This window comes from Enterobacter cloacae complex sp. GF14B (assembly GCF_004136805.1).
GTDB lineage: Bacteria > Pseudomonadota > Gammaproteobacteria > Enterobacterales > Enterobacteriaceae > Enterobacter > Enterobacter hormaechei_C.
On the sequence record NZ_QFRV01000033.1, the window covers coordinates 1 to 51,061 of the forward strand.

Below are 51,061 nucleotides of genomic sequence, written 5' to 3' on the forward strand. Positions count from 1 at the left end.
GGCGGCGAAGAGCTGGGCGGCCTGCGCGCTGTGAAGCACTATCTTCAGCGCACGGCTATTCAGGGCAGCCCGTCCATGCTCGCCGCGATCGGTAAACAGTGGGTCCGTGGCGCGGAGGTGCAGGAAGATCGCGTTCATCCGTTCCGTAAATACTTCGAGGAGTTACAGCCGGGCGACAGCCTGCTGACCCCGCGTCGTACCCTGACGGAAGCGGATATCGTGAATTTTGCCTGCCTGAGCGGGGATCATTTCTACGCCCATATGGACAAAATTGGCGCGGCGGAGTCGATTTTTGGTGAGCGCGTGGTACACGGTTATTTCTTGATTTCCGCCGCGGCGGGGCTGTTTGTCGATGCCGGGGTTGGGCCGGTTATTGCCAACTACGGCATGGAAAACCTGCGCTTTATCGAGCCGGTCAAGCCGGATGATACCATTCAGGTGCGCCTGACCTGTAAACGTAAAACGCTGAAGAAACAGCGCACTGCCGAGGAAAAACCCACCGGCGTGGTGGAATGGGCTGTGGAGATCTTCAACCAGCACCAGCAGGCCGTGGCGCTCTACTCCATCCTGACGCTGGTGGCGCGCCAGCAGGGTGACTTTTAATCAATGCAATGGCATTAACCTTGCTGCCTCGAGTGTTTGAGCGCATCAAAATAAGCGGAAGGTAAAACAGGGACTGGATGGCTTTGATTGATCGAACCATCCAGTCTGCCTGGTTTGGATAAGTTACAACCGGAAACACTAAGCAAGTTGACCAAATAGTTAGCATGGTTATTATTTATCGCCGGGAATATCACCACGTTAAATTACATGGATGATTAACAGACTATGGCAATTCCTGTTTACCTTTTCTTAACTGACGATGGTGGGTCAAAAATTACAGGCTCGGTGGATGTTCGTTACCGTGAGGGAAGCATAGAAGTCACCGGCTTTACACACAATCTTCGCCTCCTAATTGATCCTGCCGAATTTGCAAAATTCCAGAACAATAATAATTACGGTGATGATCCAGTCGATCAGTTATGGATAAGGGCAGGAATAGATTATGCGCGACGTTCGGGTTTTTAACTGGCGAGCTGGAATTATTATCTTTATTTTTCTCATATTCATTGCATACCCTTTCCGCGATCTTTTTACCGTGTATGAAAATTTGCAGGAAAAAATCAAGGTTAACGATCGTTTAACTCTTAACATCACCCAGGTTGAGACGGGCTCACTGTCTAAAAACAGGTATCATATTTATCTCTTTGATGCGAAAAGAAGTCCGGAAGAATTCATGTCTAACATTAAGAATATCAATCCCGTCATGATCACCGATGATGATAAAGCTTCAGTGGCAATTAAAAATGGAGACATTTATCTTCGCGTTCGCGGTACGGTTTATTCGTTCACGACGGTAGGTTTTGATGTCCGCACGCATCTCGTTAGCTCGCCTTACTGAAGCGCACTTTATCGGCCATGGGGGTGTGATGCACCCCCGCTCTTTTTTAACCTGGCAAGACTGACAAACAACCTGGCAGATGCAGGCAAACGCTTTTCGTGCGCGCCTGTCAGGATAACGCTGACACAACACAATAAACACAACAAGATGAGGTCTGCGATGGGAAGCAATTCTTCTTTTTCTGCCCGTAGAACGGCACTGGCCATGGCCGTTGCGCTCTGTTGCGCCTGGCAATCCCCTGTTTACGCTCACGGCAGCGAGGCGCATATGGTCCCGATGGACAAAACGCTTCAGGCGTTTGGCGCGGACGTGCAGTGGGATGATTACGCCCAGATGTTCACCATCGTCAAAGACGGTGCCTTTGTGAAGGTCAAACCCGGCGCAAATACCGCCATCGTTAACGGCAAACCGCTGACGCTCCAGGTGCCCGTGGTGATGAAGAACAATAAGGCGTTTATCCCGGAGACCTTTATCAACGATGTCTTTCAGTCCGATCTTGATCAGACATTCCAGGTTGAAAAAAGCCCCCACCCGTTAAACGCGCTGACGGCTGATGAAATCAACCAGGCCGTAGCAATCGTGAAAGCCTCAGCGGATTTTAAACCCAATACCCGCTTTACCCAGATTGCGCTGGCGGAGCCAGAAAAGGCCAAAGTCTGGGACTTTGTGCTTAACGGCACGGCGGTGGATGCGCCCCGTCAGGCCAATATCATCATGCTTGATGGTAAACACATCATCGAAAGCCGGGTGGATCTGAAGGAGAAAAAGATCCTCCGCTGGGAGCCGATAAAAGACGCGCACGGCATGGTACTGCTGGATGACTTCAATACCGTGCAGCAGATCATCAATGAAAGCCCGGAATTTGCCGCCGTGCTGAAAAAGCGCGGCATTACCGACCCGAAGAAAGTGATCACCACCCCGCTTACCGTCGGCTTTTTTGACGGCAAGGATGGGCTGAAACAGGAAGACCGCCTGCTGAAAGTGATCAGCTATCTCGACGTGGGCGACGGTAACTACTGGGCGCACCCGATCGAAAACCTGGTTGCGGTGGTGGATCTCGAGCAGAAGAAAATCCAGAAGATTGAGGAAGGCCCGGTCGTGCCGGTGCCGCTCACGCCGCGCCCTTATGATGGCCGTGACCGCGTTGAAACGGTGAAAAAACCGCTGGAGATTATCGAGCCGGAAGGCAAGAACTACACCATCACCGGGGATAGGGTGCACTGGCAGAACTGGGATTTTCATCTGAGCCTGGACTCACGCGTCGGCCCGATAATCTCCACCGTGACCTATAACGACAACGGCAAAAAGCGACAGGTGATGTATCAGGGGTCGCTCGGCGGCATGATTGTGCCGTACGGCGACCCGGATATCGGCTGGTACTTTAAAGCCTACCTGGACTCCGGCGATTACGGCATGGGTACCCTGACCTCCCCGCTCGTGCGCGGCAAGGATGTTCCGTCTAACGCCGTGATGCTCAACGAAACCATCCCGGATTACACCGGCGCGCCAATGGAGATCCCCCGGGCGATCGCCATTTTCGAGCGTTACGCCGGGCCGGAATATAAGCATCAGGAATTAGGAAAACCCAACGTCAGCACCGAACGCCGCGAGCTGGTGGTGCGCTGGGTCAGCACCGTGGGTAACTACGATTACATCTTCGACTGGGTATTCCACGAAAACGGCACTATCGGCATTGATGCAGGGGCTACGGGCATTGAAGCGGTGAAAGGCGTGCAGACGAAAACCATGCATGATGTCACCGCGAAGGATGACACCCGATACGGAACGCTGATCGACCATAATATTGTCGGTACCACCCACCAGCACATCTACAACTTCCGTCTGGATATGGACGTGGACGGCATCAACAATAAGCTGGTGGCCATGGATCCGGACGTCAAACCGAACACCGCTGGCGGACCGCGCACCAGCACCATGCAGGTTAATCAGTATGATATTGATACCGAACAGCAGGCGGCGCAGAAGTTTGACCCGGGCACCATCCGCCTGCTGAGCAATACCAGCAAAGAGAACCGCATGGGCAACCCGGTCTCATATCAGATCATCCCTTACGCGGGCGGTACACACCCGGTAGCGTCCGGCGCGAAGTTTGCCCCGGACGAGTGGATTTATCACCGCCTGAGCTTTATGGATAAACAACTGTGGGTAACGCGTTACCATCCCGACGAGATGTACCCGGAGGGAAAATACCCGAACCGTTCCACGCACGATACCGGCCTCGGCCAGTACAGCAAAGATAACGAGTCGCTGAACGACCAGGATAACGTCATCTGGATGACCACCGGCACCACCCATGTCGCCCGTGCCGAGGAGTGGCCAATAATGCCGACGGAATGGGTGCACACGTTGCTCAAGCCGTGGAATTTCTTTGACGAGACGCCAACGCTCGGCAAGAAAAAAGAGCAGAAATAACCCACCGACCGGGCGTAATGCCCGGTTTTTCATCCGCTTACTTGCTGAATTACTCTCCCCGATTATAGTTATTGTTACCTCGCTTAATCCTTTTGCATTTCTTGACACACTTTCACCAGGATTCGAAGTCTCCACAAACAACGTCACAGTTTACTGAGAGGTTTTAGGATGAGAATCAATGAGATCGTCAGGAGTCTCGCGCTGGCGGGATGTTTTATTTCTACCAGTTCCGCCTGGGCCGCAGAAGCACCTAAGGATGCCAGCGCAGCAACGCAACAGGCCAACAACGCACTCTTCAACCAGCTTCCTTTCTCCGATAACACCGATTTTACCAACGCCCACAAAGGGTTTATTGCCCCGCTGCCTCAGGAAATTATCAAAGGGGAGCAAGGCAACACCGTCTGGGATCCTCAGCAGTACGCTTTTATCAAAGAAGGCGATAAGGCGCCCGACTCGGTTAACCCGAGCTTATGGCGTCAGTCCCAGCTGATCAACATCAGCGGTCTGTTTGAAGTGACCGAAGGCGTCTACCAGATCCGTAACCTCGACCTGTCAAACATGACTATTATTGAAGGTAAAGAAGGCATTACCGTGGTCGACCCGCTGGTGTCGGCAGAAACGGCCAAAGTCGGGATGGATCTTTACTATAAAAATCGCGGTAACAAGCCTGTGGTCGCCGTTATTTACACCCACAGCCACGTTGACCACTATGGCGGCGTGCGCGGCGTGGTGGATGAAGCAGATGTGAAGTCCGGCAAGGTGAAAGTCTACGCGCCCGCCGGATTTATGGAGGCCGCCGTCGCGGAGAATATCATGGCGGGTAACGTCATGAGCCGCCGCGCCAGCTATATGTACGGCAACCTGCTGAAGCCGGATGCGAAGGGCCAGGTCGGCGCGGGTCTCGGCACCACCACCTCCGCCGGGACGGTGACCCTGATCGCACCGACCAATATCATCGAGAAAGATGGTCAGAAAGAGGTGATCGACGGCCTGACCTATGATTTTATGCTCGCGCCGGGATCGGAAGCGCCTTCTGAGATGCTCTGGTATATCGAAGAGAAAAAGCTGATCGAGTCTGCGGAAGATGTCACCCATACCCTTCACAACACCTACTCCCTGCGCGGTGCGAAAATTCGTGAACCGCTGCCATGGTCGAAATACATCAACCAGGCAATTGTACGCTGGGGTGATAAGGCCGAAGTTATCATGGCGCAGCACCACTGGCCGACCTGGGGCAACGAGAATGTGGTTAACCTGCTGAAAAGCCAGCGCGACCTGTATCGCTACATTAACGACCAGACCCTGCGCATGGCGAATGAAGGGCTGACGCGTGACGAGATCGCCGCCAACTTCAAGCTGCCGAACTCCCTGGCCAATACCTGGGCCAACCGAGGCTATTACGGTTCAGTCAGCCATGACGTCAAAGCCACCTACGTGCTCTATTTAGGCTGGTTTGACGGCAACCCCGCGACCCTGGATGAACTGCCGCCTGAAGAAGCCGCGAAGAAATTTGTGGAGTATATGGGAGGCGCGGATGCCATCCTGAGCAAAGCGAAAACCGACTTTGACCAGGGGAACTACCGCTGGGTGGCTCAGGTGGTCAGCAAAGTGGTCTTTGCCGATCCAAATAATCAGGCCGCGCGAAACCTGGAAGCGGATGCGCTGGAGCAGCTGGGTTATCAGGCTGAATCAGGCCCGTGGCGTAACTTCTACCTGACCGGCGCCCAGGAGCTGCGTAACGGCGTGGTGAAAGGACCGACCCCGAACACCGCCAGCCCGGACACCGTGCGCGCGATGACGCCAGAAATGTTCTTTGACTATCTGGCGGTGCACATTAACGGTGAAAAAGCGGCGGATGCAAAATCGGTGTTTAACATCGACCTCGGCAGCGACGGCGGTAAATACAAGCTGGAACTGGAAAATGGCGTGCTGAACCACACGGCGAACGCCGAAGCGAAAGACGCTGACGCGACCGTGACCCTCAACCGCGATACGCTGAATAAAATCATCCTGAAAGAAGTGACGCTTAGACAGGCGCAGGATAATGGCGATATCAAAGTGACCGGCGATGCCGCAAAACTCGATGCCATGCTCGGTTACATGGATAAATTTGAATTCTGGTTTAACATTGTGACCCCGTAAAGGCAGCACTCGCGGGCGGAGGTTCCGCCCGCTCAAGGAAAATTCTCTTCAATGGAAAAAAGACATCCAGCCACACCCGAACCCGCGACATGGCCTACCCGTAAATCAATGGTTGTTCACGGGCTGGCCGTGAACCTGCCGTGGCTCGCCTTTGTGAATGCCAGCTTTGCCCTTATGGTCCTGCTGCGCAATTCGCTTTTCGGCCATATCGATGCCCTCCTGCACATCAGCCCGCCTCTGCGGCAGATGATAGACGCCTCCATGCTGGGGGTAGTCATCCTTTCCGTGGCGCTGGTAATAATGGCCTGGCGCCACATCCGCGGCGTCAGCGCGGTGCTGTTAATGTGTAGCCTGCTATGGTCGATAAGTTGTTACTGGTTTATCAACGTGATACAGCTTCCTCATCCCTGGCCGATATTCGTTACCCTGCTGATGGCCGGTATGACCGCGCTCTATTTTCACCCGGTGGCACTGCTCTGCTTCACCGTTCCGCTATGGATAAGCCTGCCCGTTGCCAGCATGCTGCTGAATCAGGAAATTAATTATCGCTTCGCCGGGCTGTGGGTGGTGTTCACCTTCATTCTCGTGTGCGGGCGCTATATCCTGTTGAGCTGGTTTGAAGAGGCGTGGCGTCGCAACCAGCAGAATCAGCGTTTAATTTCGCGGCTGGATGCGCTGGCCCATCAGGATCCGCTGACGAAAACGGCCAACCGGCGGGCGATGGAGCTGGTGCTGGAAAACGCCGTGGAGCAAGGCAAACGCTTCGCGGTGCTGATGCTGGATGTCGATTACTTCAAACTGTATAACGACACCTATGGTCACCAGGCAGGAGACGCGTGTCTCGCGAGGGTGGCAGAGGTGCTGAACACCTCGGTGCGCACGCCAGAGGATGTGGTTTCGCGCTACGGTGGTGAGGAGTTCGTCGTGATCCTCTTTGACTGTGAAGAAAGCGTTGCTGAGAAAGTCGCCGCGCGGATCCAGGCTGGCCTGCGCACCGCAGCCATTGCGCACAGCGCGTCGAAGGTGAGTGAATGTGTGACGGTGAGTATGGGCATTGCCGGCTATACCCCAGGACTGGCCGGCCCGGAAATCATCGCCCGCGCCGATGCAGCGTTGTATCGGGCGAAGGAGTCCGGGCGGGATAGGTGGTCGCGTTAAATAATGCCGGGTGCCGGCTTCGCCTTACCCGGCGTTTTATTAATACCGCACACACACCGACTTGGTTTCACACCAGCCATCCAGCCAGTCGGGGCCGAAATCGCGCCCGGTGCCAGACTGCTTCATGCCGCCGAACGGCAGGTTGGCGTCTATCAGCGTGTGGCTGTTCACCCACACGGTTCCTGCCTGTAACCTGTCGGTATACGCTAGCGCTTTACTGATATTCTGCGTCCAGACGCTGGCCGTTAAGCCGTATTCAGTGTCGTTCGCCAGCTGAAGCGCCTCTTCCCCGTCGTCCACACGAACCAGGTTCACCACCGGCCCGAAGACCTCTTCACGCGTCAGTCGCAGATGATTATCCGGGTTGACCACCAGCGTTGGCGAAACGTAATAGCCTTTGCCGTCTGGCCCCCGGTTCCCGGCGATCAGCTCCGCATTGTGCGCCTTCGCCTCATCCAGGAACGCCTGAACCTTATCGCAATGGGCGCGCGACACCAGCGGGTTGATAAACGCATCCGGCGACATGCCCGGCCCGACGCTCAGAGATTTCACGGCCTGTTCAAAGCCGCTGACCAGCGTGTCGAACAGCGGAGCCTCAATATAAATACGCGAGCTGGCCGCGCAGACCTGCCCCTGATTCAGGAAGCTGCCGGTCATCAGCCCTTCAATTACCCACGCCGGATCGGCGTCTTTCAGCACGATGGCCGGGTTTTTGCCGCCCAGCTCCAGCGTCACGCCCGTTAGCGTATCCGCAGCCACGCGGGCAATCTGCTTGCCCGTCGCCGTCGAACCGGTAAAGCTTACTTTGGCAATGCGCGGGTGCGAGGTTAGCGCCGCGCCACAGACGGCGCCACTACCGGTCACCACGTTGAACACGCCATCCGGGATCCCCGCCTCGCTCGCCAGTTCCGCCACCCGTAACAGGGTGAGCGGCGTGGTTTCCGAGGGTTTGATCACGATGGAGCAACCTGCCGCCAGCGCGGGCATTACTTTCCACATGCCAATCATCAGCGGGAAGTTCCACGGCACAATCCCCGCCACGACTCCCACCGGCTCTTTACGCGTCCACGCCTGATAACGCGCGCCCTGCGGCAGTGGAATCGAGAGATCGAGGGTTTTACCGGCAATTTTGGTGGTCAGCCCTGCCGTGTAGCGCATCCAGTTCAGGGTGCATCCCACCTCGAAGGCGCGGGAGATGTTAATGGATTTCCCCTGCTCCAGGGTTTCGAGCTGTGCCAGCTCTTCGCCATGCTGTTCCACCAAATCGGCAAACCGCAGCAGGATGCGTTCCCGCTCTGCCGGCAGACGCCCTGCCCAGCTTCGGGCGACAAAGGCGCGCCAGCCAGACATCACCGCACGATCGACATCATCGACGCTGGCATCGGCGGTGGAGGCAATAACCTCTCCGGTCGCCGGGTTGTAGACGTTCAGACGCTTTTCGCTGTCGGATGCCGCCTGACGCCCTTCAATCCACAGGCCGTGCTGGCGATCTAAAAACTGCTGCACGCCTGGCAGGATGGCGACGTGTGATTCGGACATAGGATACTCCTTCGTTATGCTTCGCAGGGTGTGTATGCAGTCTAAGAGGGGAATCGCATTCCTGCTTTTGTCTGTGTGACATTCGCTTTGTCAGCTGTGACAGGCTCCGCAAATCGTGATAATTCCCACTTATATCGCTGTAACCGTTGAGTGTTCTTTCCTATAGTCAGCCTCGTAGCCCTGACAAAATGCAACATAAATGCAACAATGCGAAAACAGTGACGGTGCAGCGAGAACATCAATGGCGTGTGCAAGCGAACAGGACAATTTTCAGCAGTGGCTGGCGCAAATTAACCAGGTTTGTGGGCGCTTTGCGGCACGTCCGTTAGAGGGGGCGTTTCTCGGCGAACTGGAAACCAGCTATACCCAAAGTCTGAAGCTGAGCACGGTGACCGCCGCAGGCGTTAACCTTTTTCGCACCCGTCAGGAGATCAAAAACGGCAACGACGCCTGGTTCTACACCGTGTTTCAGCTGGAAGGCAGCGCCGGAATCGAACAGGACAACCAGCGCGCGATGCTGAAAGCCGGGGATATCACGCTGATTGACGCCTCCCGCCCGTGCTCCATTTACTGGCAGGAGCGTTCCCGCCAGATTTCGCTGCTGCTCCCGCGACAAATCATTGAGCAACACGCGCGTTTTCAGGAAGTGAGGTGCGCGCTGCCCCTCTCCCGCAGTCTGCCTACCGTACAGCTGAGCTACCGGCTGCTACAGGAGAGCATGGGCAATGCCGATCTCAGCGCCAGCGAAAGCGAAGCGGCGCTGGAGGCGATGGTGTGTCTGCTGCGTCCGGCCTTCCAGCAGCAACACGAGGTGCTGCCGCGCAAGGAGCGTCAGTTCCGCCACGTTCTGTCCCTGATTGATGATCATATTCAGTCAGAGGCGTTAAGACCGGAGTGGATAGCTTCAGAGAGCGGCATGTCCGTGCGGAGCTTGTACCGCATGTTTGCCGGGAAAGGGCTGGTGGTGGCGCAGTATATTAAGAACCGTCGCCTCGATTTATGCGCTCAGGCGCTGCGTTCCATCAGCGATGACGAAAAGCTGGCGGGCATTGGCTACAGCTGGGGCTTTACCGACCATAGCCATTTTTCCACCGCCTTTAAACAGCGTTTCGGGGTTTCGCCGGGCGAATACCGTAAGCGTTACCGTTAGTTACTTTTTTAGCCACTTGCCGTTAATCCCCTTCACGTATTCACCCGGCTGGGCGCGCGCCACCAGCTTTTGTCCCGCCATTTTCGCCACTTCGTCGACGGGCAAATTATTGCTGTCAGCTAACTGCTGGTAACTTTCCGTGCGTGCGGCGTTGATACGGCTCACCAGCGCCAGGGTTTCAGCGTCGTGCTGAACGGGCGCAAGATAGCCGCTCAGGGTTTCCCCTACGCGCCCCTGGACACGTGCATCGTTGAGCGTAAGCGTGGCGGCGTGAACGTTCATCCCCAGCGCCAGTAACATCAGAGCTAATCGTTTCATGGCATCCTCAGAACAGATCGCTGCGGGATTTCAGCAGGGCTTCAACGTCTTTATCCACCTTGATATGGATTTCATGCTCAATTTTCACGTTCATGTTGATAGTGATCGGCTCTTTGGGCGCCGCCACTTCAATGCGCGGCGTGCAGCCTGACAGCAGCGCGACGACGGCCACGGTGAGTACACCAGCCCTCTTTTTCATTGTTGTTCCTCACTTTCCTTGCCTGTCGAACCGCGGAGAAGGGGTATCGCCGCATGTTGCTCAAACCATGTTTGCAGATTGTCCCCAAAGCGCAGGCTGCGCCAGAGGGTAAAAATGTTCTCTTCATGGGTGTAATTCAGGTTTACGAAACTGCTTTTGCCCTCGACGCGGCTGGTGCCTTTAATGGCCGCCTGCATGGTTAACACACCCAGATTATCCACATTGAGTTTTGTCCACGACTGCGAAATTTCCATATAGCGGAGCCAGTTGATCGCCGCCCCGGCAACCACGTTGTCTTTCACAATGGCATCCGCCGTGTCCTGGTCGATGCGCAGCGTCATCGGCCCCGGGTTGGTCAGCCAGCCATCTTTAATGATCCATTTTTCATTGTCCAGCCAGAACGGCAGCGCGCCGCTCACCGGGCCGGACATGGCAAACTGCTTCGGATTCACCGCGCTTATCAGTTCGCTGGAGGAAATATTATCCACGCGTAGTAAAGCCGGATCGTGCTGCGGCATTCTCAACTGCTGCATGGTGATTTTCCCGCCGAGCGCTTCCACCTTCACGTTGGTGAGCAGGAGCGGGTTCGCTTCGGTCCAGGGATAATCGCCCTGGAGATCCGCGGTGATATTTCGGGCTGTGACCAGGTTTTTTACCTCGTCGATTCGTAACGTTACCGGCCCGCGCGTGCCCAGCGACCAGGTACCCTGGCTTAAGCGGAACGGCAGAACAAAATCAACGCCGTTGATTTCGTTATCCGGCATCCACGCGCTGCCCGCTTTCAGCACCCCGTGCCCCCCGGCCTCAAACCCCTGATCGGAGGCCGCTGAGAAAGCCACCTGTGCGTACATTTCGCCGCCGCGCAGGGTCAGTTTCCAGTCTGGCGGGATCAGCGGCTGGAACACCGTAAGAGACTGTTTTGGCCACCAGGCCTGACCGCGAAGGCGTTCGCCATCCCAGCGTCCATTCACCTGGACCGGGCCGATGTCGTCCGCATGCAGGTTCCCTTTAAACTGGAACACCGTCGGGTCTGTCCCGTCAACGCTGAAGGTCAAAACGGACGGCGGCAGCACGCTTCCGCCCGAGAAGCTTGTTTGCCCGGCATTGAGCGCGAGCGCGCCGCTAAAGGTGGGGTTATCCGGGTCCCGCGACCAGCGCACCGGGTGATCCAGCACCAGGCGCGGCTTGCTGACCAGCATCGTACCGTACTGCAATTTGTCGAACCCCGTGGAAAGATCGGTCAGTTCGATAACGTTGTCGCGCCACTCCCCGGTTCCCCGGACATCCCAGCGCGCATTCATCGGCGTGAAATTCCCTTTACCCCAGTAGCGCCACTGCCACAAACCGTTGTCCGGTAAAAAGTCGTTAGCCTGGCCGTCCAGATGCAGCTCAAAATCGCCCATCTCGTTTTCATGCGCCCGCAGAATGGCTTGCAGGCGGCCGTCCACGCCCTTCTGCGTGAGCTTCACGCCTGCCAGCGGCCAGCGGATCTCATCGATATCCAGCGAGTCGATGATGCGCCCGCGCGAGCGCAATAATGCGCCGGGTTCAAACGTAAGCTGCGGATCGTAAAGGCTGCCGGTCAGCTTCGCCGGGAGTCTGGCATACAGGATCAGATCGTTTTGCTTGGCTTCCCCGCTCAGGTGCAGCGGCATAGCGCTGTTTTCCATACTGAGCGAGCCGGGACCGATATTCAGCACCGCGTTGCCCTTCCCCGCATCCCCCTGGGTCAGCACGTTGAGCCGCCCTGTGAAGGTGGCTTTCTCTAGCCCCTGCTGCCAGTTATCCACTTTCAGCCCGACGCGACCGCTCATCGGCATACCGGAGGCTGACCAGTTCCAGCGTCCGTCGCTGACGGTTAACTGCTGAGCGGTGATCTGCCACGGTAAATCGAGCAGTGGATCGGGGTTGTCCCGCGCCATGACCACCAGCTGGCCCTGATTGTCCTCCCAGTCCAGATCGGCATCGACCAGCGAGGATAACTGTGGCACGTTAAAGGTCGCGACCGTATGCCCTTTCACCGGCACGCCGTCCGGTACCAACGGCAGGGTAAATTCACCGATCAGCTTCACGGGCTGCGGCTGATCCGGCAGTTGCACATCGAACTGGCTGATGGAGAGCGTCTGGCCGCGCAACTGCCCCTTAATGCTCACCTGCTCGCCGTTATAAGTGATGTCCTGGCGGGCTGGCGTGAGTGAAGCATGCAGCTCACCCTCCCACTGCTGCCAGGGAGAAAGGGTAAAGCGGTGGATGGTCAGCCAGGTGTTGGGCAGGATGGCCTGCCACTGCGCCAGCGTTTTCGGCGCCACCGTTGAGGACGCTGACTGCGGTAATTTGCTCAGGCAGACAGAATTAAGTTCAAGTGCGCCAATATCCAGATCCCAACGGCTTGGGTGTGACAGGGTCACGTTTTCCACACGGGCAATTTCGCACTCTTCTACCAGATAGCGGAGATCGGGGATGATCAGGGCGTGGCGCGTGAGCCGTGGGCTTTCTTCAAACGCGATGCGCGTTCCAACAGGGAGCCAGATCCCGGCGAGCGTGGGTACCCACTGGGCGAGCGTCATCAGCAGCGTCAGCGGCACGAGTAATAGCAGCAGTAATAGCGCGATTGCGGCTTTGTATTTACCCTTCATGGGCAGTTAATATCCTGATTTTGCGAAAAAAATAAGCCGTTCTTGCCGCTCATTGTCGCATGTTTAGCCAGTCAGTTGAAGGTAATGCCATTTTTAAGAGTAGATGCTCTACAATAATTCATAGAACTTATTGATTTCAATGAATTTTGAAAAATTGTAAGATAATTTTAAACATGCTAACGTGGTTCCAAAATCACTGGAGAAAGTCTTATGAAACTCGCGGTATATAGCACAAAGCAGTACGACAAAAAGTATCTGCAACATGTTAACGAGACGTACGGTTTCGATCTTGAATTTTTCGACTTTCTGCTGACAGAAAAGACGGCTAAAACCGCTCACGGCTGCGAAGGCGTGTGTATCTTCGTTAACGACGACGGTAGCCGACCGGTGCTGGAAGAGTTGAAAAAACAGGGCGTGAAATACATTGCCCTGCGCTGCGCAGGCTTTAACAACGTCGATCTCGATGCCGCCAAAGAGCTGGGTCTGAAGGTCGTTCGCGTCCCAGCCTATTCTCCGGAAGCCGTGGCTGAACATGCCGTCGGGATGATGATGTCGCTCAACCGTCGTATTCACCGTGCCTATCAGCGTACCCGTGATGCTAACTTCTCTCTGGAAGGGCTGACCGGCTTTACCATGTATGGTAAAACCGCAGGCGTGATTGGTACCGGCAAAATTGGTGTGGCCGCCCTTCGCATCCTGAAAGGATTTGGCATGCGCCTGCTGGCGTTTGATCCGTACCCTAGCGCCGCTGCGCTGGAGCTGGGCGTGGAGTATGTCGATCTGAAAACGCTCTTCTCGCAGTCTGATGTTATCTCCCTGCACTGTCCGTTGACCCCGGAAAACTATCACCTGCTTAACCAGTCGGCGTTCGACCAGATGAAAGACGGCGTGATGATCATCAATACCAGCCGCGGCGGACTGATCGACTCTCAGGCCGCTATCGAAGCGCTGAAAACGCAAAAAATTGGCGCGTTGGGTATGGATGTGTATGAGAACGAACGCGACCTGTTCTTTGAGGATAAATCTAACGACGTGATTCAGGATGACGTGTTCCGTCGCCTGTCGGCCTGCCACAACGTGTTGTTCACCGGCCACCAGGCGTTTCTGACCGCCGAAGCGCTGATTAGTATATCGGAAACCACGCTGGGGAATTTACAGCAGCTTGATAAGGGCGAAGCGTGCCCTAACGCGATCGTTTAAGACCGTCAGGCCGGGCGGCGGTAACCTCTGCCCGGCCAATAACAAGCCCATCAGAAAAATAAGCACAGGTTAACTATTAAGACGGGTAACGTTCACCGTAAATATAACAATCAAGGATATGACTGTTCCGGTGTGACCATATCAGAATGAGACTCTGATGAAGGCTGCGTGATTTGCTGCACTATCGTAACCAGTTGTTCAAAAACAGCTCTCATTTGCGTCGGGTAGGTTAAAGACAACCAGGTTGCCAGCACTGCTCCAGCCAAAAAGCCCAACTTCATACACCATCCATAATAAATTCAGCGAGATACAAGCTTTAACGTATGTGTGGTGCCGGGTGCCTCCCGGTGAGTCGTTGGTCAGCCACCTTGACCCGCTACTGATTGCCTAAGCTACACGTGCTGTTTAGCCCCTCCGCACAGGGGGATTCACCACGCGAGAAAAATAACACAGTGCCCCGGCTGGTTTAGGGGATATTTCGTTTAAAAATAAATAATGACCATACAAATTTAATCTATAACTGTTTTCAGGAACCCTTCTACACTTTAAGCGGATATATCAGTAATAAGATTAATATAAGTCAGTTTTATTACGTCCCTAAATGCTGGGCTATTTACTTAGCCTTCACACGTTTTTGCCATTAGCAGAGGAGTCTGAAATATGGCATTCGTAACAACGAAAGATGGTGTCAGTATTTATTACAAAGACTGGGGTCCGAAGGATGCGCAGCCGATCGTTTTCCATCACGGCTGGCCGCTGAGCGCCGATGACTGGGATAACCAGATGCTCTTTTTCCTTGCAGAAGGCTTCCGCGTCATCGCCCTCGACCGTCGTGGTCATGGTCGTTCCGATCAGGTAAGTGAAGGTCATGATATGGATCATTATGCCTCCGACGCATCGGCCGTGGTCGAAAGCCTTGATTTGCGTAATGCAGTGCACGTCGGCCACTCCACCGGCGGGGGCCAGGTCGCCAGGTACGTTGCGAAGTACGGCCAGCCTCAGGGGCGAGTGGCCAAAGCGGTACTGGTCAGCGCCGTTCCTCCGCTGATGGTAAAATCAGACACGAACCCCGGCGGAACGCCCATTGAGGTGTTTGACGGCTTCCGCCAGGCGCTGGCCGCTAACCGCGCCCAGTTTTACCTCGACGTCGCCAGCGGTCCTTTCTATGGATTTAACCGAGACGGAGCAGAGGTTTCGCAGGGCACAATCCAGAACTGGTGGCGTCAGGGAATGATCGGTAGCGCCAAAGCCCACTATGAAGGCATTAAGGCGTTTTCAGAGACCGACCAGACGGACGATCTTAAAGCCATTACGGTTCCCGTCCTTGTGTTGCAGGGTGATGACGATCAGGTTGTCCCCTATAAAAATGCCGCCCTTCTACAGGATAAGCTGCTCGCAAACAGCGAACTCAAAATTTATCCAGGCTTCCCGCATGGGATGCATACCACGCATGCAGATACCATAAACGCCGATATACTGACATTTATTCGCTCATAAAGACGATGATTATCCATAATACAACCGGGCATCACGCCCGGTTCTCTTTTGCGGCAAGAATTGAGCGACCATTTCAGGAAGAAACGCTTACAGGAGTTTGATTTTTACTTCATACCCCTCGAGGCCCGTCATGGCCTCACGAGCGATAAACTCTATTTCAGAAACTTCCTGCCCTGTTTTTTTTCGTAACTCTGCAATTTTTTTGGCTATAAGCGCTGAAATCTCTTCCTCTGCCTTTTGTGTCAGTGCGTCAACTTTCATCTTTACCTCTTACGACCGTTAACTGTATCCATTCTCTAAATGGTTTTAACCATAACCCTATGTAAAGCGTAGACTATCTACGTTACGTATGCTGCATTAACCTTAAGATGAGCAGCATGATGGAGCCGTCACATTTAAACATGCATTTATGTTGCATTATTTGAACAAGCTGTTATTGTCCCGAAGCCTTAGAGCACATAAACATAAGAAAAGTTTTGACTTAAACTTGCCCCGCATCAGGGGCATTTTTTTGGCTGTCTGTAAACAAAAAACCCGCCAGAAGCGGGTTTTTGTGGTATTCGAGAAAATTATTTAAAGACTTCTGCGACGGCCTGGAAGTTAGGGCCATGCTCGCGGGCAGCGATAATGACGTAGTATTTCCCGCCCTTCTCGTCTGCCAGTTTTGAGAGTTTTTGATGAAGATCTGAAGGTGAAGAAATTTGTCCACCTGAAGCCCCTACAGATACATTACCAAGGTATTCAAGTTTGAAGTGGTGCGCTTCATCCTTGGAAATCATATCTGCCGCAGATGCGCCGAAGCTTGCTACTGTTAAAGCCAATACACTCCCTAATAGTGCTTTTTTCATATCATTCCTCCTGTTGATGAATCTATATATTTAACATTAGCACCAAATATGTAAATGATCCGTATCAATATTGTAGAAGAATTGAGCATCACGACCAGCCATCACTGACCTGAACGGCGGGTGCAGCAGTTTCATCTACTATACTGACCCTTGTAGTGAGCATTTATCTGTCCGGTTGCGCCTGAAGCAACCGAAACTTACCTGTACCATGACCATCAGGAGAACAATATGCACACGAGTAAAACCCTGAAAAGGCTGCTAGCCGTATCAGCAGTTGCAGCAATGTTCAGCACCGTTGGCGTACAAGCCCAGACGACAAGCGCCGCACAAACTCAAACTGCGGGCAAGGCTCAACCGGACGCCAGACTCAGCTCCGGCGACGAGAAAGCGTTGAAGGACATGGCGCAGGCCAATATCAACGAAGTCGCCGCCGCCAGGCTCGCCCTGGACAAGGCCCAAAGCAGTGAAGTGAAAACATTCGCTCAGAAAATGGTCGACGATCACGGCGCCGCGCTGACCAAAGTCCAGACCGTTGCCCAGAAAAAGGGCGTGGAGCTGCCGACCGAACCAGACGCCGCGCATAAAGCCCTGAACTCAAGGCTGGAAAACCAGCGTGGTGACGCTTTTGACAAAATGTATATGGAATATGCTGGCGTGAAGGACCACGAGAAGGTGCTGTCGAAGCTTAAGAGCGACGCCAGTAAAATCGACGATCCGGATGTGAAGGCTCTGGCCAACGAGCACACGCCCGTCGTTGAGCAGCATCTGAAGTCCGCCGAGCAGATGTCAACCCACTCCGGCGCATCAGCCGATAAATAACGCGTCGGTAAAACGACAATTGCAAAACAAAGTGGGGCCCGCAGGCCCCACGCTTATTTCCCCTTCCTGATGAATTATTCCGGCAAGGCGTAGACCACCACCTGATCGCCCACCTGATCCTTCAGGATCGTATTCCCGCCTGCCACGAAGGCCACATACTGGCGACCTTTATATTCATAGACTGACGGGTTCGCTACTGCCGGCGCTTCTGCCTGATCGGACCACAGCTCTTCACCGCTCTCGACCGAGTAGGCACGCACTTTGGCATCCATTGAAGCACCGATGAAGATCACGCCACCCGCCGTCACTGCCGGGCCACCAATGGTAGGTGAACCCCAGCTCTCCGGCATGAAGAAGCCATACTGCTGGGAGGCGCCAACCGGACGACGCCATTTCACATCGCCCGTATGCATGTCCAGCGCCACGATTTCGCCAAACGGCGGCTGCCAGCACGGCATGCCCAGCCAGTTGCTCGCCACCAGCAGACGCATACCGTACGGGGCGCCTTCCTGAGGGGCAAAGCCGCTTTCGTTACCTGAGTCTTTGTCTGCGTTATCGTAATCTTCGCGGCTGTAGAGCTTCACGTACTGGACGATATGCGAGGTGTTGACGATGGCGATCTGTTTTTGCGGATCGAACGCCACCCCACCCCACTGTACGCCGCCAGCGCTATCAGGATAGGTTAGCGTGCCTTCGCCCTTTGTGGTCGGCGGAGTATACATTCCCTTATAGGTCAGGTTATCCCACAGACGGGAGCACTGGCCGCCACCGACGATATCCGCCAGCTTCCAGATTTCCGGTTTTTTCGACTGGTCGAGCAGCGGCGCGGGTTTGGTCGGGAACGGCTGCGTGGGCGAGAGAACTTCACCCTGAACCGAACCATCACCCTGCGGAACCGGACGTTCTTCGATTGGCCATACGTCCTCCCCCGTCAGGCGGTTAACCACGAACAGGAAACCCTGCTTGGTGGCCTGAATCAGCGCCGGGATCTGCTTGCCGTCTACGGTGATGTCCATCAGCGTCGGGGCGGAGTTAATATCGTAATCCCAGACGTCGTGGTGTACCCATTGACGGGACCAGACCACTTTACCGGTGTTGATGTCCAGCGCGGTGGTCGAGGTGCCAAGCGGAATAGCGTCCACGCGGTTGCCGCCCCAATAGTTGGGAGATGGCGATGAAACCGGGAGATAGACCAGCCCGTTGGCCTCATCGGCGGACATGTGCGTCCAGACGTTGGCGGTACCGGTACGCTTGCGGATCTCTGCCGGGATCGCCTCAAAGGTCCATTCAAGCTTACCGGTCTGGGCGTTGACTGAAAATACGGTGCCCGGAGGGGCTTCGGCATAGGCCCAGTCCTTCCCGGCCCAGCCCACCAGCAGATGGTTGCCGACAACGGTTGGCGGTTGCAGGACAGAGAGCGGATACTTCGCGTTAACGGTATTCCACTGGTTCAGATCTAACACGCCGTTATTCGCAAAGCCGCTGCAAGGTTTGCCTGAATCGGCGTCCAGCGCAAAGAGCTTGCCGTCAACGGTGCCCATATAAACCATCTTCTGGCATGCCTCTCCGCTCACCGGATTTTTGGCCTGCCAGTAGGAAACGCCGCGGTTTTTCAGCACCGGCTGGGTCAGCGCCTTGCGCGACGATTTCGTGTCATAGTGCCACTTCTCTTTACCCGTCCCCGGATCCAGCGCAATCAGGCGATCGAATGGCGTGCCAATGTAGAGCGTATCGTTGGCGAAAATGGGCGTTGCGGACCAGACGGTGGCTGGCGTATCGCCTTTACCATCCGAGACGTCGCCGGTATGGAATTCCCAGACTTTCGTTAATTTCCCGACATTATCCGCCGTAATTTGGGTCAGGGGGCTGTATTTCTGCGCGTTAAGCTGGCCGTGAAAGCTGTCCCAGGTGGGCGTGCCGGGCACCAGCGGCGTCGCGGGCTGGCTGGCCGAGGCGACTTTCTTTCCGTCACCGCTGCCGGTTGAGGCATCGTCGGTGGTTTTTGTGGTTCCGGGTGCCTGCTGATCGGCGGCATCAATGTTAAGCGATTCCTGGGTCCCCTGAGAGGCCTCAGTGGCCTTATCCTGCGCCTGTAGCGCGAGCGGAGCGACCAGCAGCGCCAGCGCCGTCATGCTGACTTTTATGAAGGGATAATGCTTATCGTTGTGCACGGGCGGCTCCTCAGCTTCTGACGCGATGGTTGTAACGGGCGGAATGGCTGCTCAGCATAATCAGACCTATCAGGCCGACCACCATGGCTGCCGTTATGATGTACTGGTGCAGCAGCGCGGCGGCAAAACCAATACCCGCCAACACCACCAGGGTGACAATAATCAGGAAAACGCGCGCCCCGCGACGCGATGCCGCGCGTAGCATAACGGTCAGGATCGCCAGCACTACGCTGGCAATGACCACGCCCAGTGCGCCAATGGTGCCAGTGACGCCGGTAAGCGGCGTCCACCAGGCGTATAGCGCCACCGCGAAGGCTATTATCGCGGTCAGCAGCAGCAACATGCTACCGACCCGCGAGGATTGAGAATGCAACATACCAGGAATCCCCCTCTAAAAATGCAAAATTGACCATTATTAAAGCGTTTTCGTGGATATATGCCCCTGCTGCCCGCCGCTATTAAGGCAACGCGACGTGTGGAGCGGCGGCATATTTCACTAAACGTAACTGAGTATAGAAGAGGATTTTTTTATGGGGCGTTTAATAGCAGGCATACGACGCCTTGTGCCCCTTCGCCACCATAAAGATAGCGTTATGTTACAAGACAGTTCGAAAGCTACGAGCAGGTTACGTGATTGTCTATATCCTGTTTTTTAATTTGAGGCATGACGGGATAATTCTCCGCCCAATAAAATAATTAAATAAGTCCCCCTTCAATATGATGGCGCCTTATGGTACTTAATAAAACAGGGTATTTATTCTTTAATTAACAGACTTGCAGGCAGGGAAAGTCAGTCGTTATTTGTTCGTTAATTTAACAAATCCCCTTCTTAATTAACCGCCTGTTAAAGCATCGTCAAAGAATAACGATAGTTATTGCAGGCATACACATAAGGTTTACGGTATGCGAAATCAAACCCCTCCCACCCGTGGTGTAATGGCGCAGCAACGACTACAGGCAGATAAAAACTAAATAAGTCGTCGCTCCTCTAACAACGCGGTAAATATGATGAATAAAGCCACCACTCTCTCAGCTAATATTACAACACGCTCTAACTGGCACTGGCAGGATAACATCTGGACGCTGGGCCTCTACGGTACAGCCGTCGGGGCGGGAACGCTGTTCCTGCCCGTGGAAATCGGCACCCGTGGTCCGGTTATTTTCCTGGTCATGCTCCTGCTGGGGCTGCCGTTATCCCTGATCCCCCATTTACTCCTTTGTCGTGTGTATATGCGAGAAGAGAAGAATGAAAACGGCACGTTGCCGATCTTCGGCTCCTTCTTCAGCGGACGGGGTGAAAAGCTGATCACCCTGTTCTATTGTGTGACCTTCTTCCCGGTAACCCTGGTTTACGGGGTGGCGCTGATTAATGCGCTGAGTAATTTACTGGTGGAGCATCTGCATATTACCGCCCTCAGCCGTGGGCCATTGTCGTTTATCGTGGTTGCCGCACTTTATGTGGTGCTTAGCAAGGGCCGGGACAGAGTCGTGGCCATTATGAGCGCGCTGGCGCTGCCGTTCGCGGCATCTGTACTGCTGATCGCCGTATCACTTATCCCGGGATGGCATCTGTCTAACCTGACCGATACGGCCGCTGAAATGAACGCCACGCCGCTGCCGGTAACGCTGAAAAATATCTGGCTGACGCTGCCGCTTATTACCTTCTCGTTTTGCTGTGCGCCTATGGTCTCCCCGCTGAGCTCTTACTACCGGGAGAGGAAAGCGGAGGGCGAGAAAAAGGCACTGTTCGTGATCCGCATCGCCTATTTAGCCATCTTCGCCAGTATCCTCTTTTTCGTGCTGAGCTGCGTGCTGGGGATCCCGCATGACAACTTTGTACGGGCGAAGGCGGAAAACCTGAATGTGCTGTCCGTGATGAAAGGAAACGGTGATTTCAGCCTGATTTACCACATTGCCCCGCTCATCGCTATCATCGGTATGACGAAATCCTTTCTCGGCGTAGGCCTGTCGGTCGCACAAACGTTTGGTCAGCTGGCTGCCAGCGTATCCGGCAAAAAGGCCAGCGCCAGCAAGCGGCTGGCCTCTCTGGCGCTGTTCCTGCTGACCTATGGCATTGTTTATGCCAATCCGGATGTGCTCAGCCTGATTGAAATGTTCTGCGGACCACTGATCGCGGTGATCCTGTTCCTTATCCCTGCGTACCTCATATACACCCGCCCCTCGCTGGCGGAGCTTCGCGGCGTGACGGTGTTTCTGGTTGTTCTGGGCGGACTGGCAACGCTGTCTGCATTGCTCTGGACAATGCTTTAGCCTGAACGCCGTTTGACTGTACCCATATACAGTAGTATTTTACGTTCAGGCTGAATCACATGCGTAATATCCATAAGGTAAACAATCATGTTTGTGGAACTGGTTTATGACAAGCGAAACGTACAGGGGCTGGAGGGAGCCAGGGAAATCATCCTGACCGAGCTGACAAAACGCGTGCACCGGATTTTTCCTGATGCCAGCGTGACGGTTAAGCCAATGCAAGCGAACGGCCTGAACAGCGACGCCAGCAAAAGCGACCGTGAAAAGCTTAACCGCATGCTCGAGGAGATGTTCGAAGAGTCGGATATGTGGTTGATACAAGAGTAACCGGGCGCAAAGCCCGGCTCTGTTTTCAACTAACAATACCCCTGTGTATTCAGGCCGCGATTTTCCAGCATCGGTTCAATCTCAGAAGCATGCCCGCGCGACTTTTTCTCCCTGCCCTATACTTTCAGTCTGACTGACTGGAGGTTTCTATGTGTGGACGTTTTGCACAAGCCCAAACCCGTGAAGAATATCTGGCTTACCTGGCCGACGAAGGCGAACGCGATATCGCATATGACCCTGAACCCATTGGCCGCTACAACGTTGCGCCCGGTACCAAAGTGCTGCTGTTAAGCGAACGTGACAAACAACTGCACCTCGATCCGGTATTCTGGGGCTACGCGCCTGGATGGTGGGACAAAGCACCACTGATTAACGCGCGTGTAGAAACCGCAGCCACCAGCAGAATGTTTAAACCTCTTTGGCAGCATGGCCGGGCGATCTGCTTTGCCGATGGGTGGTTCGAATGGAAAAAGGAAGGCGACAAGAAACAGCCGTATTTTATTCATCGGGCCGACGGGCAGCCGATATTCATGGCGGCGATCGGCAGTACGCCGTTTGAGCGCGGCGATGAAGCCGAGGGATTTCTCATAGTGACCTCTGCTGCGGATAAAGGCCTCATTGATATACACGATCGACGGCCGCTGGTTCTGTCGCCAGAAGCAGCAAGAGAATGGATGCGACAGGATGTTGGCGGGAAAAAAGCGGAAGAGATCATTGCCGACGGTACAGTACCTGCCGACGAGTTTATTTGGCATGCTGTAACTCGCGCCGTGGGGAACGTGAAGAATCAGGGGGCGGAGTTAATCGAGGTGGCTCATAAAATGGAAAAATGAGCTGCATACCCATTATGACCAGGAAGCAATGCCGCTCGGCGTTAATCCTGGAGAATCGTTCATTCCCTTTCTTCAATCCAGTTCACAAGCTCCGCAAACTGAGTTTCTGAAAATACCGCAATACCATGCTCGGAGAGTAATGACGCTGCCACTCCCATACCCGATTTACGCTGATTACTGAAAGAACCGTTGTAGATAAACTGAGTTCCGCACGTTGGACTACCATCAGTTAACAAAGCAGCAGTACATCCTGCTTCTTGTGCTGCTCGCAGAGCCAGCCAGGCTGCAAGTTGATAATGCCCGGTAACATCTGTTCCGGTGTTTTCAATTATTCTGGCTTGTCCACGCATTACGTCTTTACCCTCAGCAGACATAATCTCAGCGGGTGGTCTCGGAACAGGTAGCCCCGCAGCCAACTCAGGGCAGTGGATCACCAGGCGCTGCTCCTGTTGCCAGCGAGCAAGTTGATGAGTCATCTGCGCTTTCTCTTTCCCGTTATAACGGACTTTAAGGCCCATCAGGCAGGCACTGACCAGTATTTTATTTATCATTATTTAATAGTATTAAGATCCAAAACGCCTACGATTTTAACACCTTAACCCTTCTCATGAATTAAAGAATTTGACGTGGCAGCGTCTTTAGCTGGTACATAGCTGACGCTATGATCGGTGCCCTGTCCCGTGGAACTTTTTGAATAATGCCGGGTGATAATACGAAGGTGGCTGTCCTGTGACACGGCGGAACATCGTTGCGAAGGATGATGCATTATCGTATCCAAGAGTCAAGGCTACTTCATTTACGGGTTTTCCCGTTATCAACAATGCCAGCGCGCTAACCACGCATGCTCGTTGGCGCCAGACAGAAAATGACATGCCCATTTGCGTAAGGAAATGGCGACGAAAGGTGCTGTCGCTCATGAACAGCGCATTTGCCCAGCGCTCTGCTGGATCATGGATTGAGGGATTGAGTAAAAACGCCTGACAAAGAGCCAGTAGGGCCGGATGTTGCGGCAGCGGAATATCGAATTCGCGAACCGGCATAGCCGCCAGCTCCAATATCATCAGATTTATCAGTGCACGGTCACGCGTGCTTTCATACAGTGGCGGTAAATCCACTGACTCAAGCAATAGCTGACGTAATAATGGCGATACGCTAATAACTTCACAACGAGGATATTTTAAGAAGGCATTCACGAAATCTGGTTCTATATACAGACTGCGAGTAGTCACGCCAACAAATTTGACGGCGTGCATAGTTTCGGGTGGGATCCAAACAGCATGTTGTGGAGGAACAATCCACTCTCCATCCTGGGTTATGACATGCATTAATCCGGTCGCGCCATATAGCAGCTGCGCGCGGCGATGTTTGTGCTGTGGCAGCATAAATCCCTGCACATAGTCATTGCCTATCGCTACCACTTCACGATCTAGCTGCTCGACCTCTTCAATCTTTACGTTGCGCACACCCGTCTCCTTATGACCGATTTACAAAGGTAATTGAGCGCGGCGCTAATGGGAAGCAGGACGCTACCGGTATAAGCTGCGAAATCATTTTCAGGTCGAGGGTATGATTTTGAATGATATCGCAATCATTGCGTTGGCAGGCTTTACTACCGGTATTACCACCGTGCTTTTTGGCTTTGGCGGCGGCTTTGTCGTAGTACCATTCGTTTATCAACTAATGCTACGGCAGACCGAACTGGCACTAAACGCCATGCATATCGCGGTTGCTACCTCTACATCGGTGATGATATTTAACGCGGGCTGGGTCACCTATCGAAACTGGCGAGCTTGCGAGCTTTCATCGCAAATGTTATTCCCGTTACTATGGTTTATAGCCATTGGGGCTATCGTGGGTTCCTGTCTGGCAGGAATATTTAGTGAGAGTGTTGTTCGCGCGCTGTTCATTTTCTACATGCTGGCAACAATCAGCGATTGTTTGTTGCGTAAGGGTTTTCTCGGAGGAAGTTCTCTGCGTCGCTTGTCATTTCCTGTAGTAACGGGCGGCGGAGTGACCATTGGTATGATAGCCGCATTGCTTGGCGTGGGCGGAAGCGTAATGACGGTACCCCTGTTACGGCGCCATGGTTATGCGATGCGTGAATGCATTAGTGCTTCTAATCCGCTTTCCCTGCCCGTCGCGCTATGTGGTGCCGTGACGTATGCAGTTATTGGCTGGCAAACTATTCCTGTGAATGGATTTCTCGGTTTTATCAACCTGAAAATTTTAGGTATGTTGGTACTAACAGGCTGGGCAGGAATAGTTTTTAGCCGTCGGGTTATACCTGCTGTACCTGATATTTGGCACGCACGAATCTATGTCATGCTGCTGTTCCTGGTGTTACTGGCGATGCTATTTCAGTAACCCTCTTTTATCGCAGCGACTAATGGCCCGTAATTATACCTGTCTCAATGTACCTTTCAGACACAAAGCGGACCAAAGCGTACAAAAAACCGGGCCTCGCGCCCGGTTCTGTTTACACACTAAAAAAGCCTTACGCACTCAATCCGCGATTCTCCAGCATCGGTTCGATCTTCGGATCGTGCCCGCGCCAGTTCCGGTAAAGTTCAGCTAGATCAGTGCTGTTGCCGCGGGACAAAATCGCCTCGCGGAATGTCTGTCCGTTTTCGCGGGTCAAACCACCCTGCTCGACAAACCACTGATAGCCATCGTCCGCCAGCATTTGCGTCCACAGGTAAGCGTAATACCCCGCCGCGTACCCGCCGCCGAAGATATGGGCGAAATAGCTGCTGCGATAGCGCGGCGGTACGGCTGGAAGATCCAACCCCTCTTTTTTCAACGCGGCGGCTTCAAAGGCTTCCACGTCTTCAACGGGCTCCTGAATGCCGTGCCAGTTCATATCCAGCAGCGCGGCGCTCAATAGCTCCGTCATGTCATAACCCTTGTTAAACTGGGTCGCATTGAGCATTTTTTCCCGCAGCGCATCCGGCATCGGTTCGCCGGTTTGATAATGACGAGCAAAGTGCGCAAACACCTGCGGATGGCTGGCCCAGTGTTCATTGATCTGCGACGGAAATTCAACGAAATCACGCGGCGTGTTGGTGCCTGAAAGCGTGGCATAGCGCTGGCTGGCAAACAGACCATGCAGGGTATGGCCAAACTCGTGGAACAGGGTAATCACATCATCCCAGGAGATCAGCGCGGTTTGCCCGTTCGCCGGTTTTTGATAGTTGCAGACGTTATAAATCACCGGACGCGCAGCAAACTCGTAAGACTGCTCAACAAAATTCCCCATCCACGCACCGCCCGCTTTGGAATCACGCGCGAAAAAGTCGCCATAGAACAGCGCCATGCCTTCACCCGTATGGTCGAAAATCTCCCACACGCGAACATCCGGGTGATAAACCGGAATATCGAAACGCTCGACAAAACGGATACCGAACAGCTGCGTGGCGGTCCAGAATACGCCATCTTCAAGCACGGTATTGAGCGCGAAATAGGGTTTGATCTGCGACTCATCCAGCGCGTATTTCGCTGAGCGCACGCGTTCGGCATAAAACGCCCAGTCCCAGGCCTGCACCGTAAAACCGCCCTGCTCGTCGTCGATGACTTTCTGAATATCCGCCTGCTCCAGCGCAGCCCTGCCGCGCGCCGCAGGCACTATTCCGCGCATGAATTCGAGCGCGGCTTCCGGCGTTTTCGCCATTTGATCGGCAATGCTCCAGCTCGCATAGTTGTCAAAGCCGAGCAGCTGCGCCTGTCTTGCCCGTAACGCGGTAAGCCGACGGATCAGCTCGCGCGTATCGTTTTCGTCGCCTTTCTGAGTGCGTTCCCAGCCCGCGCTGAACAACTTTTTACGGGTCTCGCGCAACGCCAGCGCCGCCAGCGCGGGCTGTTGCGTGGTATTCAAAAGCGGGATCAGCCAGCGTTCCTTCAGCCCTTTTTCTGCGGCAGCGTGAGCCGCGGCAGCCATCTCCTCCGCACTGAGCCCGTCAAGCTGGTGAACATCGTCCACCACCAGCCCTCCCGCCTTATTCGCCGCGAGCAGGCGCTGGTTGAACTGGCTGGTCAGGGTGGCGGCTTCGGTATTCAGAGATTTCAGCTCGGCTTTTTCATCGGCGTTCAGACGCGCGCCCGCAAGAACAAAGTGCTGATACGTCTCCTCCGTCAGTCGGCGGGATTCGGCATCCAGCGCCTCGCGATCCTGCCAGACGGCTTCCACGCGGGCGAAAAGCGTATCGTTTAGCCAGATATCGTTCGCCAGCCCGGCCAGTTCGGTGGAGAACTGCTCGTCCAGTGCCTGAAGATAATCGTTGGTGTGTGCGGACGTCATGGCGAAGAATACGCTGCTCACGCGCGACAGCATGGCCCCGCTTTTTTCAAGCGCCAGCACGGTGTTATCGAAGTCCGGCGCGGCGCGCTGCGCGATAATCGCGTCAATGTCTGCACGCTTCAGGCGCATTGCTTCATCAAACGCCGGGCGATAATGGCTGTCGTTGATCGCATCAAAACGTGGCGCCTGATAAGGCAACAGGCTAATTTCAAAAAAAGGATTGTTGACCGACATCGTTTACTCCTGTGCACGGTATTTCTCCCCAGAGTAGGCCAGCCTGCGCCAGCCTGCAATGGCGTCATACAAATGTTGCCTTAACGACGTGCCGGAGAGCGTGCTATGTTAGTACAACACAAAAAGCGTTGAGGAACAGTGAGATGATTATTTTAGTTACCGGGGCGACAGCGGGTTTTGGTGAAAGCATCACGCGTCGCTTCGTCGCCAACGGACACAAAGTGATTGCAACGGGGCGTCGTCAGGAGCGTTTGCAGGAGCTAAAAGACGAGCTGGGTGACAGCATTCTGACCGCACAGCTGGACGTCCGCAACCGCGCCGTCATTGAAGAGATGATTGCCAACCTGCCTGCCGAATGGCGTGAAATTGACGTGCTGGTCAATAACGCTGGCCTGGCGCTGGGTATGGAGCCTGCTCACAAAGCCAGCGTGGAAGACTGGGAGAACATGATCGACACCAACAACAAAGGCCTGGTGTACATGACCCGCGCCGTGCTGCCGGGCATGGTTGAACGTAACCGTGGTCATATCATTAACATCGGTTCCACCGCCGGAAGCTGGCCTTACGCGGGCGGCAACGTCTATGGCGCGACCAAAGCCTTTGTCCGCCAGTTCAGTCTGAACCTGCGCACCGACCTGCACGGAACCGCGATCCGCGTGACCGATGTTGAACCGGGTCTGGTAGGCGGAACCGAATTCTCCAACGTGCGTTTCAAAGGCGATGACGCGAAAGCGGATAAAACCTATGAAAACGCGAATGCGCTGACGCCGGAAGATATCACCGAAACCGTCTGGTGGGTCGCGAATTTGCCGAAGCATGTCAACATCAACACGGTTGAGATGATGCCCGTCAGCCAGACCTATGCCGGACTCAGCGTGCATCGCGGGTAATTCACCCTTCCCGGCCTGCGGGCCGGGTATGTGATGGCAGGGAAAAGAATGGTAGTATGTTCAGGTTAACTCTCTGAGAAATCACAACCCATGGCCGCTGAATCGCAACTTAATCCTACCCAGCCCGTTAATCAGCAAATATATCGCATCTTACGCCGTGATATTGTTCGCTGCCTGATCCCACCGGGAACGCCACTCTCAGAAAAAGAGGTTTCGGTACGTTTTGACGTTTCCCGTCAGCCCGTGCGCGAGGCGTTTATTAAACTCGCAGAAAACGGACTTATTCAGATCCGCCCACAGCGCGGCAGCTATGTAAATAAAATTTCGCTTTCGCAGGTACGGAATGGCTGTTTTGTTCGCCAGGCCATCGAGTGCGCCGTGGTGCGTCGCGCCGCGTCGCTCATCAACGATAACCAGTGCTACCTGCTGGAGCAAAACCTGCATCAGCAACGAATCGCCATCGACCGCAAACAGTTAAACGACTTTTTCCAGCTGGACGACGAGTTTCACCAAAAACTGGCGCAGATCGCCGAGTGCCAGCTCGCGTGGGATACCGTTGAAAACATCAAAGCGACCATCGACCGCGTGCGCTACATGAGCCTCGACCATGTTTCTCCGCCAGAGATGTTGCTGCGCCAGCATCATGATATTTTCAGCGCGCTGGAAAAACGCGACGTGGAAGCCGTAGATAAAGCGATGACGCTTCACCTTCAGGAAATTAGTGAGTCAGTTCAGTTAATTCGTCAGGAAAACCGCGAGTGGTTCAGCGAAGAATAAAACCTCGCCGCCCCCTTTCGGTTGCGGCGAAGTAATTAGCGGACCACTAATACTGGAATAGTGGCGTAGCGCAGGATAGTTTCAGCATTTGAACCCAGCAGATGGGTTGTCATGCTCGGGTTTCTTGATCCAATAACAATAACGTCATATTTCCCCTCTTTGCTGAGCTTGATGATTTCATCGCGTACGTTGCCGAAGCGAACTTCACAATCAATATTTTCCGGGGACATATCAAAGAGCCGTTTCAGCGCCTTCATCTTCTTATCAGACTCGGCGGTCATATACTCTTCGAACTTCTTAATATCGGCATTGAACCCCCGCAGTAACGAACGGCTGCTGTTAGGGAGAATGTTGACCAGGGTGATCGTCGCGCCTTCCGCCTTCGCGAGGTTGACCGCATGGCGTACCGCTTTATCGCTCAAATCCATTTCAAACACGTCAACAGGCATCAAAATTTTCTTATACATAAGCCTGACTCCTTTTCCGATGAAGGGTTATTTTCTGTCTCCAGAATGACATTGTGGATATAAACAAAGCCTAAACACTTGCATCCGGAAACTATCAATTAAGGAAAATAACTGTCCGCTTTGTAAAGTGGTGTCCTTAACCGTCAACGCCTGCATGAAATAAGAAAAAAGTGTGAGCTTGATCAAAAGCAAATAATTTCGTTAAAGAGAGGCGTATTAATAGTGCCCCGTGAACGGCAGCCGTCGAATTAGCGCCGTAGCGGATAAGTACGAGAGGAGAAAATACCATGATGACATACGACCGTAACCGAAATGCAATCACCACTGGCAGCCGCGTCATGATTAGCGGCACAGGTCAGTTCGGCGTGATTAAAGCGATCCACAGCGACGGCCTTAATGCCGAGCAGGTGCGTCGTGGTAAAACGGTTGAAGTGGAAGGATGCGAAGGTAAGTTCGAACCGATTGAGCTGATTCGCCTGGGGATGCACTAAGCTGCGCCCCGACATGCCGCCGCGGACGGCGGCATGTCATAGCGTTAAAGCCGGGTGGCGTACTCAGCAACCGTGGCCTTCGCGCCTTTTTGCAGCAACGTCTGATAAGCATGCATGACCGACGCCACAAACACCGCGTCCTTCGGCAGCTCGTTACCGAAAATAGCCTCAATGCCCAACAGCGCATTAACGCGGCTTTCGCCTTCAGCGCTACCGTTTACCGCCGCCTGAATCACCGCCAGCTGCGGGTCACTCACCTCAATCGGGTTACCCTGCTCATCCACACCGCCGACATAACGCATCCAGCCCGCCACACCGAGGGCCAGCAGCGGGAAGGGTTTCTGGTGGACCAGGTGCCAGCGCACGGAATCGAGCATCCGCTGCGGCAATTTCTGGCTACCGTCCATGGCGATTTGCCAGGTGCGGTGACGCAGGGCCGGATTGCTGTAGCGCGCGATCAACAGGTCAGCATAGTGAGCTAAATCCACCCCCTTTACTTTCAGAGTCGGCGCCTGCTCTTTCAGCATCAGCGCATGCGCGGCTGCGCGATAATGTTCATCTTCCATGCAGTCGTTAATGTGCTGATAACCGGCAAGGTAGCCGAGATAGGCCAGGAACGAGTGGCTGCCGTTAAGCATTCGCAGCTTCATCTCTTCAAACGGAATGACATCAGAAACCAGTTCCGCACCGGCCTTTTCCCACTTTGGACGTCCGGCGACGAAATTATCTTCCACCACCCACTGGCGGAACGGCTCGCAGGCGACACCTGCCGGATCGCGTACGCCGGTCAGCTGTTCGATTTTATCCAGCGTGTCAGCCGTGACGGCGGGCACAATACGGTCCACCATGGTTGACGGGAAGGTGACGTTCGCTTCAATCCAGTCGGCCAGTTCGCCGTCAACAGCGCGCGCGTAGGCGCAGGTGACATTGCGCATCACGTGGCCGTTCTCCGGCATGTTATCGCATGACATCACGCTGAATGCTGGCAGCCCCGCCGCCTTACGCCGCGCCAACGCTTCAACCACGACGCCCGGCGCAGATTTCGGCTGATGGGGGTTTTGCAGGTCGGCAACGATTAACGGATGATCGAACATCAGTTGTCCTGTTGCCGGGGAATGGCAATACCCTTTCTCGGTGATGGTCAGGGAAACAATGGCGACCTGTGGCTCGCACAGCGCCGCCAACACGGTTTCCAGCCCGTCGACCTGCGCATGCAGCGCGTTTTTGACGACGCCGACCACGCGCGCTGTCCACGCATCGGCAGACATCTCTGCTACGGTATAAAGGTTATCCTGTGCCTTCAGATCGGCGATCTGCTGTTCGCCGCCAATCAGGTTAACTTCGCAGTAACCCCAGTCGCTGCCCTGTTCTGCGGCGAGTATATCGGTGTACACCGCCTGGTGCGCGCGGTGGAACGCGCCAAACCCTAAATGAACAATGCGTGCCTTGAGGCTGTCGCGATCGTACTGAGGACGCGTTGCCTTCGCCTGTAATAACTGGTTTTCCATGATTGAGACTCGTTAATTAATGAACGCTGTGATCCGCTGCCGCTTCCTTTTCAGAGCGGCAGCGCCTGCTGACTACACCAACTAGAATGGCAGTCGGAGTCAAAAAACGCTGCCATTAACCATACTGATACGTCGTTTTCAGATCTTGATTTACATTAACTTTTCGCCATGTGGTGTGACATCAGTAAAAAGTTGTGTGACAGGTAACACAAGATGTAAACCACTAGCGGCGTGAAGAGAGCGCGCCGTAGGCTACCGCTTCTTTATGCGGCGCTTCGGCTGCATCTTCGGCTTCACTCAGATCGCGGTCGCGCACTTCCGGCATCAGCAAAGCGGAGACCAGCCCAATCAGCGAGTACGCCACCAGCATCGCCACAATTGGCCACCAGGACCCGGTCATATTGCAGAAGATCCCCGCCAGCACCGGACCAAAGCCTACGGCCACCAGCCCTCCCGCCTCTTTCGAGATTGCCATGCGGGTAAAGCGGTTCCGCGAACCAAACATCTCTGCCATGGTGATGTTTTCCAGCGCAAACAGCCCGAGGACCGCAAAGTTATGAATAACGATGATAGAGAGCATAATCACGCCCGGCGCGTAACTCTTATCAACAATAATCGACAGCATCGGGTAAGCCAGAATAATGGCTGAAATGTTAAGGATGATATACGGCAGACGGCGCCCCACTTTATCGGACAGCCAGCCCAGCAGCGGAATGGTGAGGAAGCCGAGAATCGAACTGATCATCAGCGCATCGGTTGGGATCGCCTTATCAAATAACAGCGTCTGCACCAGATACCCGGCAAGGAAGGTCTGGATAAGCCCAGAGTTACCGGCCTGGCCAAAGCGCAGCCCCGTCGCCAGCCAGAACGATTTGCTCTTAAACATCGCGCCTAATGAGGTATCCTGCGCCGCCGCTGGCGCAACGGTTTCGGCGTCGTTAACCTTCTCAAACACCGGGCTCTCTTTAAGGTTCATACGCAGCCAGATGGCGAAGATCATCACCACCACGCTGGCGAGGAATGGCACGCGCCAGCCCCAGGCAATAAGTTCTTCACGATCGAGGGCAAAGAACATCACGGCCCAGATCGCCGTGGCGCTCAGCGTTCCGCAGTTGGTGCCCATGGCCACCAGCGAGGAGATGATGCCGCGTTTACCCTTCGGCGCGTACTCCGCCAGCATGGTGCCCGCACCGGAGATTTCTGCCCCCGCGCCCAGCCCCTGAATAATACGCAGCGTCACCAGCAGCACCGGTGCGAAAATCCCGATCTGCGCGTAGGTCGGCAGCACGCCGATTAAGGTGGTGCAGATCCCCATCATGGTGATGGTGATAAACAGCACTTTTTTACGGCCAATTCTGTCGCCCATTCTGCCGAAGATAAATGCCCCGACGATACGCGCGATGTAGCCTGCGCCGTAGGTGCCCATCGCCAGGATCAGCGCCATGGCCGCCGATTGCTCAGGGAAGAAAATTTCATGAAACACCAGCGCGGCGCCAAGGGAGTAGAGCTGGAAATCCATAAATTCCAGGGCGGTGCCCAGCCAGCCAGATACGGCGGCTTTCACCAAATCTGACGTACTTCTTTGAGGTTGTGCTTGAGTCATAATGGCTATCTCTGAAAGGTAAGATGCGTACCACTTAGAGCCTGTCTTCGCAGGCTCTTTACCGCGTGAATTATTATTGGTCGAACGTGAGCAAGACTTTGCAGCACTGCCGCTGGTCTTTTTCAAACAGTTCGATGGCGTCTGTAACGTGGTGATAGTCAAATGTATGGGTGACCAGTTTTTCAGGGTCGATCAGCCCTTTTTCCAGCCAGTCAATGACCACCGGGAATTTGTTGGCATTCAGGCGCGAAGAGAAGATCGACAGCTCTTTGCCGGTGATCCCCTGCTGCACGATCTGGCTCGGGTCGCTGGAAAATCCCATCAGCACGATGCGCGCCGCCGGAGACGCCAGCGTAATCGCTTCCTGCAAAATGGACGGATGACAGGCAGCATCGATGATTAATGTCGGCTTGATGCCTTTTTCATCCAGCGCAGTCTGTAACGACTGCTCGCCGTTGTTGAAGACCCAGTCTGCGCCGCTGCGTTGCGCCATCTCCAGCCGCTCATCAATGCGATCTACCACGATGACCTGCTTCACCTTGTAAACGCCCTTCAGCGCCTGCACGGTGACCAGCCCCATCGGGCCTGCGCCGTAGATCAGCGCCACGTCCTGTTCGGTGGGTTTCGCCTGCCCCGTCACGTTGGCGGCAATGGTGAATGGCTCAACCATCACCGCGTGTTTGTCAGGGATCGCATCCGGAATGTGCCAGGCATTTTTCGCCGGCACGACGGCGTATTCGCTGAAACCACCGTCGCGATGGACGCCCAGCACCACCAGCGAGGTGCAAACGTTCGGTTTTCCGACGGAACAGGGGTAACAGTGCCCGCAGCTGATCACCGGATCCACCGAAACGCGCTGGCCGAGTCGGGTGCCCTCCACGCCTTCGCCAACCGCGTCTATTTCGCCAAAGAATTCGTGACCGATTACCCGCGGATATTTTGCAAACGGGTTATGCCCGCGATAGATATGGCTGTCTGAACCGCAGATACCGGCGAGCTTAATTTTGACGCGGACGTCGCCTGCCCCCGGCAACGGGAGAGGACGTTCCTCAATCTCCAGCGCATTCGGCTGTTGGATCACTACGCTTTTCATCATTCGCTCCTCGTTTACCAGTTCCAGAGAGTGCCGTCTTCCAGACGGGCCACCGGCAGATAAGCCGGATCGTACGGGTATTTCGCTGCCAGCTTCTCATCAAACTCAATGCCCAGCCCTGGCTTGTCGCCCGGGTGCATATAGCCGTTATCGAAGCGCCAGCTGTGCGGGAACACTTCCAGCATCTGCTCTGAATAACCCATATACTCCTGCACACCAAAGTTCGGTACCCACAGGTCAAAATGCAGCGCCGCGGCGTGGCAAATCGGCGACAGATCCGACGGGCCGTGTGAGCCGGTACGCACCTGGTAGAGTGAGGCAAAGTCCGCAATGCGACGCATCCCGGTGATGCCGCCCGCATGGGTTATGGTGGCGCGGATATAGTCAATGAGCTGCTCTTCAATCAGCTGCTTGCAGTCCCAGATGCTGTTGAACACTTCCCCCACCGCAATTGGCGTGACGGTGTGCTGGCGGATCAGGCGGAAACACTCCTGGTTTTCAGCGGGAGTCGGATCTTCCATCCAGAACAGGCGGTAATCTTCAATACTTTTGCCGAACCGCGCCGCTTCGATGGGCGTCAGACGGTGGTGCATGTCGTGAAGGAGATGTTCACTGAAACCGAACTGGCTGCGCACTGCGTCGAACAGTTTGGGCGTGAAGTCGAGGTATTTCTCGGTGGACCACAGCTGCTCTTCCGGCCAAGCGCCCTTGGTCGCAGGTTCATACGCCAGCCCTTTGCCTTTGGCCATGCCGTAGGTGGTTTTCATTCCCGGCACGCCGCACTGCACGCGAATTGCCTTGAAGCCCATCTCTTTATGACGGGCATAATCTTCCAGCACGTCGTCAATGGTGTGCCCGGTGGTGTGACAATAAACCATCACCCCTTCCCGGGAAGCCCCGCCCAGAAGCTGATAGAGCGGCATGTTCGCGGCTTTCGCCTTAATGTCCCATAGCGCCATATCCACGGCAGAAATCGCTGACATGGTGACCGGACCACGACGCCAGTAAGCGCCTTTATAGAAGAACTGCCAGATATCTTCGATGCGGTGCGCATCGCGGCCAATCAGCTGAGGGCACAGGTGATCTTTCAGGTAAGAGGCAACGGAAAGTTCACGTCCGTTAAGCGTGGCATCACCCAGGCCGACAATGCCTTCATCGGTCGTAATTTTAAGGGTGACAAAGTTACGCCCCGGGCAGGTGACAAATACTTCAGCCCCGACAATCTTCATAATCCATTTCCTTACATCGCTCGTTGTGATGCAGGAAATTTACGCAACTACACTACTACCATACAAGTATAATGATCGTAAAATCAGCGGGCGATCACACTATAAGGACGCTTATGCGCGTCCCCAACCGGCCACGATGATCAACATGCCGCACAGGGCAATCAGCGCGCCTGCCCAGTCATACAGGCTTAGCCGGACGCCATCGACAACGCGCAGCCACAGCAGCGCGGTACAGACGTACACTCCGCCGTAGGCCGCATATACCCTCCCGCTGGCGGCCGGATGCAGGGTGAGCAGCCAGACAAAAAGGGCCAGGGACACACCCGCCGGGATCAGCAGCAGCGCGGAAGCGCCCCGCTTTAGCCAGAGCCACGGCAAAAAGCATCCGATGATTTCGCACAGCGCGGTCGCGAAAAAAAGCAGCGTCGTTTTGAACATTTTTCTCGTTTCGTGAGGATTGATTTAGACATCATACGCGATAATGTTCACATCGTTCCCATACCTGCCGCGCGGGTATGACACCCTTTCGGATTGGTGTAGAATCCAACGGGGTAATCCGATTCTCTGCACCCGTTTAAAGGAAACGCTATGACTACATTAAGCAAACGCCTTTGTCTGACAGCCGCACTGGCACTGTCCTCGTTCGCCTTCGCCGCAACGGCATCAGCCGAAACCAGCAAACTCATCATTGAGTCTGGTGACAGCGCGCAAAGCCGCCAGAATGCTGCCATGGACAAAGAACAATGGAATGACACCCGCAGCCTGCGTCAGAAAGTGAATAAGCGCGTGGAGAAAGAGTGGGATAAAGAAGACGTCGCGTTTGATGCCCGCGACAAATGCCAGCAAAGTGCCAACGTCAACGCTTACTGGGAGCCTAACACCCTGCGCTGTCTCGATCGTCGCACTGGCCGCACGGTAGCACCGTAATGTCGACGCCGTGTGACGTTAAGCTCCGTCCGCTGGAGCGCGAAGATTTACGCTTTGTTCACCAGCTCGACAACAATGCCAGCGTGATGCGCTACTGGTTTGAAGAGCCTTATGAGGCGTTTGTCGAGCTGTCCGATCTCTACGATAAGCATATCCACGATCAGAGTGAACGCCGGTTTGTGGTGGAGTGCGAAGGTGAAAAAGCCGGGCTGGTTGAACTGGTTGAGATCAACCACGTTCACCGTCGGGCGGAATTTCAGATCATTATCTCACCGGAGCACCAGGGGAAAGGTCTTGCGTCGCGAGCGGCAAAGCTGGCGATGGATTACGGGTTTAACGTCCTGAATCTCTACAAGCTTTACCTTATCGTCGACAAAGAGAACGAAAAAGCGATTCATATCTACCGTAAGCTGGGCTTTATGGTGGAAGGTGAACTGATCCATGAGTTCTTTATTAACGGCGAATACCGTAACACCATACGCATGTGCATTTTCCAGCATCAGCATCTGGCCGGGCATAAGTCCTCCTCCGCCAGCCTGCTTAAACCCACCGCGCAGTAACCTGCGCGGTTTTATTCTCAATAATATTCAATGCTGTTTTTGATGGTGTACTTGCGCTCAACGGCAGGTTTGACGCTGTCATCTGTTATCAGCAGCTCACAGTTCACCGGGTTGTTGTGGCGATCGTAATCACAGCTCTGCTTTACATTGCCCATCGGTTTATCGTTCAACAGGCTTACCGCCGTATAATCCATGCGCTTGCGCAGATCTTTCGAAGGCACCGACTTGACCGATAAACGCTGGTCGCCGGAAACCGTAGTTTTACCCAGCGGGTAGCCGTCGGCGTCATACTGGTACTTCACTTCCATCTCTTTACTGTGCGCTGCAACCACAAACCCGTTATCGTCGGTGTCCCACGTCAGGCCGGCAGACGGCAGTTCCGCCAGCTGGCATTTCCCCTGCAACTTTACCTTCTGCTGCTGGGTTTCCGCATCGACGTAGTAGTTAGCATCCAGCACCAGCGCAACGCCCGTATTCGCTTCGAGATCGTGCAGTTCAAGCGTATCGAAACACCCTTCCGTTGACATCGTGCCGGTCACACGTTTAGAGACTTCACCCTTATCGTTGAATAGCGTCTGGGTAAAATCCTTCACCGGCCCGCGCAGAGGATCAAAGTCAAACTCGTTCGAAAAGCTCGCCATCTCTGGCGTAAATGACAGCGGCGCGGTGTTGTTGTCGCATCCCACCAGTACCGTTGCCAGTAGCGTTATCGCTGCGTATTTGTTCACATCATTTACCGTTCAGAGAGAGATACAATCATATTAGCAAATACAGCAACTTACATAACAGCACTTCATTTGACTCTTCGCGCTGTATAAATCCGTCGTTTGCATTGACGAGACCTGCCAAAGTGGCTACTTTGGGCGCGGAAGATTCCACACTATTATAAAATTAGATTCTTAAATTTTCGGGTTAACATCATGATTTACGACTGTTTTTTATACTATGACGAAGATATGTTGCTCGACATCAGATTACATACTCTCGCTGATGTTGTTGACCGTTTTGTCATTGTAGAAGCAACACACTCTTTTACGGGCATACCGCGAGAATTGCATTTCGATATTACGAAGTTTGCCAAATTCAAAGACAAAATCATTTACGTGCCTTTTGACGCGCAGCCTATTTTAAACCGGGCGGATAATAACCAGGTTGATGCATGGGCAAATGAAGCAGCGCTTCGCAACTCCATTATGAACGGGTTAAAAGACGCGGCAGACGACGATCTGATTCTGGTGTCAGACGTTGACGAAATCTTCTCTCCCGACACGGTCAGGGCCATTAATCCGCGCGCGCTCTGCACGACTATTCATCAAAACGTATTCAACTATCAGTTTAATCTCCAGGTTCACAACACGGATGGTACGCCGAGAAAATGTACCTTGCCGCGCGCGACGTCCTATTACAACCTTAAGCATTTCTTCCACGGTGAGCCTGAATCTTTCCGAAACTGGAAGCGTGCGCGCAAAGATAAAAACTGGTCATGGTTTAAATGGAACTGGCTAAAAATCAATAATAAGATTGTGAAAGATGGCGGCTGGCATTTCTCCTGGGTAATGACCCCAGAAAGAATTTCCGAAAAAATGTCTACCATTTCTCATACCGAATACGATCTGCCGGAATTCAATAACCCGGAACATATTATGAAGGTTATCACCAACGCCGAAGATATATGGGGACGAGACCGAAAACTGGTCAGGCAAGAGGTATCAAAACGCACCCTGCCTTCTTATCTGGTAGACAATCAGCACCATTATTCGCAATTTATTTTATGACGCAGGCAGGGCTCCAGGACAATTCAGAAAGACAGACCCAAAAACAAAAGCTTACCCTAGCCCTGCTATGCTTACAGTCTACACAGTGAAAAGGAGCTACAGATGAAACGGTTACCCTGGATTACCGCCCTGCTGTTAATGAGTGCTTCACCCGCTCTTCTTGCGGCCCCGGATTCCTGCGAGCGCGTGAAAAGCGACATTCAGCAGAAGATTATCAACAACGGCGTACCGGAGTCTGGCTTTACCCTGAACATCGTCCCGAACGATCAGGCCGATCAGCCGGATGCGCAGGTCGTTGGGCATTGTGCCAACGATACTTTCAAAATTTTGTACACCCGCACCAGTAGCGGCAACTACCCGGTGAGCGGCGCAGGTACGCAGGAGAATGCGCCCGCTGAGCCGCAATGATTTTCCCACTCAATTCCCCTGATTTGACGAGGATTAATATTTAATACCTCTAAATAAGTAACACTCCCCCCATCATTAGCCCGGTTGTAGTCACGGGTGAAAATAATTATTAACAATGATGGGGTGAGTCATGTCCGAAGTTGAACATCACGGCGGGATAAGCCGTCGAACTCTGGTTAAATCTACTGCCATAGGATCTCTGGCGCTTGCCGCCGGTGGGATCGCATTACCTTTTGGTCTAAAAAGCGCCGCCGCCGCTGTGCAGTCCGCTATTCAGCCCGCAGATGACAAAGTCGTCTGGGGCGCCTGCTCGGTAAACTGCGGTAGCCGTTGTGCGCTGCGTCTGCACGTTCGCGATGACGAAGTCTATTGGGTTGAAACGGATAATACCGGCGAGGATGTTTACGGCAACCATCAGGTTCGCGCCTGCCTGCGAGGCCGTTCAATTCGCCGTCGCATCAATCACCCAGACCGTCTGAACTATCCGATGAAACGCGTGGGCAAACGCGGAGAAGGCAAGTTTGAGCGTATCACCTGGGAAGAAGCGCTGGACACCATCGCCACGAGTCTGAAAAGCGTGGTCGAAAAATACGGCAACGAAGCGGTCTACATTAACTACTCCTCCGGAATTGTAGGCGGCAACATCACCCGTTCCTCCCCTTACGCCTCGCTGGTCGCGCGCCTGATGAACTGCTACGGCGGCTTCCTCAGCCACTACGGTACCTACAGCACCGCGCAGATCGCCTGCGCAATGCCCTACACCTACGGCAGCAACGACGGCAACAGCACATCGGATATCGAAAACACCAAACTGGTGGTGATGTTCGGCAATAATCCGGCGGAAACGCGCATGAGCGGCGGCGGGATCACATACTTCCTTGAGCAGGCGCGCGAACGGTCAAACGCGCGGATGATCGTTATCGATCCGCGTTATACCGACACTGCCGCAGGGCGTGAAGACGAGTGGATCCCGATTCGTCCGGGCACCGATGCCGCGCTGGTGGCAGGTATTGCGTGGGTGCTGATTAATGAAAATCTTGTCGATCAACCTTTCCTCGATAAATACTGCGTGGGTTATGACGAAAAAACCCTGCCGGAAGGCGCACCAGCTAATGGTCATTACAAAGCCTATATTCTCGGCCAGGGTGATGACAAAACCGCGAAAACTCCGGATTGGGCGTCTCGCATAACGGGCATCCCTGCCGAACGCATCATTAAGCTGGCCCGTGAAATCGGTTCGGCGAAACCGGCCTACATTTGCCAGGGCTGGGGCCCGCAGCGTCAGGCAAACGGGGAGCAAACGTCCCGCGCCATCGCCATGCTGCCGATCCTGACCGGCAACGTCGGCATTAACGGCGGTAACAGCGGCGCACGCGAATCGACCTACACCATCACCATCGAACGCATGCCGCTGCCGGAAAATCCGGTGAAAACGCAAATCTCCTGCTTCAGCTGGACGGATGCCATCGTGCGTGGACCGGAGATGACCGCCCTGCGCGACGGCGTACGCGGCAAAGATAAGCTCGATGTGCCGATCAAGTTCATCTGGAACTACGCGGGTAATACCATCATCAACCAGCACTCCGATATCAACAAAACTCACGACATTTTGCAGGATGAGAGCAAGTGCGAAACGATCGTCGTCATTGATAACTTCATGACCTCGTCTGCGAAGTATGCCGATATTGTTCTGCCGGATCTGATGACCGTCGAGCAGGAAGATATCATCCCCAACGATTACGCCGGCAACATGGGATACCTGATTTTCCTCCAGCCGGTTACCGCCCCGAAGTTCGAGCGCAAGCCCATTTACTGGATCATGAGCGAAGTGGCGAAACGCCTCGGACCGGATATCCATCAGAAATTCACCGAAGGCCGTACGCAGGAGCAGTGGCTGCGCTACCTGTACGCCAAAATGGTCGCCAAAGATCCGCTGCTGCCGTCCTACGACGCGCTGAAAAAAATGGGTATTTATAAGCGCAAAGATCCAAATGGACATTTTGTGGCCTATAAAAAATTCCGTGACGATCCGGATGCCAATCCGCTGAAAACCCCGTCGGGCAAAATCGAGATCTACTCCAGCAAGCTGGCGGATATTGCGGCAACCTGGGAACTGCAAAAAGACGAAACCATCACCCCGCTGCCGGTCTATACCTCAACCTTTGAAGGCTGGGACGCGCCCGAGCGCAGCAAATTCCCGCTGCAATTGTTCGGTTTCCACTTTAAAGCCCGTACCCACTCCAGTTACGGCAACGTAGATGTGCTCCAGGCCGCCTGTCGCCAGGAGGTGTGGCTTAACCCTGTGGATGCAGAGCAACGAGATATCAAAAATGGGGATATGGTGCGCGTCTTCAACGACCGCGGCGAAGTGCGCATTGCTGCGAAAGTCACCCCGCGCATCATGCCCGGCGTAAGCGCGATGGGCCAGGGCGCCTGGCATGACGCCAACATGAACGGCGATCGTGTCGATCACGGCTCCTGCATCAATACCCTGACCACGCACCGCCCGTCACCGCTGGCGAAAGGCAACCCGCAGCACACGAACCTGGTGCAGATCGAGAAGGCATAAGGATTAACCGATGACAACCCAGTATGGATTTTTTATTGATTCCAGCCGCTGCACCGGGTGCAAAACCTGCGAGCTGGCCTGCAAGGATTACAAAGATCTGACCCCGGACGTTAGCTTCCGTCGTATTTATGAATACGCGGGCGGCGACTGGCAGGAGGATAACGGCGTCTGGCATCAGAATGTTTTCGCCTATTACCTGTCGATTGCCTGCAACCACTGCGAAGATCCGGCCTGCACCAAGGTCTGCCCGAGCGGGGCAATGCACAAGCGCGACGACGGTTTTGTGGTGGTGGACGAGGATGTCTGCATCGGCTGTCGCTACTGCCACATGGCCTGCCCGTACGGCGCGCCGCAGTACAATGCCGCCCAAGGCCACATGACCAAGTGCGACGGCTGCCACAGCCGGGTGGCGGACGGCAAAAAGCCTATCTGCGTCGAATCCTGCCCGCTGCGCGCGCTGGACTTTGGCCCGATTGAGGAGCTGCGCAAAAAACACGGCCAGCTTGCTGCCGTCGCGCCGCTGCCGTCTGCGCACTTCACAAAGCCGAGTATTGTGATTAAACCTAACGCCAACAGCCGTCCGACGGGTGACACCACCGGCTACCTGGCAAACCCGAAGGAGGTGTGAGATGGGAAGTGGATGGCATGAATGGCCGCTGGTGATCTTCACCGTTTTCGGGCAGTGCGTGGCCGGCGCGTTAATCGTGATGGGCTTCGTCTGGCTTAAGGAAAATGATGACAAGGCCAGAATGCGCATCGTGCGCAGCCTGTTTTTTCTCTGGCTGGTAATGGGTATTGGGTTTATGGCTTCGGTGCTGCATCTTGGCTCCCCGCTGCGTGCCTTCAACTCGCTTAACCGCGTGGGCGCGTCAGCGCTGAGTAATGAGATCGCGGCGGGTTCGATCTTCTTTGCCGTGGGCGGTTTCTGGTGGCTGGTGTCGGTTATCGGTAAAATGCCTCCAGCTTTGGGCAAAATCTGGCTGGTTGTCAGCCAGCTTCTGGGTATCGTTTTTGTCTGGGCGATGACCCGGGTCTATCAGATAGAGACTGTCCCGACCTGGTATACGGGTTACACCACGCTGAGCTTCTTCCTGACGATGGTCCTTGCTGGTCCTCTGCTGGCCGCGCTGCTGCTACGCATCGCAAACGTGACATTCAAAGGTACTCTTGCCGCGTCTGTCAGCGTACTGGCAATTATCGTCTGCGTGGCGGTCGTCGTGTTGCAAAGCAATACGCTGGGGACGATACAGAGTTCCATCCAGCAGGCCAGCGCCCTGCTGCCAGATTATGGCTCGCTTCAGGTGTGGCGCATCGCGTTGCTGGCGGCGGGTTTAGGCTGCTGGATCTGCCCGCTTATTCGTCGTCAGGAGCAAAAAACGCTCGGCCTGTTTGCAGGTGTCGTTCTGGTGGTGCTGGGTGAACTGATTGGCCGTGGGCTATTTTATGGTCTGCATATGACCGCAGGGTTAGCAATTGCAGGTTAACACAGGTGCGCGGGGCTACCCGCGCGCAAGTAAGGAAAGTTGTAATGAATGATGTCTCACACCGCGAATCGTTCGCGTTCAGCGCCCGGGTACTGGGCGCGCTGTTTTATTTCGCCCCAGACAGCGAGCAGACCGCGCCGCTGGTGAGTGCCCTGACCGCAGGTGACTGGGTTCAGGACTGGCCGCTGGCGGAGGAAAACCTGCTGCCTGTCGCCAGTATGTTTAAGACCCCATCGGATGAAGCGTTGAAAGACGCCTGGCAGCGTCTGTTTATTGGCCCGTATGCCCTGCCCGCCCCCCCGTGGGGCTCGGTCTGGCTTGATCGCGAGTCAGTGCTGTTTGGCGATTCGACCCTCGCGTTGCGTCAGTGGATGCGTGAAAACCATATCGCCTTTGAGATGCAGCAGAATGAGCCTGAAGATCATTTCGGAACGTTGCTGATGCTGGCGGCATGGCTTGCCGAGAACGGTCGCGAAACAGAACGCGACCAGCTTCTTGCCTGGCATCTGCTGCCATGGAGCACGCGTTTCCTTAGCGTATTCGTTGAAAACGCGGCCCATCCGTTCTACACCGCGCTGGGTAAACTTGCCCAGCTGACGCTGGCGGAATGGCAGTCCACTTTGCTGATCCCGATTGCCGAAAAAACGCTGTACCGATAACAGCACCTGGCTTGTCCACCCGTTGTGCAGGCCAGGCTCGCACATTTTTGCTGCAACACAACGTCACAACTGCTATACTGTATATAATTACAGTATACGGGGGGTGCACAATGGCTGTTGAAACAAAATTTGTTGTCGTAAGAAAAGGTGAAGAAAAAATGACATTTGCCAGTAAGAAAGAGGCTGACGCTCACGACAAACTGCTCGATATGGCAGAAGCGTTTACCGACTGGCTGTTGCAAAGCGGAATGCAGATGGATGAAACGCAGGCGGAAAACCTTGGTCTGTATCTTGCCGAGCAGAAAGAGTCCGTGCAGCATATCCTGCGTACCAGCAAGCTTCCCGAGCGCAATGCTGCAACGGATAAAACAGCATCAGATGCGGATAGCAGCAAAAAAATCCGGGCCGTCAAAGCCGCCTGATCGTCAGAACGACTCATCACCTGTCATGCCGCCGCGGGCCGGAAACGGCTCGCGGCTTAATCATGCATTATGTCGATCTTCTCGAAAACAATGCGATTGAACATTTTAATCTGTTCTGGCGTAAAATTTGGTTACAGCATTTCCTCTCGTCAGACGTATGTTAAAAACACGTGAATCACACGTTCGGCGCCTCTGAATGGTGTGGTAAATTATCACATAACTCTTGCAACTCGTTGATCATCCTGGCTACATGGAAGCCATCACAAACAGAATGATGGACCTGAACGGCGAAAGGCAACAAGACTTTTTCATCCTGGTTATAGTATTTTCCAAACGTGAACATGGGCGCAAAAAAATTCCGCATGTTAGCGACGTTGACGTTAAAACTGCTAAAACTGACCCACGGAATATCAGATATGAAAAATATATTCTCCCGGGACTCTTCCTTAGGCCAGTAAGCAAGGATATTGCCATAGCGGGCAACATCTTCTGCATAAACGCGCTGAAAATGGTGAATATTTCCATCGTAATGACTCCATAACGATGAAAATGTCTCCGTTTCTTTATGGAAAAGGGTATAGCTTGGATGAACCTCATTCCATATTACAAGCTCATCATCCTTCATGGCCATACGGAATTCCGGATGCCGGTTTACGACGTGAGAAATAAGGGAAATAATCGCAGGATAAAATTTCCAGCCAACCTCTTTGATATGCTTTAGCAGTACGGTAATGTCCAGCTGAACCGTTTGGTTAAATGTAGATTGAGCAAAGCCCTGAAATACTTCAAAGTGTTCCTTTCTTGCCCAACGTGATAAGTCAACTACCGTATATTCTGGCATTATTTTTGTCATTTCAGAGCCTTAGTTGAGCTGCGCTATATAAAATAGTAGCGTATCACAAACGCAGGGGCTGTATAGACCGTAGCGAAGAGGCACCCTAAATTTTCAGCGTATCAATCACCGCTCTCAGCGCCGGGGATACGTTGCGGTGTGGATAATAGAGGTACAGTCCGTCCATCCGCAGGCTGTAGCGCTGTAAGACGCGTATAAGCGTGCCACGCTCCAGATCGTCAGCCACCAGCTCAACCGGGACATAGGCCAGCCCGAGTCCCAGCCGGGCCGTTTCGGCCTCCATGTAGCTGTCGGAAAAGGCCCATTGCCCCTCCGGGCGGTGAGTCACTCGCTTCCCATCCTGCACAAGCTCCCATTGATAGTGGTTACCGTCGGCGAACTGGTAGGCAATGCAGGGATGAGCATCCAGATCGGCGGGCGTCTGCGGGAAACCATAGCGCCGAAAATGCGCCAGGGCGTCAACACAGTCATCTCCATATCGGGCGTGATGCGCACGGCAATCATCCGGCCCCAGCCGGACGCCAGCGTCGAATGAAAACATTCACCCAAACTGTCCGCTGTGCTGCTATGCGCATCATTAAGTTGAGTTAAAACAATGTATTAGTAAGAAACACGAAATCCTGACGCCCGCGTTTCGATGGTGACAACCTGAGATAAGACCTTCGCCGAGAGCGATAAAGTCGACCACCGCAAGGTGACGTTCGAGTACCGATACGGGATCACCCTGGCTGGCGATCTGTACATTCCCAGGAACAGCGGCGACCAGATGCTGGCTTCTCTTCTCGTCGTTGTGAATTACACCTATGTCTACACTGAATCAAATCCCATCCCGCTCCAGCGAGTATGCATACTGGGCCGGTATTTATGCCCGCCAGTCTGCTCGCGTCATCAGCAATAAAGCATTATATTAACAAGGTTATTTTATTTAATTACAAAACCTCGCACTCCTCCCGTTGAAATAATAATTAAGCAATATCCTGGTCAGCCAGCGACATCGCTTTGTTAGCTTGAGCGTTCAGGCAAAGCTCAAACCGGAGGTATTCTTTGCTGATTAAATTAAAGAAAGAACGAACGCATCAGGAGGATCGTCGTCTTGCCCTCTGGCTGGCGACCTCCGCGGGACTGCTGAATGCCATTGCGCTGGGCGCATTCGGCTTTTTTCCCTCGCATATGACGGGCAATACCTCGCAGCTATCCAGCGAAGTTTCCTCCACCGATCTCAGCGATATTCTTTTCTTCGGCGCCATTATTCTTTCGTTTGTCTCAGGTGCCATCGCTGCGCGGATTATTGTTATCTGGGGGATTATCCATAACATCAGGCTGGTATTCAGCCAGGTTCTGTTTGTTGAAGGGCTATTACTGGCAGGGGTATCCCTGTACGAAATGTATTTTCACTCCTTTGCCACGAATCAGGAGATTATTATTTTCCTGTGCGGGTTGATGGGAATTCATAATTCCACCTCCACTCAGCTATCCGGTGGACGGGTAAGATCCACACACATCACCGGCACGCTGACCGATGCGGGCATTTCGCTGGCCTCCGTTATGGTCGCCATGATGCGCCGGGATTATTCCAAAGATACGGCCGCGCAAAAGAGTCAGCTCAAAACCCATTTAACTACCCTTTTCTCCTTTATCAGCGGAGGTATCGCGGGGCTGATCCTGTTCAGAGAGTTTGGATTCCACGCGATGCTGGCGCTGGGCCTGATGCTGGTAGTCGTCGCCGCCTTCTCTATCGTCCGCATCTCGTGGCGGGTACGAAAAGTGCGCGCCGCGCTTAGTCGACAGGTTTAATCAGCACGCCTTACGTGACATTGTCACGTAAGGCGTGCTTCTTTAAGACTATTCTGCCTGCCCACTGACAGCCCTTATGCCATAAGGCTTCACCCAGGTTGTCACTAATTTCATAGGGTTACTGTTTTACCCCCTTCGCTGGAACCCTTCCGTTTCGCTTGCTATAGGTGAAGTACCCCTGCCGAAACATGGCATAACAACAGGCAACCGGTGGTTGCTATAACGCATGCGCACAGGGAGACACACCGCAATGCACCCATTACTTAAACGTTCGCTGCTTTTTGTCGGCGCGATTATCGTGGTTCTCGCTCTCCTCACCTGGGGAATTGGACTGGAGACGATTAAGGCGCGCCAGGTTGACCTGATCTACCTCGGTCAACAGCACCTGATTCTGGTCTTTTCATCAATGTTCTTTGCCCTGCTGGTGGGCATTCCAAGCGGTATTTTGCTGAGCCGTCCAGCCGCGCGTGGTATCGCCGAATATGTGATGCAAATCTTTAACGTGGGTAACACCCTGCCGCCGCTGGCCGTTCTGGCGCTGGCGATGGTGGTGATTGGCATCGGTGATAAACCGGCCATTATCGCCCTCTTTCTGGCCTCTCTGCTGCCGATTGTGCGTAACACCTATGCCGGGCTGTGCTCTGTTCCCGCGTCGTTGCTGGAAGCGGCAAACGGTATCGGCATGACCAAATGGCAGCGCCTGCGTCAGGTTGAGATCCCTAACGCGTGGCCGGTGATGCTTTCTGGTATTCGCATTGCCACTGCGATTAACGTCGGTACCGCACCGCTGGCATTCCTGATTGGCGCCAGCAGCTACGGCGAGCTGATTTTCCCTGGGATCTATCTGAATGACTTTCCGACGCTGATCCTGGGCGCGGCGGCCACCGCCCTGTTCGCCCTGATTCTGGATACGCTGCTGGCGGCACTGGGTCGACTACTGAGCCCGCATCTCGCGCGATAATTATAACAAGGAGCTTCTATGAGACTGTTTTCCGGCCTGACGGCGCTATGCGCCGCCGCGCTCTTCACCAGCCAGGCGCTCGCCGCGCCGCTGATCCTGGCAACCAAGAGCTTTACCGAGCAGCACATTCTCTCGGCCATGACCGTGCAGTATCTGCAAAAGAAAGGGTTTCAGGTGCAGCCGCAGACCAATATTGCAACGGTGATTTCCCGTAACGCGATGATCAACAAGCAGATTGATATGACCTGGGAGTACACCGGCACGTCGTTGATCATCTTCAACCACATCAACAAACGCATGTCGCCGCAGGAGTCATACCAGACGGTGAAACGCCTCGACGCGAAGCACGGTCTGGTGTGGCTTAAACCTGCCGATATGAACAATACCTATGCCTTTGCCATGCAGCGCAAGCGCGCCGAGGCTGAACATATCAATACCATGTCTGAGATGGTGGCAAAGATTGAGCAGATCCGTAAAACCGATCCGGATAACAACTGGCTGCTGGGCCTTGACCTGGAATTTGCCGGACGCAGCGACGGGATGAAACCGTTGCAGGCGGCCTACAAGATGGAGCTGGACCGCCCGCAGATCCGCCAGATGGATCCGGGCCTGGTCTATAACGCGGTGCGCGACGGGTTTGTCGATGCGGGGCTGATCTACACCACCGACGGGCGCGTAAAGGGCTTCGATCTTAAAGTGCTGGAAGACGATAAAGGCTTCTTCCCGAGTTACGCCGTGACGCCAGTTGTTCGAAAAGACACGCTGGAGGCTAACCCGGGGCTGGAGGAGGCGCTGAACACCCTCTCAGCCCAGCTCAATAACGACGTTATCACCGACCTGAATAAGAAGGTGGATATCGACCATCAGTCACCGCAGCAGGTCGCCCGTGATTTCCTGCGTAGCAAACAGTTGCTGTAGGAGGCGCTATGGAGACGATTCACTATATTCTCGACAACTGGGACTATCTCTTAACCCTGACGCTGCAACACCTGTGGCTGGTGGCACTCGCCGTCGGCCTGGCGATTATTATTGGCGTGCCGCTGGGCATTTTAATTGTCCGCCATAAATGGCTGGCAACGCCGGTGCTGGGGATCGCCACCATTGTGCTCACCATCCCGTCAATTGCGCTTTTCGGCCTGATGATCCCGCTCTTTTCGCTGATCGGTCAGGGCATTGGCGCCCTGCCCGCGATTACGGCGGTGTTCCTCTATTCGCTGCTGCCGATTGTGCGTAACACCCACACGGCGCTCGACAGCCTGCCGCCGGGCCTGCGAGAAGCGGGACGCGGTATCGGCATGACCTTCTGGCAGCGTCTGCGCTGGGTGGAGATCCCGATGGCGCTGCCGGTGATTTTTGGCGGCATCCGCACCGCCGTGGTGATGAACATTGGCGTCATGGCGATTGCCGCCGTGATTGGCGCGGGCGGTCTGGGCCTGATGCTGCTTAACGGTATTGGCGGGAGTGATATTCGTATGTTGATTGCGGGCGCGCTGATGATTTGTCTTTTAGCGATTGTGCTCGACTGGTTGCTGCACCGTTTGCAGGTGGTACTGACTCCGAAGGGGATTCGATAATGATAAAACTGGAAAACCTCACCAAACAATTTTCACAGAAACACGGCCAGACGTTTAAGGCCGTCGACAACGTCAACCTGAACGTGCCTGAAGGGGAAATGTGCGTGCTGCTCGGCCCGTCCGGCTGCGGGAAAACCACTACCCTGAAGATGATCAACCGTCTCATTACGCCAAGTAGCGGGACAATCCTGATTAACGGCGAAGACACCAGCGGAATGGACACCGTGACCCTGCGCCGCAACATTGGCTACGTGATCCAGCAGATTGGCCTGTTCCCGAACATGACCATCGAAGAGAACATTACCGTCGTGCCGCGCATGCTGGGCTGGGACAAAGCGCGCTGTAAATCCCGTGCCGAGGAGCTGATGGATATGGTGGCAATGGATCCGCATAAATTCCTTCACCGCTATCCGCGTGAAATGTCCGGCGGCCAGCAGCAGCGCATCGGCGTCATCCGCGCGCTGGCAGCCGATCCTCCGGTCCTGCTGATGGATGAACCGTTCGGCGCGGTCGACCCGATCAACCGTGAGGTGATCCAGAACCAATTCCTGGAGATGCAGCGCAAGCTGAAAAAGACCGTGATGCTGGTGAGCCACGATATTGACGAAGCGCTGAAGCTGGGCGACCGTATTGCCGTCTTCCGTCAGGGACGTATCGTGCAGTGCGCCAGCCCGGACGAGCTGCTGGCGAAACCGGCGAATGAGTTTGTTGGCTCGTTTGTTGGTCAGGACCGGACGTTGAAACGCCTGCTGCTGGTATCGGCGGGCGACGTCACCGACCAGCAGCCTACCATTACGGTACGCGAATCGACGCCGCTGCCGGAGGCCTTCGCCACCATGGATGACAACGATATTCGCGCCATTACCGTGGTTGATGAGCACGGCAAACCGCTCGGCTTTGTGAAGCGCCGCGAAGCGCGTAACGCCAGCGGCAGCTGCGGGGATATTCTGCATCCGTTCCGTATGACCGGTAAGGCCGAGGATAACCTGCGCGTGGTGCTTTCTCGCCTGTATGAGAGCAACACCAGCTGGATGCCGATTGTGGACGAGGACGGACGCTATAACGGCGAGATATCCCAGGATTATATTGCGGAGTATTTGAGTTCAGGGCGTACGCGCCGGGCATTAAATATTCATAGCGAAAGTTAAGCATTCAGGCCGGGTACTGCCCGGCCATTTTCCGCACGCATACCTTTTGCTAACCTCCCGATTTCCCGCCACAATATTGTATCGTCCCCGTTAAATCACGACTTCATGCAACGTCTTCACGCTTACCCCGACATCCGCGCGATGTTTCGCCGTCTCCTGATTGCTACCGTCACCGGCGTGCTGGCGGCGCTGGCCGTTGCGGTGTTCCGCCACAGCATGTATCTGCTGGAGTGGCTATTTCTCAGCAACGAAAGCGGAAGTCTGGTGAACGCCGCAGCCGCGTTATCGCCCTGGCGGCGGGCGCTGACGCCTGCGCTAGGTGGTCTGGCCGCGGGAGTGCTACTGTGGGGATGGCAGCG

49 protein-coding genes and 4 pseudogenes are annotated in these 51,061 nt (G+C 54.4%); 33 read left to right on the top strand and 20 right to left on the bottom strand.

What is annotated here, in order from left to right:
• The 6 genes and pseudogenes from DD606_RS12505 to DD606_RS12530 form a co-directional block, all read left to right on the top strand.
• Positions 1-603, top strand: a 603-nt coding sequence (locus tag DD606_RS12505) for a MaoC/PaaZ C-terminal domain-containing protein (protein ID WP_255573100.1), incomplete at its 5' end; no start/stop codon positions are given.
• A gap of 225 nt (positions 604-828) precedes the next feature.
• A pseudogene (locus DD606_RS25945) lies at positions 829-951 on the top strand (type VI secretion system tube protein Hcp); the annotation flags it as partial.
• A 94-nt stretch (positions 952-1,045) separates the two neighbouring features.
• Positions 1,046-1,441: a hypothetical protein gene (locus tag DD606_RS12515; RefSeq protein WP_129258720.1), complete on the top strand. Its 396-nt coding sequence runs from the start codon at positions 1,046-1,048 to the stop codon at positions 1,439-1,441.
• A 159-nt stretch (positions 1,442-1,600) separates the two neighbouring features.
• Positions 1,601-3,874 (top strand): primary-amine oxidase, encoded by a 2,274-nt coding sequence (gene tynA, locus DD606_RS12520; protein ID WP_129258722.1) that lies wholly within the window; start codon positions 1,601-1,603, stop codon positions 3,872-3,874.
• Between the two features lie 168 nt (positions 3,875-4,042).
• Positions 4,043-6,016, top strand: a complete 1,974-nt coding sequence (locus DD606_RS12525; RefSeq protein ID WP_023324592.1) for an alkyl/aryl-sulfatase — start codon at positions 4,043-4,045, stop codon at positions 6,014-6,016.
• A 51-nt stretch (positions 6,017-6,067) separates the two neighbouring features.
• Positions 6,068-7,174, top strand: coding sequence for a GGDEF domain-containing protein (locus tag DD606_RS12530; RefSeq protein ID WP_063158730.1), 1,107 nt, complete (start codon positions 6,068-6,070; stop codon positions 7,172-7,174).
• Positions 7,175-7,213: 39 nt separating this feature from the next.
• Here the strand turns inward: DD606_RS12530 and DD606_RS12535 are convergent, their stop codons facing one another.
• A complete protein-coding gene (locus tag DD606_RS12535; protein ID WP_022651146.1) occupies positions 7,214-8,713 on the bottom strand; it encodes an aldehyde dehydrogenase family protein in 1,500 nt (499 codons plus the stop codon).
• Positions 8,714-8,954: 241 nt separating this feature from the next.
• Between DD606_RS12535 and feaR the strand changes: the two genes are divergently transcribed.
• Positions 8,955-9,863 (top strand): transcriptional regulator FeaR, encoded by a 909-nt coding sequence (gene feaR, locus DD606_RS12540; RefSeq protein WP_023314084.1) that lies wholly within the window; start codon positions 8,955-8,957, stop codon positions 9,861-9,863.
• Here feaR and DD606_RS12545 read toward each other — a convergent pair whose 3' ends face one another.
• Genes DD606_RS12545 through DD606_RS12555 form a run of 3 tightly spaced genes read right to left on the bottom strand, consistent with a single transcriptional unit; the run spans position 9,864 to position 13,016 of the window.
• Positions 9,864-10,181, bottom strand: coding sequence for a YdbL family protein (locus DD606_RS12545; RefSeq protein WP_023324590.1), 318 nt, complete (start codon positions 10,179-10,181; stop codon positions 9,864-9,866). It abuts the gene before it with no gap.
• Positions 10,182-10,188: 7 nt separating this feature from the next.
• Positions 10,189-10,380 carry a YnbE family lipoprotein gene (locus DD606_RS12550; protein WP_003857369.1) on the bottom strand — a complete coding sequence of 64 codons (192 nt, stop codon included), beginning with the start codon at positions 10,378-10,380 and terminating at the stop codon, positions 10,189-10,191.
• Entirely contained in the window at positions 10,377-13,016 is a 2,640-nt protein-coding gene (locus DD606_RS12555) for a YdbH family protein (protein WP_003857370.1), read from the bottom strand. The genes DD606_RS12550 and DD606_RS12555 overlap by 4 nt, the downstream gene beginning before the upstream one ends.
• A 210-nt stretch (positions 13,017-13,226) precedes the next feature.
• Here DD606_RS12555 and DD606_RS12560 point away from each other — a divergent pair, with 210 nt between their 5' ends.
• Positions 13,227-14,216 (top strand): 2-hydroxyacid dehydrogenase, encoded by a 990-nt coding sequence (locus DD606_RS12560; RefSeq protein ID WP_003857375.1) that lies wholly within the window; start codon positions 13,227-13,229, stop codon positions 14,214-14,216.
• A 660-nt stretch (positions 14,217-14,876) separates the two neighbouring features.
• A complete protein-coding gene (locus DD606_RS12565; RefSeq protein ID WP_003857377.1) occupies positions 14,877-15,713 on the top strand; it encodes an alpha/beta fold hydrolase in 837 nt (278 codons plus the stop codon).
• An 87-nt stretch (positions 15,714-15,800) separates the two neighbouring features.
• Here DD606_RS12565 and DD606_RS12570 read toward each other — a convergent pair whose 3' ends face one another.
• Positions 15,801-15,974, bottom strand: a complete 174-nt coding sequence (locus DD606_RS12570) for an addiction module toxin, GnsA/GnsB family (RefSeq protein ID WP_003857379.1) — start codon at positions 15,972-15,974, stop codon at positions 15,801-15,803.
• 308 nt (positions 15,975-16,282) lie between these two features.
• A complete protein-coding gene (locus DD606_RS12575; RefSeq protein WP_003857380.1) occupies positions 16,283-16,561 on the bottom strand; it encodes a DUF1471 domain-containing protein in 279 nt (92 codons plus the stop codon).
• A 228-nt stretch (positions 16,562-16,789) separates the two neighbouring features.
• Between DD606_RS12575 and DD606_RS12580 the strand changes: the two genes are divergently transcribed.
• Entirely contained in the window at positions 16,790-17,380 is a 591-nt protein-coding gene (locus tag DD606_RS12580) for a DUF4142 domain-containing protein (RefSeq protein ID WP_003857383.1), read from the top strand.
• Between the two features lie 74 nt (positions 17,381-17,454).
• Here DD606_RS12580 and DD606_RS12585 read toward each other — a convergent pair whose 3' ends face one another.
• Together DD606_RS12585 and DD606_RS12590 are read right to left on the bottom strand one after the other, a co-directional pair.
• Entirely contained in the window at positions 17,455-19,551 is a 2,097-nt protein-coding gene (locus DD606_RS12585; RefSeq protein ID WP_045350644.1) for a pyrroloquinoline quinone-dependent dehydrogenase, read from the bottom strand.
• Positions 19,552-19,561: 10 nt separating this feature from the next.
• Entirely contained in the window at positions 19,562-19,927 is a 366-nt protein-coding gene (locus DD606_RS12590) for a hypothetical protein (RefSeq protein WP_022651139.1), read from the bottom strand.
• A gap of 632 nt (positions 19,928-20,559) precedes the next feature.
• Here DD606_RS12590 and DD606_RS12595 point away from each other — a divergent pair.
• From DD606_RS12595 to DD606_RS12605, 3 genes are all read left to right on the top strand, one after another.
• The gene (locus DD606_RS12595; protein WP_080336822.1) at positions 20,560-21,822 is read left to right on the top strand and encodes an amino acid permease; all 1,263 of its coding nucleotides are present in this window, start codon (positions 20,560-20,562) and stop codon (positions 21,820-21,822) included.
• 87 nt (positions 21,823-21,909) lie between these two features.
• Positions 21,910-22,149, top strand: a complete 240-nt coding sequence (locus DD606_RS12600; RefSeq protein WP_045342839.1) for a DinI family protein — start codon at positions 21,910-21,912, stop codon at positions 22,147-22,149.
• Between the two features lie 149 nt (positions 22,150-22,298).
• The gene (locus tag DD606_RS12605) at positions 22,299-22,982 is read left to right on the top strand and encodes an SOS response-associated peptidase (protein ID WP_032609110.1); all 684 of its coding nucleotides are present in this window, start codon (positions 22,299-22,301) and stop codon (positions 22,980-22,982) included.
• Between the two features lie 59 nt (positions 22,983-23,041).
• Here the strand turns inward: DD606_RS12605 and DD606_RS12610 are convergent, their stop codons facing one another.
• Entirely contained in the window at positions 23,042-23,533 is a 492-nt protein-coding gene (locus DD606_RS12610) for a DUF523 domain-containing protein (protein WP_003857394.1), read from the bottom strand.
• 108 nt (positions 23,534-23,641) lie between these two features.
• Positions 23,642-24,445, bottom strand: a complete 804-nt coding sequence (locus tag DD606_RS12615) for a helix-turn-helix domain-containing protein (RefSeq protein ID WP_023324585.1) — start codon at positions 24,443-24,445, stop codon at positions 23,642-23,644.
• A gap of 109 nt (positions 24,446-24,554) precedes the next feature.
• Between DD606_RS12615 and DD606_RS12620 the strand changes: the two genes are divergently transcribed.
• The gene (locus DD606_RS12620; RefSeq protein ID WP_032610216.1) at positions 24,555-25,346 is read left to right on the top strand and encodes a sulfite exporter TauE/SafE family protein; all 792 of its coding nucleotides are present in this window, start codon (positions 24,555-24,557) and stop codon (positions 25,344-25,346) included.
• A gap of 130 nt (positions 25,347-25,476) precedes the next feature.
• On the opposite strand, the gene dcp is transcribed toward DD606_RS12620, so the two are convergent.
• The gene (dcp, locus tag DD606_RS12625) at positions 25,477-27,510 is read right to left on the bottom strand and encodes a peptidyl-dipeptidase Dcp (protein WP_058647846.1); all 2,034 of its coding nucleotides are present in this window, start codon (positions 27,508-27,510) and stop codon (positions 25,477-25,479) included.
• 143 nt (positions 27,511-27,653) lie between these two features.
• On the opposite strand from dcp, the gene ydfG reads away from it, so the two are divergent.
• Together ydfG and DD606_RS12635 are read left to right on the top strand one after the other, a co-directional pair.
• The gene (gene ydfG, locus DD606_RS12630) at positions 27,654-28,400 is read left to right on the top strand and encodes a bifunctional NADP-dependent 3-hydroxy acid dehydrogenase/3-hydroxypropionate dehydrogenase YdfG (protein WP_003857402.1); all 747 of its coding nucleotides are present in this window, start codon (positions 27,654-27,656) and stop codon (positions 28,398-28,400) included.
• A 90-nt stretch (positions 28,401-28,490) separates the two neighbouring features.
• Positions 28,491-29,177, top strand: coding sequence for a GntR family transcriptional regulator (locus DD606_RS12635; protein WP_003857403.1), 687 nt, complete (start codon positions 28,491-28,493; stop codon positions 29,175-29,177).
• A gap of 35 nt (positions 29,178-29,212) precedes the next feature.
• Here DD606_RS12635 and DD606_RS12640 read toward each other — a convergent pair whose 3' ends face one another.
• On the bottom strand, positions 29,213-29,644 hold the full coding sequence (locus DD606_RS12640; protein ID WP_003857404.1) for a universal stress protein: 432 nt from the start codon (positions 29,642-29,644) through the stop codon (positions 29,213-29,215).
• A gap of 287 nt (positions 29,645-29,931) precedes the next feature.
• Here DD606_RS12640 and ydfZ point away from each other — a divergent pair, with 287 nt between their 5' ends.
• Positions 29,932-30,135 (top strand): putative selenium delivery protein YdfZ, encoded by a 204-nt coding sequence (gene ydfZ / locus DD606_RS12645; RefSeq protein WP_003857405.1) that lies wholly within the window; start codon positions 29,932-29,934, stop codon positions 30,133-30,135.
• Positions 30,136-30,179: 44 nt separating this feature from the next.
• On the opposite strand, the gene DD606_RS12650 is transcribed toward ydfZ, so the two are convergent.
• The 5 genes from DD606_RS12650 to DD606_RS12670 all read right to left on the bottom strand — a co-directional run bounded on the left by DD606_RS12650 (position 30,180) and on the right by DD606_RS12670 (position 36,006).
• Entirely contained in the window at positions 30,180-31,643 is a 1,464-nt protein-coding gene (locus DD606_RS12650; protein WP_129258724.1) for a mannitol dehydrogenase family protein, read from the bottom strand.
• Between the two features lie 223 nt (positions 31,644-31,866).
• On the bottom strand, positions 31,867-33,246 hold the full coding sequence (locus DD606_RS12655; protein WP_023314073.1) for an MFS transporter: 1,380 nt from the start codon (positions 33,244-33,246) through the stop codon (positions 31,867-31,869).
• A gap of 73 nt (positions 33,247-33,319) precedes the next feature.
• On the bottom strand, positions 33,320-34,339 hold the full coding sequence (locus tag DD606_RS12660; RefSeq protein ID WP_003857408.1) for a Zn-dependent oxidoreductase: 1,020 nt from the start codon (positions 34,337-34,339) through the stop codon (positions 33,320-33,322).
• A 14-nt stretch (positions 34,340-34,353) separates the two neighbouring features.
• The gene (gene manD, locus DD606_RS12665; RefSeq protein ID WP_023314071.1) at positions 34,354-35,568 is read right to left on the bottom strand and encodes a D-mannonate dehydratase ManD; all 1,215 of its coding nucleotides are present in this window, start codon (positions 35,566-35,568) and stop codon (positions 34,354-34,356) included.
• A gap of 111 nt (positions 35,569-35,679) precedes the next feature.
• Positions 35,680-36,006 (bottom strand): YnfA family protein, encoded by a 327-nt coding sequence (locus DD606_RS12670; protein ID WP_003857412.1) that lies wholly within the window; start codon positions 36,004-36,006, stop codon positions 35,680-35,682.
• A gap of 150 nt (positions 36,007-36,156) precedes the next feature.
• Here DD606_RS12670 and DD606_RS12675 point away from each other — a divergent pair, with 150 nt between their 5' ends.
• Both DD606_RS12675 and speG read left to right on the top strand, forming a co-directional pair.
• The gene (locus tag DD606_RS12675; protein ID WP_023300007.1) at positions 36,157-36,495 is read left to right on the top strand and encodes a DUF1283 family protein; all 339 of its coding nucleotides are present in this window, start codon (positions 36,157-36,159) and stop codon (positions 36,493-36,495) included.
• The gene (gene speG / locus DD606_RS12680) at positions 36,495-37,055 is read left to right on the top strand and encodes a spermidine N1-acetyltransferase (RefSeq protein ID WP_003857416.1); all 561 of its coding nucleotides are present in this window, start codon (positions 36,495-36,497) and stop codon (positions 37,053-37,055) included. Before DD606_RS12675 ends, speG begins: the two co-directional genes overlap by 1 nt.
• Before the next feature lie 17 nt (positions 37,056-37,072).
• On the opposite strand, the gene DD606_RS12685 is transcribed toward speG, so the two are convergent.
• The gene (locus tag DD606_RS12685) at positions 37,073-37,783 is read right to left on the bottom strand and encodes a YnfC family lipoprotein (protein WP_048208723.1); all 711 of its coding nucleotides are present in this window, start codon (positions 37,781-37,783) and stop codon (positions 37,073-37,075) included.
• A gap of 192 nt (positions 37,784-37,975) precedes the next feature.
• On the opposite strand from DD606_RS12685, the gene DD606_RS12690 reads away from it, so the two are divergent.
• From DD606_RS12690 to DD606_RS12720, 7 genes are all read left to right on the top strand, one after another.
• The gene (locus DD606_RS12690) at positions 37,976-38,830 is read left to right on the top strand and encodes a benzoate transporter (RefSeq protein ID WP_003857421.1); all 855 of its coding nucleotides are present in this window, start codon (positions 37,976-37,978) and stop codon (positions 38,828-38,830) included.
• A 102-nt stretch (positions 38,831-38,932) separates the two neighbouring features.
• Positions 38,933-39,238 carry a DUF1161 domain-containing protein gene (locus DD606_RS12695; protein ID WP_003857424.1) on the top strand — a complete coding sequence of 102 codons (306 nt, stop codon included), beginning with the start codon at positions 38,933-38,935 and terminating at the stop codon, positions 39,236-39,238.
• A 130-nt stretch (positions 39,239-39,368) separates the two neighbouring features.
• Positions 39,369-41,807 carry a selenate/tellurate reductase subunit YnfE gene (gene ynfE / locus DD606_RS12700; protein WP_129258726.1) on the top strand — a complete coding sequence of 813 codons (2,439 nt, stop codon included), beginning with the start codon at positions 39,369-39,371 and terminating at the stop codon, positions 41,805-41,807.
• A 10-nt stretch (positions 41,808-41,817) separates the two neighbouring features.
• Positions 41,818-42,435 (top strand): DMSO/selenate family reductase complex B subunit, encoded by a 618-nt coding sequence (locus DD606_RS12705; protein ID WP_023314068.1) that lies wholly within the window; start codon positions 41,818-41,820, stop codon positions 42,433-42,435.
• 1 nt (position 42,436) lies between these two features.
• On the top strand, positions 42,437-43,291 hold the full coding sequence (locus tag DD606_RS12710) for a dimethyl sulfoxide reductase anchor subunit family protein (RefSeq protein WP_048243995.1): 855 nt from the start codon (positions 42,437-42,439) through the stop codon (positions 43,289-43,291).
• Positions 43,292-43,335: 44 nt separating this feature from the next.
• The gene (gene dmsD / locus DD606_RS12715) at positions 43,336-43,950 is read left to right on the top strand and encodes a Tat proofreading chaperone DmsD (protein WP_015570619.1); all 615 of its coding nucleotides are present in this window, start codon (positions 43,336-43,338) and stop codon (positions 43,948-43,950) included.
• Positions 43,951-44,060: 110 nt separating this feature from the next.
• Complete coding sequence (locus tag DD606_RS12720) at positions 44,061-44,372, top strand: YebG family protein (RefSeq protein WP_003857437.1); 312 nt, start codon at positions 44,061-44,063, stop codon at positions 44,370-44,372.
• 175 nt (positions 44,373-44,547) lie between these two features.
• Here the strand turns inward: DD606_RS12720 and catA are convergent, their stop codons facing one another.
• Complete coding sequence (gene catA / locus DD606_RS12725) at positions 44,548-45,225, bottom strand: type A chloramphenicol O-acetyltransferase (protein ID WP_003857438.1); 678 nt, start codon at positions 45,223-45,225, stop codon at positions 44,548-44,550.
• An 85-nt stretch (positions 45,226-45,310) separates the two neighbouring features.
• Positions 45,311-45,729, bottom strand: a pseudogene (locus DD606_RS12730) (LysR substrate-binding domain-containing protein); the annotation flags it as partial.
• Positions 45,730-45,862: 133 nt separating this feature from the next.
• On the opposite strand from DD606_RS12730, the pseudogene DD606_RS26440 reads away from it, so the two are divergent.
• The 7 genes and pseudogenes from DD606_RS26440 to DD606_RS12765 all read left to right on the top strand — a co-directional run.
• A pseudogene (locus tag DD606_RS26440) lies at positions 45,863-46,012 on the top strand (alpha/beta hydrolase); the annotation flags it as partial.
• 257 nt (positions 46,013-46,269) lie between these two features.
• Positions 46,270-47,019 (top strand): YoaK family protein, encoded by a 750-nt coding sequence (locus tag DD606_RS12740; RefSeq protein ID WP_023314061.1) that lies wholly within the window; start codon positions 46,270-46,272, stop codon positions 47,017-47,019.
• Between the two features lie 250 nt (positions 47,020-47,269).
• The gene (osmY, locus tag DD606_RS12745; protein WP_003857442.1) at positions 47,270-47,980 is read left to right on the top strand and encodes an osmoprotectant ABC transporter permease OsmY; all 711 of its coding nucleotides are present in this window, start codon (positions 47,270-47,272) and stop codon (positions 47,978-47,980) included.
• 18 nt (positions 47,981-47,998) lie between these two features.
• Positions 47,999-48,898: an osmoprotectant ABC transporter substrate-binding protein OsmX gene (gene osmX, locus DD606_RS12750; RefSeq protein WP_129258728.1), complete on the top strand. Its 900-nt coding sequence runs from the start codon at positions 47,999-48,001 to the stop codon at positions 48,896-48,898.
• Positions 48,899-48,906: 8 nt separating this feature from the next.
• Complete coding sequence (gene osmW, locus DD606_RS12755; RefSeq protein WP_129258730.1) at positions 48,907-49,554, top strand: osmoprotectant ABC transporter permease OsmW; 648 nt, start codon at positions 48,907-48,909, stop codon at positions 49,552-49,554.
• Positions 49,554-50,702, top strand: a complete 1,149-nt coding sequence (gene osmV, locus DD606_RS12760; protein ID WP_003857446.1) for an osmoprotectant ABC transporter ATP-binding protein OsmV — start codon at positions 49,554-49,556, stop codon at positions 50,700-50,702. Before osmW ends, osmV begins: the two co-directional genes overlap by 1 nt.
• Before the next feature lie 105 nt (positions 50,703-50,807).
• Positions 50,808-51,061 (top strand): annotated as a pseudogene (locus DD606_RS12765) (voltage-gated ClC-type chloride channel ClcB); the annotation flags it as partial.

Coding starts and splice junctions, on each gene's coding strand:
- DD606_RS12690 (WP_003857421.1), top strand. CDS start 37,976: ATGATTTACGACTGTTTTTTATACTATGACGAAGATATGTTGCTCGAC.
- DD606_RS12660 (WP_003857408.1), bottom strand. CDS start 34,339: ATGAAAAGCGTAGTGATCCAACAGCCGAATGCGCTGGAGATTGAGGAA.
- DD606_RS12610 (WP_003857394.1), bottom strand. CDS start 23,533: ATGATAAATAAAATACTGGTCAGTGCCTGCCTGATGGGCCTTAAAGTC.
- osmX (WP_129258728.1), top strand. CDS start 47,999: ATGAGACTGTTTTCCGGCCTGACGGCGCTATGCGCCGCCGCGCTCTTC.
- DD606_RS12530 (WP_063158730.1), top strand. CDS start 6,068: ATGGAAAAAAGACATCCAGCCACACCCGAACCCGCGACATGGCCTACC.
- DD606_RS12655 (WP_023314073.1), bottom strand. CDS start 33,246: ATGACTCAAGCACAACCTCAAAGAAGTACGTCAGATTTGGTGAAAGCC.
- DD606_RS12635 (WP_003857403.1), top strand. CDS start 28,491: ATGGCCGCTGAATCGCAACTTAATCCTACCCAGCCCGTTAATCAGCAA.
- DD606_RS12675 (WP_023300007.1), top strand. CDS start 36,157: ATGACTACATTAAGCAAACGCCTTTGTCTGACAGCCGCACTGGCACTG.
- DD606_RS12590 (WP_022651139.1), bottom strand. CDS start 19,927: ATGTTGCATTCTCAATCCTCGCGGGTCGGTAGCATGTTGCTGCTGCTG.
- dmsD (WP_015570619.1), top strand. CDS start 43,336: ATGAATGATGTCTCACACCGCGAATCGTTCGCGTTCAGCGCCCGGGTA.
- ynfE (WP_129258726.1), top strand. CDS start 39,369: ATGTCCGAAGTTGAACATCACGGCGGGATAAGCCGTCGAACTCTGGTT.
- DD606_RS12670 (WP_003857412.1), bottom strand. CDS start 36,006: ATGTTCAAAACGACGCTGCTTTTTTTCGCGACCGCGCTGTGCGAAATC.
- DD606_RS12650 (WP_129258724.1), bottom strand. CDS start 31,643: ATGGAAAACCAGTTATTACAGGCGAAGGCAACGCGTCCTCAGTACGAT.
- osmV (WP_003857446.1), top strand. CDS start 49,554: ATGATAAAACTGGAAAACCTCACCAAACAATTTTCACAGAAACACGGC.
- manD (WP_023314071.1), bottom strand. CDS start 35,568: ATGAAGATTGTCGGGGCTGAAGTATTTGTCACCTGCCCGGGGCGTAAC.
- ydfG (WP_003857402.1), top strand. CDS start 27,654: ATGATTATTTTAGTTACCGGGGCGACAGCGGGTTTTGGTGAAAGCATC.
- osmW (WP_129258730.1), top strand. CDS start 48,907: ATGGAGACGATTCACTATATTCTCGACAACTGGGACTATCTCTTAACC.
- DD606_RS12580 (WP_003857383.1), top strand. CDS start 16,790: ATGCACACGAGTAAAACCCTGAAAAGGCTGCTAGCCGTATCAGCAGTT.
- DD606_RS12550 (WP_003857369.1), bottom strand. CDS start 10,380: ATGAAAAAGAGGGCTGGTGTACTCACCGTGGCCGTCGTCGCGCTGCTG.
- osmY (WP_003857442.1), top strand. CDS start 47,270: ATGCACCCATTACTTAAACGTTCGCTGCTTTTTGTCGGCGCGATTATC.
- DD606_RS12555 (WP_003857370.1), bottom strand. CDS start 13,016: ATGAAGGGTAAATACAAAGCCGCAATCGCGCTATTACTGCTGCTATTA.
- DD606_RS12535 (WP_022651146.1), bottom strand. CDS start 8,713: ATGTCCGAATCACACGTCGCCATCCTGCCAGGCGTGCAGCAGTTTTTA.
- DD606_RS12705 (WP_023314068.1), top strand. CDS start 41,818: ATGACAACCCAGTATGGATTTTTTATTGATTCCAGCCGCTGCACCGGG.
- DD606_RS12595 (WP_080336822.1), top strand. CDS start 20,560: ATGAATAAAGCCACCACTCTCTCAGCTAATATTACAACACGCTCTAAC.
- DD606_RS12710 (WP_048243995.1), top strand. CDS start 42,437: ATGGGAAGTGGATGGCATGAATGGCCGCTGGTGATCTTCACCGTTTTC.
- DD606_RS12575 (WP_003857380.1), bottom strand. CDS start 16,561: ATGAAAAAAGCACTATTAGGGAGTGTATTGGCTTTAACAGTAGCAAGC.
- ydfZ (WP_003857405.1), top strand. CDS start 29,932: ATGATGACATACGACCGTAACCGAAATGCAATCACCACTGGCAGCCGC.
- DD606_RS12570 (WP_003857379.1), bottom strand. CDS start 15,974: ATGAAAGTTGACGCACTGACACAAAAGGCAGAGGAAGAGATTTCAGCG.
- DD606_RS12560 (WP_003857375.1), top strand. CDS start 13,227: ATGAAACTCGCGGTATATAGCACAAAGCAGTACGACAAAAAGTATCTG.
- speG (WP_003857416.1), top strand. CDS start 36,495: ATGTCGACGCCGTGTGACGTTAAGCTCCGTCCGCTGGAGCGCGAAGAT.
- catA (WP_003857438.1), bottom strand. CDS start 45,225: ATGACAAAAATAATGCCAGAATATACGGTAGTTGACTTATCACGTTGG.
- tynA (WP_129258722.1), top strand. CDS start 1,601: ATGGGAAGCAATTCTTCTTTTTCTGCCCGTAGAACGGCACTGGCCATG.
- DD606_RS12515 (WP_129258720.1), top strand. CDS start 1,046: ATGCGCGACGTTCGGGTTTTTAACTGGCGAGCTGGAATTATTATCTTT.
- DD606_RS12695 (WP_003857424.1), top strand. CDS start 38,933: ATGAAACGGTTACCCTGGATTACCGCCCTGCTGTTAATGAGTGCTTCA.
- DD606_RS12525 (WP_023324592.1), top strand. CDS start 4,043: ATGAGAATCAATGAGATCGTCAGGAGTCTCGCGCTGGCGGGATGTTTT.
- DD606_RS12720 (WP_003857437.1), top strand. CDS start 44,061: ATGGCTGTTGAAACAAAATTTGTTGTCGTAAGAAAAGGTGAAGAAAAA.
- feaR (WP_023314084.1), top strand. CDS start 8,955: ATGGCGTGTGCAAGCGAACAGGACAATTTTCAGCAGTGGCTGGCGCAA.
- DD606_RS12640 (WP_003857404.1), bottom strand. CDS start 29,644: ATGTATAAGAAAATTTTGATGCCTGTTGACGTGTTTGAAATGGATTTG.
- dcp (WP_058647846.1), bottom strand. CDS start 27,510: ATGTCGGTCAACAATCCTTTTTTTGAAATTAGCCTGTTGCCTTATCAG.
- DD606_RS12605 (WP_032609110.1), top strand. CDS start 22,299: ATGTGTGGACGTTTTGCACAAGCCCAAACCCGTGAAGAATATCTGGCT.
- DD606_RS12565 (WP_003857377.1), top strand. CDS start 14,877: ATGGCATTCGTAACAACGAAAGATGGTGTCAGTATTTATTACAAAGAC.
- DD606_RS12600 (WP_045342839.1), top strand. CDS start 21,910: ATGTTTGTGGAACTGGTTTATGACAAGCGAAACGTACAGGGGCTGGAG.
- DD606_RS12545 (WP_023324590.1), bottom strand. CDS start 10,181: ATGAAACGATTAGCTCTGATGTTACTGGCGCTGGGGATGAACGTTCAC.